Below are 56828 nucleotides of genomic sequence, written 5' to 3'. Positions count from 1 at the left end.
AGAAAGCCGTTACCGACTCCGATGAACAGGCACGCATTTACTTTAATCCTGAGGAGAAGCCTGGCGTTTCAAATTTACTCAGCATTATGTCCGCAGCTACCGGTAAATCAATTGACGAATTGGTTCCGGAATATGAAGACAAAATGTACGGACATTTAAAAGTCGATGTAGCGGAATCAGTGGTTGCTATGCTTGAGCCTATTCAGCAGCGATATCACGAAATGCGTAATGATCAGGCGTTCTTGCAGCAAGTTATGAAGCAAGGTGCTGATAAAGCACGTGAAGCCTCAGCAAAAACTTTGTCAGATGTTTATAAAGCGGTAGGTTTTGTACCTTACCCTGGGTAATTGTCATTATGGTGAGTGAGTCTCCGGAACAGCGCGAACAAGAATTGTTAACCAGCGTCGAGACTATGGCTAACATTGGTAGCTTTTGGTACGAACCGGCGACGGAACACCTATATTGGAGCCGCCAGTTAAGAGAGATTCACGGTATAACCGACAATGAGCCCATTAATTATGAAAAAGCGATGGCGTTTCATTTACCTGAGTACCGGGAAAACATAAAGCAGCTTGTTGCGCAAAGCCTGGAGTTCAATAGAAGCTGGTCGGCAGAGAGTTGCCTGGAAGACACCGCTGGCCATATTCACTGGGTGACCATTACCGGAGTGACTAAGCAATTAGAAAGCGGTGAGACGGTTCTGTTTGGTGCGATTCAGGATGTAACTGAAAAAAAACACCGGCTGCAGCAATTGCAGGAACAGACAAGCGCGCTTCGCAGTACTCTGGATAATTTAATTGACGCCGTTATTACAATTGATAGCAAAGGTATCATTACTAACTTTAGTGCTCCGGCGGAGCGGATGTTTGGATACAGTGAAGCTGAAGTTAAAGGTAATAATGTCAGTATGCTCATGCCTGAGCCCTACGCCAGGGAGCATGACCGTTATATTGAAGCTTATCAGGAGACGGGTCGGGCGCGTATTATCGGCATTGGTCGAGAGGTTCAGGGCAAACGTAAAAATGGTGAAGTATTTCCCATCGATTTAGCGATAACCGAGGTAAGCCGTGCCGGAGAAGCGCAGTATATAGGTGTTATACGAGACATTACCGAACAAAAAGAGAACGCGCGTAAGCTGGAGTATCTGGCCAACTTTGATGAGCAAACGGGTTTACCGAATCGTCACCGCTTTCTCGACTTGGTAGAAAAACGCCTGGAGAGTAACCGGGCAATAGTCGTTGCTGCAGTTAATATGGACTACTTTAATCGGGTGAATACCATACATGGGCATGAAGAGGGTGACCGTGTTATTCAGTTAATTGCGCAAAGACTGAGAGAGGCTATTGGAGACTCGGGCTGGATAGCAAGAGACCTTGGAGACAGGTTTTGGGTGGGAGTCATGCGTGACTCTACGCAGGCTGGCCTCGAGGTTATCAGGAAACTGCATGACGCTCTGCGTGAGCCCTTTAGAACGAAATTTCAGACACACTATTTAACGGCAAGTATTGGGGTCGGTTTAAGCGGCGGCGATGAGAATGCATCCGAGCTACTGTCTCTGGCTGATACAGCCACCTCTAATGCGCGTCATAACGGGCGTGACCAAATTGCGGTTTACGAAGCGGAAATATCCGAGTCCGTTGTTGCCGACGCGAAAACCGAGGTTGCCTTGCGAGCGGCCCTGGGGAAAAGGCAATTTGAATGTTGGCTTCAGTCGAAAGTCGATACCCAGGGCGTTATTCGTGGCGCAGAAGCTTTGATGCGTTGGCGTAATAAGAACGGTGAGCTCGTTTCCCCCGCTCAGTTTATTCCGGTAGCAGAGCGCTTACAGCTTATTATTCAAATGGCCAGAGAATTACTGCAGCAGGTAGCCTTTACACTGAACAAATTAAAAACACAGGGGCTGGATGACAATATCGCTGTTAATGTGAGCCCGGTTGAGTTTTTGCAAAGTGACTATGTGGAAACCGTACAGCAGATTTTTGCGGAGTATGATGCACCACTGAACCAGTTGACCATGGAAATTACTGAAAACCTGCTTTTAGCTGATGCCGAGAAAGTGCAGCAAACTATGGCCCGTCTTGCTGAGCTGGGCGTTGTGTTTTCAATTGATGACTTTGGTACCGGCTACTCTAATTTATTGAGAATTCAGCAGTTACCCATTACTGAATTAAAAATAGACAGAGAATTTGTTCAGCTCGCGGAAGTGAATGAAAAGCACATGGGCTTGCTAATGGCAATGTTAAACATGGCTCGTTCTTTGTCGGTTTCCTCGGTAGCTGAAGGGGTAGAGACCGCCGAGCAAGTTAAATTGCTTGGCGAAAATGGTGCTGATTTATTGCAGGGGTTTTACTTTGCAAGACCCGTGCATTATAAAACCTGGCTGGATGAGCGGTTGCCTCAGTAGCATGATCGTACTAATTGATAACTTCGACTCATTTACTCACAACCTGGCTCGCTATTTCCGTGAATTGGGGGAAGATGTTGTTGTTCTTCGTAACAATGAAATAACAGTTTCGGGCATTGAAGAGCTCTCTCCGAAAGCTCTTGTGATATCTCCCGGACCTTGCACACCCAACGAGTCCGGAGTGTCTTTGGCTGCTATTCAACACTTTGGAAAGAAGCTTCCGATACTGGGCGTTTGTCTTGGGCACCAGGCATTAGCTCAGGTATTTGGCGCCAAAGTTGTTCGCGCCGAAAAAGTGATGCATGGAAAAACATCGATTATTCGACACACCGGTAACGGATTGTTCCAGCAGTTAGACAACCCTCTTGAAGTGACGCGCTACCATTCGTTGGTAGTTTGCCCCGCCAGTTTGCCAACAGATTTCTTAATTGATGCCGATACAGAGAGCGAACGAGGAATGTTGGAGATTATGGCAATAAGGCATAAGGACTTACCTTTATTTGGCGTACAGTTCCACCCAGAGTCGGTAATGACAGCTCAGGGCCATAATTTGTTAGCGAATTTTTTACGTTATATACGATAATCAGTAAGTAGCATTTGTGAAGTTTATTCAACATAATGCTGCCGCAGTTCAGTTAATATAGAGGTAATATGTTCCACTTTTTTGCGGGTACTACGGAAGGCGGCAGTAATGACCCGGCCCTGCGTTTAGAAAAACGTTTTATCAACTATTTGATAAGTTTTCCGTTTGCGCGCAAAGCTCGTTCAAAGGCTGACGGTAGCGACGAGGAAGACAAAGAGCAGTTACGTAAACTGCTGGAAGTGGAGCGTCTGAACTATGAAGAACGTGACCGTAAGGCCCAGGCGCGGCAACGTTATGCTGACCGTATTTCTGACGAACTGCATGAAGAAATCTACCACCGCGCATTGAAAACGATAGATGACGGCGATTACATTCGCGAACGTCTGATACCGCTTCCTGAGAAACTGCCAGAGCTACTTGATACCCTAAGTCTGAAAGCCGCTTCTATGCGCCGCATTGAGTCAGTGGTGCAAGGTATGGACTGGTTTCACACAGGGTTGCTTCGAACGGTCAATCAACCTCCTTTTATCGATCGTAACAAGCAGGTAAAAATTGATAATTTACGTGTTGCCATGAGTTTTGTGGGCACCGAAAACCTGCGACTGTTAGCGCCTGCATACATCATGCAAAACTGGCTGCCTCCGGCTGCACAACCTTTCATGTTGTTCCGTCGTAAAATTTGGGAACACTCTTTGGGGACGGCTATTGCAGCGCATAACATTGCGGTAGAGCGTAAGCTGCGGGATCCGGTACTTGCTTATACTATTGGCATGTTCCATGAGCTTGGGAAAATAGCGTTAACCAAACTGTATCTTCGCTTATTCGACGACGTGCAACGTGAATTTGCGATGCAAAGTGTGAACGATAAATCACCTGAGCGGCATAATACGATTGTAAAACTGACTCCGGATGAGCGCTTTTTACGCGACTTAATGTTAGAGAAGGACAAAGACGTCAGTTACCTGGTGGCTGAAGGCTGGGGGTTGAAACGCGTTCCTGTTAGTAAACACCTGTTAGCTTTCACTCAAAGTAAGACCGCAGAGAATGAATCTGATTACGCGCAAGCTCTGGCGCAGGCAAACGCCTATTGTGAATTCAGAATGTTAAGAGAAGTGGACTTAGCCAGCCTGGAAGAAGGTAAACACCTGTTGAATAAGCACTCGATAACAGCAGACACCATTGCACGCTTAAATAATGTTAGTTTAAAGCGACCGCCTATTGTTGTGCCGGAGTAAAGCGTTAACACTCAAATTCTGTGTCTATCAACAGATGGTCGAACACATTATTAATATGGGCTTCATCGTCGGTGAAGCGGACTCCAACACTGATCATCCCTCGTTCTTTGCGTTGGTTCATAATTTGGCCTGAAAGGCTCAGTGCTTCTTTATGCGCGCCAGAACCAATACCCACCTTAATATTCATATGAGTAACATTACCGGCTTCATTGGGCGTGGCTTTAAAAACGATTCTGCATCCGGCGGAAGAGATATCGACAATGACGCCACTGGCGAGCTTTTTCTTAGTGCTTGCCTGACTATTGTCCGCAGTGACATCAACCGGAATGTGGGTGCGTACTCGCTTTTGCGCTCTTAACGCTCTGTTCTCAACTTGCTCAGGGTATTCTAAATACAAGAACCTGAACGGGAAGTTAGTTACCGCTCTAATTTTCGTTTTAAACGCAATACACTCGCCGGTCTCTCCCTCTAAAACCAATCGGACAATAACTGGGTTACCCTCAAATAAAACATCTGAATAGCTCCCTTCGGTACGGGGGTTGGGCTGTTTTAATAAAAGGTATTTGCCGGTGTCAAAACCGACCAGCTGGAGTTTTGTGCGTACTTTCGCTGCGGACGCAAACTCTACATCAATCATATCGCCTGGACGTAAGTAAGCCAGCTTTAGCTGTGGTTGAGAAGGGGATTCCAGAGTTGGGGTCTGATTGTCCATAGTATTCTCTGTCGTCGAGCATTCAATAAACTTCAGGCTAAGGTAAGTACTAATAAAAAGCAATGCAATTTTTCGTATCTAAATGTTACAAGGTGTTTAACAAGTTGACTTGAGAAAAAATTATGACTAAAGATTCATTCTTTCTGCATGCATTAGCATAACTATTCGCATCTGATGCAAGAAAAGCGTAAAGCCCCGTTTTAAGCGATTTATAACGGAATTATCACAGACAAAGTGAACAAATTTTGGCATAATAACGGGCTACTTTGAGAAATGAATTTGTTGACACCTTTGTTAACTCGCTAAGGCGATAAGGACGAGAGTAATGGCAGACAATATGACAGTAAACCGCGAAATGTTTAATGACGTAATGGTTCCCAACTATAACCCTGCATCAATGATCCCGGTAAAGGGCGAAGGCGCCCGGGTATGGGACCAGGACGGTCGTGAATACGTTGACTTTGCAGGCGGTATTGCTGTGAACTGTCTTGGTCATTGCCACCCGGCGATGGTGTCAGCTCTGCAGGAACAGAGCCAGAAGCTTTGGCATTTAAGTAATGTGTTTACTAACGAGCCGGCAATTCGTCTGGCGAAAAAGCTGACCGAAGCAACTTTTGCTGATCGTGTTTATTACGCTAACTCAGGCGCTGAAGCCAACGAAGCGGCATTAAAACTGGCGCGTCGCTGGGCGATTGAAAAGCACGGCGAACATAAACAAAAAATCATTGCTTTCACTAAAGGCTTCCACGGGCGTACTTTCTTTACGGTAACCGTTGGTGGTCAACCAGCATACTCTGATGGTTTTGGACCGAAACCTGGCGGTGTTGATCATGTTGATTACAACAATATTGATGCGCTAAAAGCGCTGATTTCTGATGACACCTGTGCTGTCATGATGGAACCGCTGCAAGGTGAAGGTGGCGTGGTTAGCCCTGACGTGGAGTTTGTGAAAGCGGTACGTGAACTTTGTGACCAGAACAACGCGTTGCTCATTTTTGATGAAGTGCAAACGGGTTTTGGCCGTACCGGTAGCCTTTATGCTTACGAGCAGTTGGGTGTTACACCGGACATTCTGACGTCAGCGAAAGCATTGGGCGGCGGTTTCCCTATTGGCGCTATGCTAACAACAACTGAAATTGCAGAGCATCTTAAACCAGGTACACACGGCAGTACTTACGGCGGAAACCCGCTGGCTTGTGCTGTGTCAGAAGCGGTGTTCGATATTGTTAATACCAAAGAAACTCTGGATGGTGTTAAGCAACGCGAGCAGTGGTTTAAAGAGCAGCTGGCGGCAATTAACGAAAAATATAACGTGTTTAGCGAAATTCGTGGCCAGGGTCTATTGCTTGGCGCGGCAATGAATAAAGAATACGAAGGACGCGCGCGCGACTTCCTTTTAGCTGGTCAGGAGCATGGCGTAATGGTTTTAATTGCCGGCGCTAATGTCGTGCGCTTTACCCCGTCACTGGTTATTTCTGAAGAAGACGTAAAAGAAGGCCTGCAGCGCTTTGAAAAAGCCGTTGCTCAGGTTGTCGGTCAATAACTGAGGCTGTTTTATGTTGCTAATCAGACCCATTAAGCCGTCAGATTATGAAGCGTTATATCAGTGCGCGATTGAGTCCGGTCATGGTTTTACTTCCTTACCGGTAGACCAGTCGCTGCTGGAGCGTCGTATCAATGCGGCGCAAAAGGCTTTTGCTAAAGACACCGTTGAAACACCCGGTGATGAAAGCTATCTGTTTGTTATGGAAGATACCGAAACTGGTACTATTGCAGGTGTTAGTGGTATCGAAGCTGCGGTGGGTTTGAATGAAGCCTTCTGGCATTACCGTTTGGGTAAAGTTGTGCATCATTCAGAGAAGCTCAATATCTATAATGCGCTGGAAACTCTCACTCTGTGTAATGACTACACCGGTGTTTCCGAGCTATGCACGTTGTTTTTGCGAGAACCTTACCGACACAACATGAACGGACGTACATTGTCACGTTTCCGCATGTTGTTTTTGGCGCAATTTAAACAACGCTTCAGTGACTGGGTAATAGCCGAAATGCGCGGCGTCTCAGATGAAAATGGAGACTCGCCATTCTGGAACTGGCTGGAAGAGAACTTTTTCTCAATGGACTTTCCAAAAGCCGACTACTTAAGCGGAATTGGCGATAAAGTCTTTATTTCTGAACTGATGCCTCGCTTCCCTATTTATACCAACTTGTTGAGTAAAGAAGCGCAAGCGGTGGTCGGGAAGGTGCACGACAATACGCGCCCGGCCCTTAAACTGTTGGAATCGGAAGGTTTCCGTTTCAGAGGTTTTGTGGACATTTTTGACGCCGGACCAACGGTTGAAGCGGAAGTTTGTAATCTCAACAGTGTGCGTAACAGCCGTTTAGTGCCGGTAGCAGTGCACGACTCGGTAGCAGAAGATGAGGGTGTTCCTCATATTGTGTGTAATACGCAGTTGAAGAACTTCCGCGCGACAAAGCTTTCTTTGCCAGAAGGCGCAGAAGAACTCATATTGACGACAGAACAAGCACAGGCAATGCATTTAGAAAGCGGCGATGAAGCCCGCATTGTTGCACTCTAAGCAGGAGTATTTGTATGACGAACAGTATTCAATTTATCGATGGTTGTTGGGAAGTAGGCGAAGGTCAGTTGTTTAAATCAATTGATCCAGCCCGTAATGAAGCTATCTGGAGCGGTGAATCCGCCAGTGAAGCTCAGGTAGAAAAAGCGGTAATGGCTGCTCGCAAAGCCTTCCCTGACTGGGCGGGCCGCAGCGTTGAAGAGCGCTTAGCCATCTGCAAAAAGTTTTCAGCGTTACTTGAAGAAAATAAAGAGCACTTGGCGCAGGTCATGGCAAAAGAAACCGGCAAACCTGTGTGGGAAACCCGTACCGAAGTGGGCGCTATGATGGGCAAAGTCGCGATTTCTGAGCGTGCTTACCATGAGCGCACGGGTACCGTGGAAAACGAAATGCCGGGGGCTAAAGCCTTTATTCGTCATAAACCACACGGTGTGGTTGCCGTCTACGGTCCTTATAACTTTCCGGGACACTTGCCAAACGGGCACATTGTACCAGCACTAATTGCCGGTAATACGGTAGTGTTTAAGCCAAGTGAACTCACACCAATGGTTGCTCAGGAAACCATTAAGTTATGGGAAAAAGCAGGCATTCCAGCCGGCGTTTTAAACCTGGTTCAGGGCGAAGTTGAAACCGGTAAAGCATTATCGGCACACCCTCAAATTGATGGCTTGTACTTCACCGGCTCATCAAACACTGGACACTTGTTACACAAACAATTTGGCGGTCGTCCAGACAAAATTCTTGCGTTGGAAATGGGCGGTAATAACCCCTTGCTGGTTACTAACGTTGCTGACATTGATGCGGCGGTTCATAACATCGTACAGTCGGCTTTTATTACTTCAGGTCAGCGTTGCACATGTGCACGCCGCTTGTTCATTGAAGACTCAGAACAGGGTCGGGCAGTGCTTGAGCGTTTAATTGAAGTGACTGAAAATATTTTGGTCGATGACTACGAAGCAGACCCTCAGCCGTTTATGGGCGCAATGATTTCTGCTAAAGCTGCGGGCGAAATGGTCGATGCACAAAATGAGTTGCTGCATAAAGGCGCTAAGTCATTAGTGCGTATGAAGCAGGCTGACTCGAAGAAAGGTTTTGTAACCCCGGGCATCGTCGATGTTACCGGCGTTGAAAACCTGCCGGATGAAGAGCATTTTGGTCCGTTACTAAAAGTGTATCGCTTTAAAGATATTGATGAAGCCATCAAAGAAGCGAACAACACACGTTACGGCCTATCTGCCGGTGTGCTTTGTGACGATGAACAAACGTATCGTTACTTTTTCAAACATATTCGCGCAGGTATTGTGAATTGGAATAAGCCGATTACGGGTGCCAGCAGCGCAGCACCTTTCGGCGGCATTGGAGCAAGTGGTAACCATCGTGCCAGCGCTTACTATGCGGCCGACTACTGTGCGTATCCGGTTGCATCAGTGGAAGCTGATAGCATGAGTTTACCTGAGAATTTAGCGCCAGGGCTTAAATTTTAATCACAATCTGTGCTAGTTTATCGGCTGGGCAACGTGAATGGTTGCCTGGCCGCGTGACAAAGAGAAGCAGATGATAGTTGAAACAGACGGATATATTGAGCTCATCCAGTACCTGACAGGTCAGTTACCGGTCTTTACTGAGCAGGGTAATAGCGCAAAAACAGCCGATTACACCTTACGTGACTTAATGGAAGAGCGCTTATCAGAAAGCATGATGGCGGTTTTTGAGCAAAACGAGCTTGATCAGGAAATACGTCTGGATATTGTCCGTGAAACCGACGCTATTGTTTACGATTTAGAAGAGGTGTTATCTAAAGTTCTGGATACACACCCAACCCCTCAGCAGGAAGCTTTCATTAATGAGTTTGTCGGCCTGGTGAAAAACCTTTTTGATGAACGCCTGCAAAGTTACCGGCTATAGTTTTCAAGCACTCCAGTAAGGATTCTCCTAATGTCAGCAAATAATATGAGCGCGAAGGTTGCCTGGGTTGATGATATGACCTTTGTGGCTACATCAGGTAGTGGCCACCAGGTGGTTATGGACGGTGACAGCCCGGGAAATGCGCCAAGTCCAATGGAAATGGTGCTGATGTCCGCAGGAAGTTGTGCATCGGTTGATGTTGTCAGCATTCTTAAAAAAGCCAAACAAAACCTACACCGCTGTTACTGCGAGTTATCCGGTAAGCGGGCGGAGTCAGTCCCTAAAGTTTTTACCGAAATTCATTTGGAATTTGTTGTGGTGGGTGAAGACATTAACGAAAAGCATGTTGAGCGTGCGGTGAAGCTTTCAGCCGATAAATATTGCTCCGTTGCTAAAATGCTGGAAGCTTCCGTTAAAATGACACACAGCTATCGCATTGAATCTCCTCAAAAAGCCGACTGACCTTTGAATTACCGACACATTTTTCACGCGGGCAACTTTGCGGATGTTTTTAAACATTTGCTGCAGGCCCGTGCACTTGAGTACTTTCAGCAGAAGAACAAGCCATATTTTGTACTGGATACCCATGGTGGTATTGGCTATTACGATTTACAAGGTGACGAAGCCGTTAGAACAGCCGAAGCCGAGCAAGGTATTGTACGCTTTGTTGAGCAAGCGACGGATGAGCCCTTAGCAAAACAGTATTTACGAATTGTCCGTGGTCTTAACTCAGGCAGTGAGAGTTTGCGTTATTACCCGGGGTCGCCCGTGCTAACCTCAGAGTTTCTGCGCGAGGGTGACCGGCTGGTTGTTTGTGAATTGCACAAAGAAGATGCAGAAACGCTTAAACAGACGCCTTTAGGAAGACATCAACAGGTGCAGGTACTGGCGCCGGTGAATGGGTATGAAGCGGTTCGTTCACAATTGCCCCCAATTGAAAAGCGGGGCCTGGTTCTGATTGATCCCCCGTTTGAAAATACAAGCGAATTCGATGATGTGGTTGATGCTCTTAAACAGGGTTTGAAGCGCTGGAAAAGCGGCAGTTTCGCGGTTTGGTACCCAATAAAAGACGAGTTGAAAACAGCGGCTTTTCATCGTGATGTTGCGGCTCTTCCGGGTATTCCTAAAACCATGATAATGGAGCTCAACATACGAACAAACGATGAACGTAAAGGTCTCCATGGCTGTGGCTTTCTTTGGGTGAATCCGCCTTATGGTGTCGTTCAGGACAGTGAGCAATTACTGCCTTTGTTATGCAAAACATTAGCGCAGGACAAAGGTGCGAATTTTCACAGCCGCTGGCTGGTTGGTGAGTAGTTACTTACTTGATATCCAGTCAACCTGACGTCGTACCTGGTTTTTCCTTTCCATAATTTGTTCAATAAGCGGCGTTAAAATCAATTCCATAGCTAACGCCATTTTGCCGCCGGGCACAACCAGGGTGTTGGTCCTCGACATAAACGAGCCATCGATCATTTGCAGATAATACGGGAAGTCGACGTTTTTAATACCACGAAAACGTATGACAACAAAGCTCTCATCCAGCGATGGTATGTCTTTTGCGCTAAACGGGTTTGAGGTATCGACAGTGGGAACCCGCTGAAAGTTAATATGAGTTCTCGAGAATTGCGGCACAATATGGTGAATGTAATCTTCCATACCACGCACGATACTGGTCGTTACCGCTTCACGTGAGTGACCGCGCTCAGATGTGTCGCGAATCAGTTTCTGGATCCATTCCAGGTTAACTATGGGTACCATACCTATCAGCAGGTCGACATACTGCGCAACATCGTAACCATTACCACAGACACCGCCATGTAAGCCTTCGTAGAATAAGGCATCGGTGCTCTCTGGAAGCTCTTCCCATGGGGTGAACGTGCCGGGCATCTGGTTATAAGGCACGGCATCGTCAAAGCTGTGTAAGTAACGACGAACTTTACCGTTACCAGTTTGCGAGTATGAACGAAATAAAGACTCCAGACGGTCGAAGTCGTTGGCTTCAGCTCCAAAGTAACTGATATGCCGCCCTTGCTCTTGCGCTTTGCGAATGGCCAAATCCATTTCGGGGCGAGAATAGCGATGAAAACTGTCGCCTTCCACAAAGGCGGCGCTGACATCTAACGAGCGAAAGATGTGGCGTACCGCCTGACCTGTTGTGGTAGTTCCTGCTCCTGATGAACCGGTAACGGCAATTATCGGGTGCTTCGATGACATAACATTCTCGCAAACTAAATAAGAACAGTTGTTATACTGACCTGTTTTACCAAGGTCAAGGTAAACTCGATGACTTTAATAGTGAGGTGGCGGTGGTTCAGCGGCCGGATCGGAGTCAGTTGACTGATTCTCCTGCATTTGTTTCAAGCGTTTGCCCAGCCACCGAATCTGCTTTTGCATTTCAGTCATTTGTTGGGTTTGTTCGGTAACCAGCTTATTTAATGAGTTAATGGTGTCTTCCTGAAAGGTGAGTTGCATTTCCAGGTTATCCAACTGCGCTTCAATTTTTTCTATTGTCATTCTTTACTACCTGTTAAATCAATATTCCACCACTCGGCGAGGCCGGCAGAACTTTCACTAATAACCATTTGTTCTTCTTCATCGAAGACGACAGATAACACAGAAGCGTTGCTTGGGCGGCCACCGTCGCGTAAATCTACCCGCCAATGCGAGAGTTGTTTTCCTGTCGCTGAGTCCCAAATTGCAATTTGACGTGATGGTGACCCGGTAAGGAGGTAATCACCGGATGGGCTAAAGCGAGCGGCGCTAAAAATTTTATGACGCTCCATGAATTTAAGCTTGGAAACGGGTTTTCCATCAGGGAGAGAGCGGATAACGGCGTTATCAGTAGCGTCTGCAATAAATGCGAAACGTCCATCAGGGTGCAGAGCAACCTGCGTGGTGCGTCCGTCTAGTGGCCAGCGGTGGACAATTTGTCCGCTACGGGTATCCCATAGTATGGCTGAGTGGTCATTAGAACCACTGAGCACATAAAAACCGTTGGGAGAAATATCCAGTGCATTAATGGTTTCGGTATGACCATAAAATTCAATGCGCCGACCTGAAGCAGGGTTAAAGGCAACCTGTGTGCCATCACGCTTGCCCAGCACCACTGTTCCGCCCTTTTTACTGACGACAAGCTTTTGTATACCCCCGGAACCTATTTTCCAGAACCCTAAGTTTTCGCCGCTCTCAATGTCCCACATGGAGAACTCTTTACGAGAAGCAGCGACGGCAACTGCGCCATCTGCGCTGATATCAACATCGATAATTTGCGAAACTTCACTTTCATTATGTTGCCACTGATACTTTGCGTTGGTGGCGTAACGTGGCCAAAGCAGTAACCCGGTCTCATCTGTAGAAACCAGACTGAAACTGCCATCATCAGCTATATCGGCGGCGTAGGTACCATTTTCCGCGTGAATTGCTTTATTGACCTTCTCTGGTGATGGTTGGCAACCTGCCATGGCAATGAGCAGCATGAGTGCGCTGCACAGCTTGAGAAAAGGCATAGGCAAGTTCCTTATGGTTGTGTAGTATGGGTCTGTTACATAACACTATTATGGCATAGTCCGAAAGGATGCAAGACGATAATTGGAGAAAACGATGAAACAACTGATGAAGCCGTTAGCTATCTCAGCCATCGCGCTGGCGCTGACTGCTTGTTCACAAGAGAAATTTCCTGCTAATGACACTGAATTAGTTGATGAGAAAGACAAGCAGGCGTATGCCTTAGGCTCGTCTGTTGGTGGCTTTATCGCGCGTAACCTGGAGCGTCAGGAAGAAGCGGATTATATGCTTGAGCGTGATGTTGTTATTGCCGGCTTTGTCGATGCGATAAAAGGTGATCCTCAACTGACTGATGAAGAAGCAGAAGAAATTCTAAACGCGATGCGTCAGGAAGTCATGGAACAGCGCCAAAACGTTTTAGGTAAAAAGTCAGAAGAAGAAGGCAAGGCTTATTTAGCTGAAAACGCGAAGAAAGAAGGTGTGCAAACCACTGACTCAGGTCTTCAGTACGAAGTGCTGGAAGAAGGTGATGGAGTCAGCCCTTCAGAAACCGACATGGTTGAAGTTCACTATGAAGGTACGCTGGTAAATGGCGAGGTGTTTGACAGCTCTTACGAGCGTGGCGAGCCAACATCATTTCCATTGAACCGCGTTATTCCTGGCTGGACAGAAGGTTTGCAGCTGATGAAAGAAGGCGGTAAATATCGCTTCGTGATTCCGGCTGAACTGGCTTACGGTGAGCGCGAAGTGGGTGGTGGTCAGATACCGCCAAACTCAACGCTGATTTTTACTGTTGAATTGCTGAACGTTCAAAAAGACGAACTGGATACAGAACAAAAGTAAGAACGGCTTAGTTGATAAAAGCGCCGGTAGATTTGCCGGCGCTTTTTTGTTGGTAACTGTGCTAGGCGGGTATTAGGTTATGTTCGTCTAAATGGTTGAGGAGTTTATCTTCAAATTCCATTCTTAACTCAAGCGCTTCGCCTAATGCGGATAAATCTCTATCGAAGGTTTCACAGTGGTCCGTGGAACTGATATCCCCGTATTTATCGTTAAAGTCTAAGGCAATCTCGGTCGTGTCAGAAATTAAAGGAAATAGCTCATCTGCTAGGTCATCAACAGAGTTTCCCTGCGAGCTGGCCTCGCGCACAATTTGATCATAAATTTCAAAATGACCGCTTGATACATAGTCGACCAGCTGACCGCAAAAGTTCCGGATATCGACAACATCAGGTAAGCCTTGACGGATGCTTTCGTAAGGAGGGAGCGCGGCAAGCTTAAAGTAATTAACTAATAAGTCCTGGCGTTCAGACAACCAGATATCGATACTTTTATGAGCGCCACCCCAGCGCTTTTTTGCCTGCTCATTACGGCTTAACATGATACTCTCCGTTTATAGTTTCAGTACCTAATGTAAATTCAGAAGCATTAGAACTCAACTGATTTTACAGAAAACTCAGCGGATTCGATACGCGGAATTATTATGGCCACTTTGTATTCAAAACCTGCAGATGATGAACCAGCATGGTGGTTCGTCGTCAGCTCCGATCACCTTTTTTTAGATGCAGCCGGCGAAGTGCCATTTGGCTGTTTACAGGAGCTAAGCTTCCCGGATTTGGATGAATACCGGGTTGTCGAGATAGGTGAGCTGCGTGAGCGCAGTTGCTATCTGGTAATGGCAGATTACATGGATGAGCAATTTACAGGAGGTGAGTTTGCTCCCTTGCGACAGCTTCTTGCCGTTGAAGACATGGAAAAGTTTGCAATGGCTGGCAGGGCACGCCAGTTCAGTGACTTCCTCAATACACACCGGTTCTGCGGTCGCTGTGGTGCGCGGATGCAGGCTATCGAATGGGAATTGGCAATGCACTGCAACCAATGCCAGCATCGCTGTTACCCCAGAGTGTCGCCGTGCATTATTGTGGCTATTCGCAAAGGCGATAACATTTTATTGGCTCAGGGTAAGCGACATAAAGCCGGACTGCACTCCATTCTCGCTGGCTTTGTTGAGGCGGGTGAGAGTCTGGAGCAGGCATTAGAGCGAGAAGTTTATGAGGAAGCAGGAATTCGCGTTAAGAACATTCAATACCATTTGAGTCAGCCCTGGTCTTTCCCTCATTCATTGATGATGGGGTTTACCGCCGAGTGGGCAGAAGGTGAGCTGCATATTGACCCACACGAACTGATTACCGGCGACTGGTTTGCTTTTGATAATCTGCCCATGATCCCCCCCGAGGGAACCATAGCAAGAACCTTGATTGATCTCTCTCAAAAGAGGTAAGCACAAGTTTTCATGGAGCCAATGCCTGCGGACTGATAAAATACCGGGCATTGATGTTGATTAAAAATTGGATTCGCTATGACCGCTCCGGCGCTTAAAAATGATCGTTACCTTCGTGCATTGGCAAAACAACCCGTTGATCGCACTCCCGTCTGGATGATGCGTCAGGCTGGACGCTATTTACCTGAGTATAAAGAAGTGCGCGCGCAGGCAGGCGACTTTATGTCACTATGCCGCAATACTGAACTCGCTTGCGAAGTGACCATGCAGCCGTTGCGCCGGTTTGACCTGGATGCCGCCATACTCTTCAGTGATATTCTGACCATTCCTGACGCCATGGGTCTGGGCTTATATTTTGAAACAGGTGAGGGGCCAAAGTTTAAAGACCCGGTACGCAGTATGGCCGCTATTAAAAACCTGGCCGTGCCCGATATGGAAGACGAGCTGGGTTACGTTATGGATGCCGTGCGTGCTATCCGTCGTGAACTGAATGGCAGTGTGCCGCTTATTGGTTTCTCTGGAAGCCCATGGACACTGGCAACCTATATGGTTGAAGGTGGCAGCACCAAAAACTTTTCTAAAGTGAAGCAGCTAATGTTTGCTGACCCTGAAGCCATGCATACCTTGCTGAATGTATTGGCTGAATCAGTGACTCAGTACCTAAACGCGCAAATTGCTGCAGGCGCGCAGTCGGTCATGATATTCGATACCTGGGGCGGTGTACTCTCTCCGCGCGACTACAAAGCATTCTCTCTGGCTTATATGGAAAAAATTGTGGCTGGCCTTACACGGGAAGCCGACGGACGCAAAGTGCCTGTTACGTTATTTACTAAAAATGGCGGGCAATGGCTGGAAGCTATGGCGGCGACTGGTGCGGATGCGCTGGGTGTGGATTGGACAACCGACTTAGGTGATGCCAGAGGACGTGTCGGCGGGCAAGTTGCTCTGCAGGGTAATATGGACCCCAGCGTGCTTTATGCTAAGCCAGAGCGTATTGAAGAAGAAGTACAAACCATATTACAAAGCTATGGTTCAGGTACCGGCCATGTTTTCAACTTAGGTCATGGCATTCACCCTGAGGTCGACCCGGAACACGCCGCTGCTTTTATTAACGCCATTCATAAATACAGCCCAGCGTTTCATTCAAACGACTGAATTTGCGATTAAACCGCTATAATCCTCGTTAAGTGCACCGCCTTTTGGGCGGTGTTTTGCGTACAATGGTCTATGTTAAAGGCGTTGTATTATGAACTTAGAGGTAAACATGGCGAAACGTTCCTGGATAAACCCTATCACTATTGTTGTCGTTATTTTGATTGCGGCAGCCGTGTATCTGTTTGGGTTCCCTCCTGAAGAAAAGGTTGAAGAGGGCAAGGAACAGACTGTCCCGGTAAAAATTCAAACCGCCGAAATTAGTGAGTTTCGCGATACCATCGAAGCACTTGGCACCGCCATGGCCAATGAAACGGTTCGTATTACCGCGCAAACTCAGGACGTTGTTGAAAAAATCTATTTTGAAAGCGGCGACTTAGTTGAGCAGGGACAACTGCTTGCTGAGTTAAATGCTCGCAAAGAAGTTGCCCGTGTGCAGCAGCTTAAGTTTAGTTTGGATGAAGCCAAACGCCAGCTTGAACGAGTCAGTGAACTGCGCCGCGGTAATGCTGCATCGCAACAGCAGTTCGACGAGCAACAAGTACGTGTTAATGGTCTTCAGGCTGACTTAGAAGTGGCTGAAGCGACATTACGCGAAATGAAAATTTATGCGCCGTTTTCAGGCCGTGTCGGTATTCGTGAAATTAGTGCAGGTTCCTTAGTCAGCCCCGGCGATGTGTTTACAACGCTGGATGACATCAAGCCGATTAAAGTCGACTTTAGTGTTCCAGAACGCTATTTCGCCAGTATTGCCGTTGATCAGGAAGTGATTACCCGCAGCCGGGCTTACCCGGGAGAACAGTTTGTCGGACGTATTTCCAGTATTGATTCGCGCGTTGACCCCGTGACTCGTTCCGTGAAAGTGCGCGCTAAAATTGATAATGATGATGAGCGTCTGCGTCCGGGGATGTTGCTCCAGATAACGCTATTGCGGAGCATTGATGAAGCTTTATTGCTTCCTGAAAAAGCTCTTATTCCAATTCAAAACAGACAATATGTGTATGTGTTAACTCCGGATAACCGGGCGCGCCAAAAAGAAGTGACCATTGGTCGTCGTAAGCCGGGAATCGTAGAAATTACTGACGGCCTTAAGCCGGGAGAAAAAGTCATTATAGAAGGCATTGTTCGCCTTCGTGACGGTGTACCTGTTTCTGTGCAGGGAGGTTAAGTTATGTTGTTGTCTGACCTTTCTGTAAAACGTCCGGTTTTTGCAACTGTACTGAATATTCTGCTGGTGGTTTTCGGTATTGTCGCTTTTACCATGCTGCCATTGCGTGAGTATCCGGATATTGATCGCCCCATAGTCTCTATTGATACAGACTACCCCGGTGCCTCTGCCGAAGTTGTAGAAACGCAGGTAACGCAATTAGTTGAAGACCGGATTAGCGGCATAGAAGGCATTAAAAACATTAGCTCCAGCAGCCGTAACGGCCGCTCCAGTATCAGTATTGAATTTAATCTGACCCGCGACATTGATGCCGCTTCTAACGACGTTCGTGAGCGTGTGTCGCGTGTACTCGATAATCTTCCCGAAGAAGCCGACCCACCCGAAGTTTCAAAAGCCTCAAGCGATGAAAGCACCATTGTCTGGTATAACCTTCGCAGCGAGAGCATGTCGATTCTTGAACTGACTGATTATGCGGAGCGATACATTGTAGACCGTCTGTCGGTCGCTGATGGTGTCGCGCGGGTGGTCATTGGTGGTGATCGTCGCTATGCCATGCGCGTCTGGCTGGATCGTGATGCCATGGCCGCACGACAGGTAACGGTAACCGACATAGTCAGCCGCTTGCGTGAAGAAAACGTTGAGCTTCCGGCGGGGGAAGTTGAGTCAACCGACAGAGAATTTTCGGTTCGTATGGCGCGGGCTTACTTGTCGCCGGAAGACTTTAAAAACCTGGTGATACGACAGGGCGACGACGGTTACTTAGTCCGGTTGGGTGAAGTGGCCCGGGTAGAACTGGGTGCTGAGGATGACAAAACCGACTTCCGGGGTAACGGGGTTAACATGGTCGGTGTGGGTGTCATTAAGCAGTCGAAAGGCAACACTCTGGACGTGGTGAAGAACGTGCACCGGGAGATGAGAAAAATTCAGGAAACGTTGCCTGAAACCATGTACCTGGCGCCCAGTTACGACTCTTCGATATTTATTCAGGGCTCAGTTGATGAAGTTTACAACACGCTGGCTGTGGCGATGGCATTGGTTATTGTCGTTATTTACCTGTTCCTGGGGAATATAAGAGCCACCATAGTACCGGCGTTGACGGTACCCGTTGCCATTATTGCTTCTTACATAGTTTTGTTTGCACTGGGTTTTTCTATCAACCTGCTGACTTTGCTGGCGCTGGTCTTAGCGATTGGTCTGGTCGTTGATGACTCTATTGTGGTGTTAGAAAACATTTATCGCCGCATAGAAGAAGGCGAGCCGCCTATTCTGGCCGCTTACCGGGGTGCCCGGGAGGTTGGTTTTGCTGTCATAGCAACCACACTGGTATTGATCTCTGTGTTTGTGCCACTGGCCTTCTTGGAAGGTAATATTGGTAAGCTCTTTACCGAGTTTGCCATAGCCATAGCGGCCGCTGTGGCCTTTTCCAGTATCGCAGCATTAACTTTGACGCCGATGCTGAGCTCGAAGGTCTTAAGCAAGAAGGAGCGAACCAGTAAATTCGGCAGAGCCTTTGATGCGACCTTTAACTGGCTTGAAAGAGGCTATCGCAATGTGCTCGAAAAGAGCGTAAAGCGTCCGCTTATGGCTGTCGTGTTGGTTGTTATGTCCGGCGTCGTTGCCTTTGGCTTGTTCAGCTTTATTCCTCAAGAGTTTGCGCCGCCGGAAGACCGCGGTACGTTCTATATTCAGGTGCGCAGTGCCGAGGGGGCGAGTTTTGAGTCAAGCTCCCGACATATGGACGAAATAGAGCAAATTCTTCTGCCTTATATCGATGAAGGAAAAATTGACCGCCTAATTGTTCGTGCTCCGGGCTGGGGTGGTAGTGCAGGTATCGCTATTGTTGGTGCCGTGCCTTTCGACGAGCGAGAATGGTCAAGTTTTGATTTAATGGAAGAGATGCGATCGCAGTTGGATTCTGTTGTGGGCGTTCAGGCTTTTGCGTTTATGCGCAGCGGCATTAGCGGAGGCGGTGGTCGACCGGTGCAGTTTGTGCTGCAAGGTAATACCTATGAGCGACTGGCTGAATTTCGTGACATTGTAATTGAAGAGGCATCTACCAATCCTGGGTTGCAAAACCTCGATAGTGACTATAAGGAAACGCTGCCGCAGCTACTGATTCAGGTTGACGAAGCCAGTGCAGCCGATTTGGGTGTTTCCGTACAGGATATTGGTATTACGCTCCAGTCGGTACTGGGTCAAAGGCGAGTAACCACTTACCTTGACCGCGGTGAGGAATATGACGTCATGCTGGAAGGTGAAAAAGCCGATTATCGCAGCCCAAGTGCCATAGATAACATTTACGTTCGTTCACGCAAAAGTGACGAACTGATTCCGTTGTCAAACCTTGTGACTATTACTGAGCAAGCCACGTCAGCCCGGCTGAATCGTTATAACCGTATGCGCAGTGTGACTATTGAAGCGAACCTTGCGGAAGGCTACTCGCTGGGTGAAGCTTTGAGTTATCTGGAAGGAGTTGTGCAAGAGAAGCTGCCGGAAGACGTTTCTATTGACTATAAAGGTGAGTCGCAACTTTATAAGGAAAGCGGCAACTCAATCATCTTTGTTTTCGGTCTTGCATTGGTGATCACCTTCCTGGTTCTGGCGGCACAGTTCGAAAGCTTTATTCACCCGCTGGTGATTATGCTGGCCGTGCCTATGGCTATAGTGGGTGCCTTATTGGCACTGTACTTAACGGGTATGAGTATCAATATCTACAGTCAGATTGGTATTGTGATGCTAATAGGCCTGGCTGCTAAAAACGGTATTCTTATTGTTGAGTTTGCGAACCAGTTGCGTGACTCCGGTATGGAGTTCAAAGAAGCCGTGCTTAAAGCCGCTCAACAGCGCTTACGGCCCATTGTAATGACAGCGTTTACAACTTTAATGAGTGCAATGCCGCTAATTCTTGGGTCAGGGCCCGGAGCAGAAAGTCGTATGGTCATTGGCACGGTGATTTTTGCGGGTGTTGCCGTATCCGCCTTTTTGACGCTATTTGTTATTCCGGCCCTGTATATAGCACTGGCTAGAAACACCAGTTCACCAATGGCTATCACTCGTAAGCTGGAATCGTTGCAGGAAGAGTACCCGGACCACCATAGCTGATGGTCCGTCAGGCTAATAATGCAGAATAGGTTCGTTGCCGGCGGTGGTTAGACCGGCAACGACATTTTGAGCGTAGTTGGGGTGGTTGGTAAAAATACCATCCACACCCATTGCGTGCAGTTCTTCAATATCGTGTTGGCCGTCTACTGTGTAGACATAAACTTGTAAGCCCCTGCGATGACCATCCTCAACCAGTTCAGGTGTTACAAAATCTACCGCAAAATGGGCTGAAAACGCCTGTAGCTCCTCTGCGAACTGACAATAGCTCAATGGGCAGCTGGCACTCAAAGCGCCAATTTTAATCTCAGGGCGACGCTTTTTAAGCCGCTGCAACCAGTGGTGATTAAAAGACGAAACTAAGAGTTGTTCAGGTTTGAAATTGGTGTTCTTTAGAGCGTAATCAATATCAAGTAGAAGCTCTTTGGTGGGCATATCACCTTTAAGCTCAATATTTACGTGACAATGTCCGTTAATATGAGCTAATGCTTCGCGCAAGGTGGGTATAGACTGCTGACCAAACACTTTCAGATGCTTTATCTGCTCAGCGGTTAAGTCTTTTAGCCGGCCGGGTGTGGCAGTCAGGCGTTCTAAATACCGGTCGTGGAACACAAAACGTTCACCGTCTATGGCATAAACGTCCAGTTCAATACCATGCACGCCGCTGTCCATGGCTCGCGAGAAAGCGGCAAGCGTATTCTCCGGGGCCTCATAACTGGCCCCTCGGTGCGCCCATAAAATCAATCGTTGCTCTCTTTTATCTCTGCCATAGTTTCTCCCATACGCGTGGTGGAAAGTGGCTTAAGATCGTCATCAAATTCAATCGAGTTTTCGGCAAAGGTTAGCACCACGGTTGAACCGAGTTTGAAATGACCCATTTCTTCACCTTTTTTGAGGTGTATAGCTGAGTGGCCTGACGTTGGATACGACCAGCTTTGAATACGGCCACCGGTAGGCGGTGTGACGGTGCCGGACCAAACCGTACCGATACTGGCGACGATAGTTGCGCCAACCAATACCATGGACATGGGGCCAACTTCGGTATCAAAAATAGCTACAACGCGCTCGTTACGTGCGAACAGATTCGGTACATTAGCCGCGGTTAGTGGGTTGACTGAATATAAATCACCCGGCACGTAAATCATCTTTTTCAGAGCACCATCGCAAGGCATATGAATGCGGTGGTAATCTTTCGGTGCCAGATAAATAGTCGCAAATTTACCGTTTACAAAAGGCTTGGCGTCTTCTTCGTTGCCACCGAGCAATTCCTGTAATGAATAGTCATGCCCTTTAGCCTGAAAAATGCGTCCGCCATCAATGTCGCCTAACTGGCTGACTGCACCGTCGACCGGGTGTGCTAATTCGTTGTCGTCTGCTTCCAGCGGTCGAAGCTCTGGTTTTAGCTTGCGTGTGAAGAATTCATTAAAGGTTTTATAAGCCTTGGGTGACTCGTGAATGGCCTCACTCATGTCAATTTTATACTGCCGAATAAACCAGCGGATAAAAACCTGTGTGAACCATCCGGCACGTGCAGCAGCAAACTTTCCCATTAACCTGGAAATTAAATGCTTCGGCATCACATGCTGGAAGAAAATTTTGACTTTATCGGTCTTTGACACAGTTACTTACCTCTAATTGCCCGACTGGGCTTTTGTGTTTTCATCGTCTCTATAATGCGATGATAATTAGAAAGGCGCCATTCATGCAATTGATTGTTACCGACAGCCTCTTGCAATGCGCAGCCCGGATCATCGCCGTGTTTACAATCGCGGAATTTGCAGCCGCCTAAGTAGTCACGGAAATCGACATAGCACCGGGCGACTCTCTCAGGTTCCAGGTGCCATAACGAAAACTCCCGGATACCGGGTGAGTCAATAAGGGCTCCGCCCTCCTTTAAGTCATACCAGGTTGCAACCGTCGTTGTGTGCTGTCCTAATCCAGAGTTATCTGACACTAAATTTGTGTCGGCGTTCACGTCAGGTAAAAGCTGGTTTACCAGCGACGACTTACCCACGCCGGACTGACCGACAACAATCGAAATATGGTCTTTCAGCATCTCTTGCAAAGCATCCAACCCGCTCTGAGTTGCACTGCTGACGTTAAGAACTTTGTAACCAATGCTTTCGTAATCTTTAAGCCTTTGCTCAATATATTGACGTTCGGTCTCGTCAATTTCGGGCAGCAAATCCGCTTTATTCAGCACAATAACGGGTTCTATGCCAATGTCCTCGCAGGCGACTAAGTAGCGATCGATAATTTGCGATGAGAAGCTGGGGAGTACGCTGGAAATAACGAAGATTTGATCGATGTTAGCAGCAACAGGCTTTAATCCGTCGTAGTAATCAGGACGGGACAGCAGGCTATGTCTTTCCTGAACGGCAACAACTACACCCTGCATACCTTGTTGTTCGGCACTTGCTCTGGACCAGAGGACGCTGTCGCCGCATACCAGGCTGTCGACAACCCGGCGTATATGGCAGCGGTAGGTATTGCCTTCGGCATCGCGAATATCGGCGTGCTGACCGAAGCGGCTGATAACACGCCCGGCTTCCGGTGCATTGAGTTGGTTATCTGTCCACTCAATATCGGTGTTTTTCAGCCGTTTTTTTTGGTTGGCTGATACCCGCCGTTGCTGGCCTTTGTTCAGACGTCTGCGTTTTACCAAGCCTGTAACCTGTTGTCGTGCTGGAAATGACGCTATCATACAACAAATTGCATTAAGAGAGCAGGGTAATGACAGAAGACGACAAGAAACAACGCCTAATTTGGATTGACCTTGAAATGACCGGGCTGGTGCCGGAAGAGCATCACATTATTGAGGTAGCAACCATTGTTACTGATGCACAGCTGAACACCTTAGCGGAAGGGCCTGTCATTGCTATTCATCAACCTCAGAAGTACCTGGACAGAATGGACGACTGGAATGTCAAAACGCATACAGGGTCAGGCCTGGTTGAGCGAATAAAGCAAAGCGAGTACGACGAAAAGAAAGCAACAGCAGAAACCATTGAGTTTTTAAAACAATACGTTGATGCCGGGGTTTCTCCTATGTGCGGTAACAGTATTTGTCAGGACCGTCGTTTTTTAGCGAAGCACATGCCTGAACTCGAAGCCTTTTTCCATTACCGCAACCTGGATGTCAGTACGTTAAAAGAGTTGGCAAAACGCTGGCAACCAGAAGTTGTTAATAGTTTCAAAAAGTCGGGTGCGCATGAAGCTTTGGCTGATATTCGAGAGTCTATTGCGGAATTGCAGCATTACCGAGAGCATTTTTTCAGCAAATAAGCCAATTGCGGCGCAAAAACTATTGACCTTATCGGTGGTATCAGTAGAATACACGCCGCACTGACGAAGCGGGAATAGCTCAGCTGGTAGAGCACAACCTTGCCAAGGTTGGGGTCGCGAGTTCGAATCTCGTTTCCCGCTCCAACGTCAGACTTTCCAGAATACTGTAAAAAGTACCAATACGCGGGAATAGCTCAGCTGGTAGAGCACAACCTTGCCAAGGTTGGGGTCGCGAGTTCGAATCTCGTTTCCCGCTCCAAGTTTCTTATTAAAACTCCCTAATAACGTTGATGAATTGCTTCTATTTTTTCTAAGGCATAGTAACTCCTCTTCCTGTTTATACTAAAATGAGTATAAATTGACTTTATACTAAATTTGGTCTATATCTTACTTATCCTTTTATTAGTATAAATTCAGGAATAGCCATGAAAATAAACACACCGCAAGACATCGCCTCGGCTCTGCGTGATGCACGAAAAAGCAAGAAGTGGACGCAAACCGAACTGGCAGACAGGCTCGGTGTTTATCAAAAAGACATTTCTAAGTACGAACTGCAGCCCGATAAAATCAGCGCGGATATGCTTTTAAGGCTTTGCGCTATGCTCGATTTGAAAGTTGATATTGGACCAATGTATGACATACCTCTTCAATGCCAGGAGGTAGATTTCTAATGGGACGGCGCTCACTGACGGATACATTATATTGCTCAATGAATGGCTTTTTAGTCGGACGTCTCTTTCGGCGTAAAGGCCGGCTAAGCTTTCAATATGAAAAAGAGTGGCTTAGTCTTAAAGGTTCGCGCCCAATTTCCTTGAGCATTCCGTTGCAGTCTTCAGAGATAACAACGGATTCGGTCCATGCTTATTTCGATAACTTGTTACCCGACAGCGACATTGTTCGCAAGCATATTGTTGATAAGTTGGGCGCTGATAGCCTGTCTCCCTTTGATCTACTTGCAGCAATTGGTGGCGATTGTATTGGTGCAATCTCGCTGAAAGTAACACCGCCAGAAAATACAGGCACTGAAGATCTTTCCCTAACACCACTAACTGAAAGTGGTGTTGCAGAGCAAATTAAAAGAACCCGAGTAGAAAATACACTAGGTTTAAATGAGGATGACGACTTTCGAATTTCGTTAGCCGGTGCTCAGGAAAAAACGGCACTTACTTACTGGAATGAAAAATGGTGTATGCCTCACGGTATAACCGCGACAACGCATATCTTTAAGCCGCCTATTATGCATCACCCGCAAATGGCTTTGGATATGAGTAATAGCGTTGAAAACGAGTGGTTTTGCCTACGTTTCCTTCATCATCTCGGCTTTGATGTTGCTGAGGCCGATATTTTAATGTTTAAAGGCCAAAAAGCGCTAGTGGTGAAACGGTTTGACCGAAAGGTAGAAAAAGAGAAGGAGCGTATATTACGACTCCCCCAAGAGGACATGTGCCAAGCGTTAGGTCGTGTTAGCGGCAGTAAATACGAGGAACACGGGGGACCTAGCTCAAAGGACATTATGGATACGTTGAGTCGCTCGATAACGCCACATGAAGATAGGCTGACGTTCTTCAAAACTCAGGTCGTTTTTTGGTTACTGGCGGCAATTGATGGTCACGCGAAAAACTTCAGTATTCACCTTCAGGCAAACGGCTTTAAGTTGTGTCCGATTTACGATGTGATGAGTGCCTACCCTTATTTTGGACAGGGCAATATTCAATTGAAGAAAATTAAAATGGCAATGAAAGTACACAGCAAAAACACGCACTATCGCTGGTACAATATTTTAGGACGTCACTGGTTGAGTCATGGCCGTTATTTAGGGTTGTCAGCAAACGCTGTGAGGCAAGTGCTGGGCGAATTGTTGGAGCTTACTGAACCGGCACTGAATAAGGCCTTAGAGGATGCTCCAGCGACAAAGGCGTTGTCGGTTGGGGAAACCATCAAGGCTCGCACGTTAAGTCACTTGGCGCGCCTTGATGGTTTAGCTGGCTAACTCTTCTTCGAACTATCCACAAACATGGCTATAGCACCATCACCTGTAATATTACAGGCGGTACCGAAGCTGTCTTGTGCCATGTACAGGGCTATCATTAAGGCGATAGCAGTTTCGCCGAAGCCCAGCATTGAACCCAATAGGCCAACCGCCGACATAACGGCGCCGCCGGGCACACCTGGTGCGGCTAACATGACAATGCCAAGCATTAAAATAAATGGCAGCATGGTAAAGAAGCCGGGAATGGCGAGGGAATTATGCAGCACCATAACCGCAACAGCACAACTGACAATGGTAATGGTGGAGCCGGCTAAGTGAACGGTGGCGCAAAGTGGCACGGTAAAGTTGGCAACGTCGTTATCGACTTTGTTCTTGCGCACGCTTTGCAGAGTAACTGGAATAGTGGCTGCGCTGGACATAGTACCTAGTGCAGTAAAATACGCCGGCAGCATATTTTTGATTAAAAACAGCGGTGAACGACCGGTTTTTATGCCCGCCATAATGTACATGGAGGTAATGTAAATCCAGTGCAGGGCGACGGCGAGTATCAGAATAACGCCAAAGGTTTTCAAGGTGTCGAATACTGTACCGGCAACGGCCATTTCCGCAAAGATACCGGCAATATACAGCGGCAGTAATGGAATAATAACTTTAACCAACAGCAGCTCGATAATATCACGGCCTTGATCCGACAGTTTCTTCAGGTTTTCTGCTTTTGTACTGGCAATACCCAACCCAAAAATAAAGGCTAAAACCAGTGCCGACATGACTTCCATTAGCGGTGGAACCGACAGCTCAATAAAGGGTTCGATAGTGGCTTTGGCTTCTGTAGAAACACTCTGAGCGTCGGTTGTCAGCCAGGGAACGACAAGGCTGGCAGCGAAAAAGGCGATAATACCTGCAATAACGGTTGAGGCATAAGCAATGCCTAAGGTTTTACCCAGCATTTTTCCGGAGTTGCTCGGTAAGCTGGCAATACCGCTGGTAATGAAGAACAAAATAAGTAATGGGATAGTGAAGAACAGCAGCTGACCGAACAGTGTTTTGAAAGTCAGCAGGAGTTGGCTGACCCATTCTGGCATGTATAACCCAATAAGAATACCGGCGACAATACCCGCCACAAGCTTAAGAACTAATCCCATAATATTCGACTCTTTTTTATGAATGTTTTAAGAATAGAGGTGCGCTTAGAGTAAGCCTTTTAAATGCGCAACAACACTGCGGCCTAACGCGCTGAGATTATACCCGCCTTCAAGCGTAGATACGATACGACCGTCACAGTGTTTGTCGGCAATTTCTTTCAGCTTAACGCTTATCCAGTGGTAGTCTTCTTCTTTTAGGAGAAACTGAGACATGTCGTCTTCTGCGTGACCATCGAAGCCGGCAGAAATAAGCACCAGTTGAGGCTGGAATTCGTCGAGTGCACTGAACCATTTCTCCGAAACCGCTTGTTGCCATTGTTCACCCTTGCAACCAGCAGGCAGAGGCACGTTGTGAACATTGCCGGCGCTAGTGTCTTCCCCGGTAAATGGGTAAAACGCCTGCTGGAATGACGAACAAAACAAGATACGGTCATCACCCTGAACTATGTCTTCGGTTCCATTGCCGTGGTGTACGTCAAAGTCGACAATAGCAACACGCTCAAGCCCGTATTTTTCAATAGCGTGGTACGCCGCCACGGCAATGTTGTTGAATAAACAAAAGCCCATGGCTTTTGAGCGCGTAGCGTGGTGGCCGGGTGGGCGAACGGCACAAAAAGCTTGTTTGTTGAGGGTGGTCATAACATCGTCAACCGCATTAACCGCTGCTCCGGCTGCTTTCAAGGCAGCGGTTAAGCTACCTGGTGTCACTAAGGTGTCCGGATCTATCCATTCATGGTCGTACTCAGGAATTTCCGCACGAATAAAGTCGATATGTGCTTGGGAATGCGCCGCTTGAATAGCTTCCCAGGGCGCTTCTGTTGCTTCTTTTCGTATAAGCACAAAGTCGAGGCCGGAGCGAATGAGTTGGTCATTAATGGCTTCAATACGGGCCGGGCACTCGGGGTGCTGCTCGTTGGGTATGTGTTTGAGGCAGTCATCATGACTGAATACGACTATCGACATAATTTACTCACTGCCTTGTTTAAGATCGAGTTTGAGCAAGACTTCACCCGGCTCTTCACTGGGCAAGCGTTTGAAGCCGCCCCGTTCAAACACACTTAACATGGGTTTATTCGCGGCTAATACGTAGGCTTGCATACTGTCCAGGCCACGTTCGCGTGCTATGCGGATCATTTCATCTAATAGCTTGCCCGCCATGCCGCGGCCCTGGTATTTCTCGCGGGTCACAAAAGCGACCTCGCAACTATTTTGCGACTCGATGTAGTAGTAACGCCCAACCGCCTGAATCTGAACCGCAGAGCCTTTTTGATGCACAATACACAGGGCAAGATCTTTTGACTGGTCGACACTGACTAAGGTACAGGATTTTTCCCGGGTCATGGTTGTGGGTACGGCGTTGTAACGTAGCTGCAGAGTTTCTTTCGTATGAGAATAAAAGAACTCTTGCAGCCGACGTTCATCCGACGGATAAAGCGGTCTTAAATCAAAAGATTCGTTATTAATTTTGAGCTTTTTAAAGCCAATATCGCCGAGTTCCGGCACATCAACTGGTGTTTGTTGCTGATAATGGGGAACCCAATAATGTTTACGAACTTCCTGCAACAGGTGGCTACGGAATTTAGGGTGAGCAACGCGAATTAGCTCCATAGCCCGCTCGCGAATACTTTTTCCCCGCAATGAAGCGACGCCAAATTCGGTGACGACATAGTGTACGTGCCCGCGCGTTGTTACTACACCTGCGCCTTCCCGAATGAATGGAACAATGCGCGATACTTTACCGTCTTGTGTTGTTGACGGCAGAGCGATAACGGGTTTACCTCCTTTACTTAAAGATGCCCCGCGACTGAAGTCCACTTGCCCACCAATACCGCTGTAAAACTGGTGTCCAATAGAATCCGACACAATTTGACCCGTTAAGTCCACCTCAATGGCGCTGTTAATTGCTATTAATTTGTCATTACGGGCAACGTTTGCTGGTGAATTTACATATTCACTGGGATAAAAACCAACGTGTGGATTGTGGTCAACAAAGTCATAAAGGGCTTTTGACCCCATGCAGAAGCTGGTCACAATTTTATTAGGGTGGAAGGTTTTTTTGCGGTTATTAATGACCCCTTTGAGCATCAAATGCATGACATCGTCAGTAATAAGCTCGCTATGAATGCCCAGATCTTTATGGTTACTTAAGTAACGCAGTGCCGCAGCGCAAATAGTACCGACACCAATTTGAAGCGTAGAGCCATTATCAACCAGCAGGGCAATGTACTGGCCGATCCGCTCAATGATTTTACTGTCTTCAAGGCTGGGTGGTGGCAGTTCGGGCAGAGGTGCTGCATGTTCCCAAAAGTAATTAATTTGATTCGTGTGCAGAAAAGACTGTCCGTAAGTGACCGGCATATTAGGGTTCACCTGGGCGATAACGGTCTTGGCAGATTTAGCCGCGGCGGCGACCACGTCGACTGAAACCCCCATTGAATGGTAGCCGTACTTGTCTGCAGGACTGACCATAATTAAAGCGGCATCTAATGGCAGAATGCCGTTATTAAACAGGTTGGGAATATCGGAAATAAAGCTGGGGGTATAATCCGCTCGGCCTTCATTTACCGCGGTTCTTACGGTATCGCCACCAATAAAAAAGGTATTGACCTTAAATAACTGCTGGTACTGCGGGCCGGCCCACTTATTGTCGGACAGCGTCATTAACTGCACAATTTCAATATCATGCAGATTTTTTGCGTTTTCTATCAGGTCATCGATAAGCGCGGTTGGCACCGCAGCGTGAGAGCCAATAAAGATTCTTTGCCCTGACTTAAGTATCTTCGACCAGTCTAACTTTGTCGTTGTCATACTGCTGTTTTACCTCAGTGATTGGCTTTGTGCAATCATTCAAATTGAGATAAACTTGGTCGTTAATTAATCATTGAACGGACTCGCTCCCATGAAAAATAAAAACAAGAAATGGGTCAACTATTGCTTAGCCGCTTCAGCGTTTTTTCTGCTGGTAAGTTTTGGGTCCGTCTCAGCTCAGCCTTCGACAGAAAATATTAACGGTGTTCCGGTCAATATGGCCATGGAGGAGCAACTGGATGATTACCTTAACTCCCTGGGTGAAGAGGAAGACTCCAGAGCTATTTTGTTTAATGTGCTGGAAAATATTTCGCCGAAAACCCCCGTAGCTACTCGGGCCAGAGCTAAAAGCTATGAAGTATCCTGGTATTACTACGAAGGTGAAACAGAGTTAGCTTTCGAAAAACTGGATGAACTGCTGGCTCTTGCTGAAAATAGTGAAATTTCTGATGTAAAAGCCGAAGCTCAGGCGACGCGAGTTGAAATACTTCAAATGGAAGGTAAGTACGGCGAAGCGTTTTTGCTGCTCAACGATGTCGAAATCCCCCTTTCCAACGCTCGTATGCCAAGGGTTCGTTATTACGGTCACAACCTTATTTCGAGAGTCTATGCTGACTGGAACCGTTACGATGATGCTTTGCGTCACTTGCTGCTGGCTCAGGATGCCGTCAACGAAACGAACAACGAAAGAACGCCCATCCGTCAACAATATCTGGACTACTCAATCGCGATTATTCAGTCTGAGTTGAAAAACTGGGAAGGGTCGTTAAAGACAATTAATAAAGCGATTCAAAGCGCTAAGCAGAACGAGCTGGAATACGACTTGCCTGATTTTTATCTGCACAAATCTTATGTTGAAGCCGGAATGGACGAGCGAGAAGCTTCTCTTGTTTCGTTAAGAAAAGCTTACCAAGCGGCAGTTAAAGATGAACGAGAGTATTTATTACCCGTTATTTTAAATAACTTCGGCGACCACTACATGTCTGAAAAAAAGTGGGAAGAAGCTCGAAGTCATTTACGAGAAGCTCTGGAGCTGGCCGAAGAAGTCGAAGATATCTGGATGGCACAGACCATCCATTTCAATTTAGGCTTTATTGATGTGCATCAGGGCAACACGGAAGTCGGCCTTGAAGAAATGCGCGAAGCGCTTGAGTTCTATCGTGAAGAAGACATAAAAACGGAAGTTGAAGGGTTACTTGGCGAGCTTGCTGAAGCCTATGAGCTTGCCGGGCAACATCAAAAACAGGCCGAGACTCTAAAGCAGCAGATGGAGTTAATGGAAGAGCTCTATCAAAGTGATCAACAGCAGAACCTGGCTAATTTACAGCAGCTTTATGAAAGCAAAGATAAAGAGCAGCAGATTGAGTTGCTGGAGCGCCAAAACGAACTTAAACAGCAGTTACTGGAAATCAACGAACAGAGAAACCTAATTTGGTTGTTATTGGGGATTGTTGCTGTATTCGCTGCTTTATTTGTTTTTCTAATGTACCGCAAAGCCCGACGCGCCAACTTAAGGTTAAAAGAAGCTAATAACTTGTTGGCTGACCAGTCACGTCGAGACCCTCTTACTGGCTTGTGGAACCGCCGTGCTCTTCAGGAAGAGATGGAAGCGCGTAAACAGCATGGTGAGAGACGCGAAGCGGCGGCCCATTCCGATGGCCTCATTCTGCTTGATATCGACTTTTTTAAACGCATTAATGACAAATATGGGCACGCGGCCGGTGATAAAGTATTGATTGAAATCAGTCAACGCTTACAAAAAGAGTGTCGTGCAAGCGATAAACTGATCCGTTGGGGCGGTGAGGAATTTCTCTTTCTTGTTCGTAACGTAAGCAGTGCAGACCTGGAAGAAATGAGCGAAAGAATTTTGAAAGCGATAGCGAAAGAGCCGGTTGTTTACGAAGGACAGGAAATTTTTGTGACAACTACTATAGGCTTTATTCGCCTGCCGTTTGCCGACATACCGGAACATGAAATGGATTGGGAGAAGGTCCTTCAGGTTGCCGATATGGCACTGTATACAGGTAAAGCCCATGGCCGTAATAGAGCCTGTGGCGTCACCGATTTATATGTTGAGTACGGCACGGCTCGCTCTGTGCTTGAGTCGGACTTATCCGAGGCACTGAATAAAAACTGGATTTCAATGGTAACCATTGAAGGTCCTGAATCTCTTAATAGAACCGTTTAGGCTATGTTGAAACTCTCTCAGTTCGGGCCTGGTGCGTTAGTCGCTGCGGCATTTATTGGGCCGGGGACCGTTGTTACAGCCTCGCTGGCCGGAGCAAACTTTGGTTACGCACTGCTTTGGGCGTTACTGTTCTCTATTGTTGCCTGCGTTATTCTTCAGGAAATGTCGGCCCGCATTGGTTTGGTGACACAAGCCGGGCTTGGCGAAAATATCCGTAATAACCTCACCTCTGGCTGGCTTCGTTGGTTGGCATTAATTCTCATTTTTAGCGCTATTGCTATTGGCAATAGTGTTTATCAGGGCGGAAACCTTTCCGGAGCCAGTTTAGGTGCTGGTGAGCTACTTGGGCCGGTACCAATACTGGATGCTTGGTTGAGCAATGCCTGGGCGCTTATTATTGGTGTTATCGCGCTACTGATACTCTGGTCGGGTAATGCGCGGGTGATAGAAAAGACGCTCATCGGAATGGTGCTGCTCATGAGCGTGGCCTTTATCGGCACCTTTTTATTAACAGACCCAGACTGGAGTGCTGTATTTCAAGGTACCTTTGGGTTTTCATTGCCTACCGGAGCGACACTCACTGTCGTTGCGCTAATTGGTACCACTGTAGTTCCGTATAATATTTTCCTGCATGCTTCCAGTGTGTCTAAAAAATGGCGATCTCCGAATGACCTTTCAGCTGCTCGTCGGGACCTTTTTCTTTCAATACCTTTTGGTGGTCTTATTTCTATGGCTATTGTTGCCACTGCAGCTTCTGCGTTCTTTGGCCAGCAAGTGACAATTGAAAGTGCGGGTGACTTAGCCGGATCGCTGCGTCCACTTTTTGGCGACGGGGCTACTTACTTAATGGCAATCGGGTTATTCGCTGCGGGCATTTCATCGGCGACAACGGCGCCTTTAGCCAGTGCTTATGCATTATGCGGCATTATGGGTTGGTCGGTTAATTTACGAAGCAGGGCTTTCAGAACGGTTTGGCTATCGATTTTGCTAATAGGTATTGTTATTTCAAGCGTTGGCATAAAGCCGGTAACGGTTATTTGGTTTGCTCAGGTTGCGAATGGGATTTTACTGCCAGTTATTGTGGGGTTTCTGTGGTGGCTTTGTCAGAGTTCGATGTTAGGCAATTACCGTAACTCCGGTTTGCAAAATATGCTGGCTGCAGTCATCTTTTTAATTTCGGTGTTGCTCAGTGGCAGAAGTCTGGGGTCAGCATTTGGTTTTTGGTAAGAGGAAGGCTACGTCCCTGTAGCCAAAACTATCGAATGCCTTTATTCCTCAGCTGCACCAACAAATTCTAATTCTTGTGGCTCGCTAGATTCTTCAATAGTGACGTTCTCGGTTAAGAAAAAGTTCACGTCATCATCGGCTTCCGGATCGTCCCCACCATTACAGGTAAGCGCGGCTGTGTAGTCTCCTGCTGCAACAAAACCTATAGAGAAGTCGTAGGTGTCTACCCCATCAAAATAAACCGCTGTGCTGGCATAAGGCTCGTTTTCTTCCGAACCTCCGTTATCAGCTAAGGTTGTTTCATCAAGGTCACTGCCTTCGTAGAGATAAACATAAGCTACCGGTTCTTCTGTGTTTTCCGGTGCTACGGTACAGGTTTCGTTAAATAGCAACGCACCTTCAGCAACAGTACCTTTCAGGTGACCAACAGCAGAGTTATCAACCAGACGAACGCCGCGCGGCTTAAGGATGTAGTGATCCTGGCCGACCGGGTTAGTCATTGAGTGGCGCAAATCAAACTCAACGGTAAAGTTAAGGTTTCCGCCTGCATCGGCAACAAAACCGTCTAACTTCAACTCGTTTGAAGGGACTTGTACGGCAACTTTTTCAGCTTCACCATCATCGTTGGTGTCTGTCATGATGTAAGAACCTTCGGCCATTACTAGTCTTAGCTGTCCGTACTGACCCGCATCAATTTCTGCGTTTTCAAGAAAAACCATCGAGTCGTTGCCCGTAAACTCTAGCAAGTCGATGCCAATGGTATTTGCAATGGGTTGGCCATCTTCGTCGGTACAAAGGTCATTTTCTTCAGGGGCTTCAATATCCTCACCGACGGTGAAAGTACGGGGCTCATCGCCGTTACCGGTAAGTTCAACTGCGTTAAAGCAGGCAACAACAGACTCAGCGTTGTCTACCGGGGCGTCACTAATGCCCAGAGAGAATTGAGCGGTATCGGTGTTATTGTCATCACTGTCAGAGCCCCCGCATGCGACTAGCCCTAGCGTTGCGGTGGCTAGTGTCGTTAACATTAACTTATTCATAGTGCTCTTCCTTCTTATTTGCGAAATAACTTGAAATAAAATGACATAACTTATTACACACGGCTAATTTATAGTTGCTACAACCATTTGTTAAAAGGCACTTTACAAAAATTTTCGTTGACAAAAGTTCGATATCGCTCTATATCGTCTTTGTCGTATATAACGACAGACTTTTTGTTCGGTTTTAGTCTGTAGGAAGGGCTTACACATGACCAAGATGACCCGTGAAGTATTGTTAAAGAAACCGTTTAACGATTTCCGCAACTACCCTTATGGCTTTTCTCGCTCAGGCGATTTCTCTATTCGTGAAAGCGATGCTTTGACCCATTACGGCTGCCTCATTACGGCAATGCTGGCGGGAGAGTTTGAACCTGTTTTACAAGAAGATATTGAGTTGCTGGCTGCGTGCCGGGGGGAACAAGCCCCTGTAACGGATGTAGAAAAGGTCTGGGCAAAATATCAGGCACGTATTCATCGGCCAAAAGTCGCCAGTATGTACGGGCGCGGTAAATTTGCTGATGATTCATTTAGCTCAGCGTCTGATACTGAAGATGATCTGATTGTTGAAGATTAACCTGGCGTAAACGTCTGGGTTTTTGACGGTGGCACATGTAGCAGTGGCTGCCGTCAGATTGTTTTGCTTCTTTTTTTGCTTCGCTGGCTAATAGTGCGACATCGTGATGTGATAAACACTCCGAGGGATCTGGTTGAACCACACCAATAGCAAGACTTAGTAATGGGTAGAAGGCCGGTTTACCGTTACGGGATAATGCTTTTATTCCCCCCAACTGAATGTGCTCCTGATGATAAAATCGGGTGATGCCTTGCTCGAAGTCTTTGATAATTTTATGGCATAACTCTTCGGTTTGTTCTTTATCGGTGTCTTTAAAAATAGCGACAAAGTCGTCTCCGCCAATGTGACCAATGAAATGGCCATGCCTGAATAATTGTTTTTGTAGTATCTGCGCTAACCATTTAATAATCTGATCGCCCTGTTCGTAACCATAAATATCGTTATACGGCTTAAAGTGGTTCAAATCAAAGTAGGCCACGTGAAATGAACAGGCTTGGGAAAGCTGGTTCTCTATAACTTGGTTGATAGCTACGTTCCCCGGAAGTTGAGTTAAAGGGTTAGCATGGCGGGCGTTGTTAACTTTTAGCTCGGTTATTCTGCGTAATAAATTTTTAATGGACGCTACGCCGTAGTAAACACCTCTCTTAGTAACGATAATATGTTGATAGATATCGACTTCATCATTATCGGTAATTAACTGACTCACTTCCTCCAGCGATGTTTGCCAGTCAACGGAAAGAGGGCTTACATCCATAATGTAAGAAACCGGTTTGTTGGCATAAAGAGCATGACCGTAGGAGCCAGAGAAGAATTCCATAACCTTTTCTCTTCGTATAATTCCGACGACCTTTTTCTCATAAATAACGGGCAAGGAGGATAACGTCTTATCTTGTGTGAAGGTGTCGAGCACTTGTGAAGAGCGAGTTTCCGCTGATACGCCGTGAATGGTATCGACCACACTGGCGATAGTTGTTTGGTAGTTTAGTGCAACAGAATGATTAGGAACGACCAGTGAAGAAGAGACCTCCAGTACCGGATAAAGTTGCGGCTTTCCGAGCAGGAACCCCTGACAATAATTAACACCCATAGACTGTAATTGCTCAAGTTCATCTGTGGTTTCGATGCCCTCTGCGATCACTTTCGTGCGTAAACTTGTGGCCAGTGACAGAATACTTTGCACAAATTCTCTTTTTACCGAAGATGTTTCAAGAGACTGAATAAAATAGCGATCGATTTTGACATAGTCAGGATGTAATTCCGACCAGAGCTTGAGCCCGGAGTAACCCGCACCTAAATCGTCAATAGCAATCATAAAGCCAAGTTTCTGATAGTGAATAATGGCGTGTTTCAGATTTTCGGTATCTTCAATTGGGTAGCGTTCTGAAATTTCAATGACAATTTGTTCTGGTGATATGCCAAATTGCTGGGACAAACGCAGTGTCGATCCATGCGGGTGAGAGTCATCCTGCAGAACATTGGGATTCACATTAAGAAAAAGTTTACCCTGCATAGAGTTTTTCTGAAACGCTTCCATGGCAGCAGAGCGACATGCTAGTTCCAGTTCTGATAATAGTCTTACTTTGCTGGCGAGAGAGAATAAGTTATCCGGGGATTCGAGAGAGTGTCCTTTAGGGCCGCGAATAAGCGCTTCATGGCCAATAACAACTCCGCGGACAGTGTCCATAACGGGTTGAAATAGAGGGTAAAGTTGCTTCCCCTGAATAAGGGTTAATAGCTCTTTTTTTAAATCACACCCAGGCATGAAACCTCCCATCACAACAGAGACAAAAGCTTAGTAAGCTTTTATGACAATGTAATGACAGGAGGTGGGTATTTAGCTTTCGCGTTTTATCGCACGGTGCGCGATATCGGTGCGATAATAGGCATCATTCCAGTTAATTTTATCAGCCAGCTGGTAGGCAAGTTGTTGAGCCTCAGTAACGGTTTTACCCAGGGCTGTACAACAGAGAACCCGGCCACCACTTGTGACCACATTGCCGTCATCCATTTTAGTTCCCGCGTGGAATACCTTCTGGTTTTCAGAAGCTTGTTCAGGAAGGCCGTGAATGACATTTCCTTTGTTGTAACTTTCAGGATACCCTCCGGCAGCCATAACCACACCAACTGCAGCGCGCTCATCAAAGTCGATAGGCGCCTGATTAAGTTTGCCTTCAATTGCCTGCTGGCAAAGCTCAACCAAATCCGACTTTAAACGCATCATAATGGGCTGAGTTTCAGGATCCCCAAAGCGACAGTTATACTCCAGAACTTTGGCAGTGCCGTCTTCCGCAATCATTAAACCGGCATAGAGGAACCCTTTGTAAGGCGCTCCTTCTGCTGCCATCCCATCGACTGTAGGTTTAATAACGTGCTGCATAACCCATTTATGGATGCTCGGTGACACTACCGGAGCCGGCGAATAAGCGCCCATCCCACCTGTGTTAGGTCCTTTATCGCCGTTGTCACGTGCTTTATGATCCTGGCTTGACGCAAAAGGTACTGCGTGTTCGCCGTCCACCATGACAATAAAAGAGGCTTCTTCACCGCGTAAAAACTCTTCTATAACGACCCGATGCCCGGCATCACCGAAACGGTTACCGGCCAGCATGTCGTCGATAGCGGCATCCGCCTGCTCCTGACTTTCGGCTATAATAACGCCCTTTCCAGCGGCAAGGCCGTCTGCCTTTATGACAATAGGAACGCCTTTTTCAGCGACATAGGCTTTGGCTGCCTCAACCTCTGTAAAGTTTTGGTAGTCGGCGGTGGGTATATTGTGGCGCTGCAGAAAGTCTTTGCTAAACGCTTTAGAGCCTTCTAGCTGCGCTGCTTTAGCCGTGGGGCCAAATGCGGCGAGTCCTGCTTCACTAAAGCGATCAACAATGCCTGCAACTAAAGGTGCTTCCGGACCAACAATGGTCAGTTCAACACCTTCGCTTTTGGCAAAGTTAAGCAAACCTTCAATGTCTTCGGCGCTGATGGCCACATTTGTCAGGTTTGGCTCACGCTCTGTACCTGCGTTACCCGGGGCAACATATACGCACTCCACTTGCTGTGATTGTGCTGCTTTCCACGCCAGAGCGTGTTCACGGCCTCCGCCGCCAACGACCAATACTTTCATAAGGTTAGTTCTGTCCTCTAGTCTGTAACGGGTTTGCGAAACTTCAAGGTGAAGCGATCGCTTTCACCAATGGCTTCGTATTTTTCTCTGTTTTCTTCACCCAGCGTCAGGGTTGGAGGTAAAGTCCAGACACCTTTAGGGTGATCAGCTGTATCTTCTGGGTTTGCGTTGATTTCGGCACTAGCCACAAACTCGAAACCGGCTTGTTCAGCTAAGTCTATTACCCAGCTCTCTTTTACATAGCCAGAGTCTTTAAAAGCTTCAGCATCTTTTGACTCGGGCAGACGATGGTCAACGATACCCAGCATACCGTTAGGTTTCAGTGTTTGATGAAACTGACGGAATGCCTGAATGACACCTTCTTCGCCTTCTTGCATATACCAGTTGTGAAGGTTGCGGAACGTGAGCACACGATCGGCACTACGAGCCGGTGCCAGGTCAGTGTCTTTACCCGGTGCAAATTCGGTCAAAATGACATTGCCATAGAGCGGATTAGTGGTTAATTTTTCTTTGAAATTCTCAAGTGAACGTTGGTAGTAATCGCTACCTGAATCTTCCGGGAAGTGTGCAGCATAAAGCTGTCCTTCATCCGCCAGATAAGGGGCCAAAATTTCAGTATACCAACCACCACCTGGCCAAATTTCCACTACCGTCATACTCGGCTCTAGCTCAAAAAACTCTAAAGTTTCTTTTGGGTTACGGAATTCATCACGAGCAGCGTATTTGTCGGTGCGGGATTCATGGTCGACTGCTGCTTGCAAAGAATCCGCCTCGGGGGCTGGAGAGCAGGCACTAAGGGCACTTGCTAATACTATGACAGAAGCGGATGTTATTAATTTTCTCATGCTATCACCTGTAGGGTTGGGAACTTGTCTATTAGACTAGCCCCCAAACGTTACGGACGCAATGCTATGCCCACTGGTTAAGTTGCCTAGTGGCGGAAATGTCTCATGCCGGTGAATACCATCGCGATACCGTGTTCATTAGCTGCGGCGATGATCTCTTCGTCACGGATCGAGCCCCCCGGCTGAATGATAGCACTGATACCGGCTTCGGCGGCGGCATCAATACCATCTCTGAACGGGAAGAAAGCATCAGAAGCCATAACGGAACCTGGCACACTAAGATTTTCGTCGGCCGCTTTTATACCGGCAATTTTAGCGCTGTAAACGCGGCTCATTTGGCCGGCGCCTACGCCTACTGTCATGCCGTCTTTGGCATAAACTATGGCATTAGACTTAACAAACTTGGCAACTTTCCAGCAGAATAATAAGTCGGTCATCTGTGCTTCTGTTGGTTGCTTTTCAGTGACCACTTTTAATTGGTCTGCGTTAAAGTCCTGGTTGTCGGTATCTTGTACTAATAAACCGCCACTAACTCGCTTGTAATCTAGCTGGGTGTTGGTTTCTTCCCAATTGCCGCACTCTAACAAACGAACGTTCTTCTTACCGGCAACCGCAGTTCTGGCTTTGTCGCTGACACTCGGCGCGATAATAACCTCAACAAACTGGCGCTCGACAATAGCTGTTGCTGTTGTTTCATCCAGCTCACGGTTGAAAGCAATAATGCCACCAAACGCGGAAGTTGGATCGGTCTTAAAGGCGCGATCATAAGCATTGGTAATGGACTCACCAATTGCGACACCGCAAGGGTTTGCATGCTTAACAATAACGCAGGCCGGCTCAGCAAAGCTCTTTACGCATTCAAGCGCCGCGTCTGTATCGGCAATATTGTTAAAGGACAACGCTTTGCCCTGAATTTGTGTAGCGCTGGAAACGGTACCGGCTGGAGCATTACATTCGGTATAAAATGCTGCTGACTGGTGTGAGTTTTCGCCGTAACGTAAGTCCTGCTTTTTCGATACCTGCAGGTTTAATGTACGCGCAAAGTCATTTCCACTCAGTTGCTTACCAAGGTAGTTGGCAATCATACCGTCGTATTGGGCGGTGTGTTCGAATGCAGCGACCGCTAAGTCAAAGCGAGTGCTGTGGCTGACTCCGCCCTGTTCTTCTAGTTCAGCAAGCACGCGTTGGTAGTCATTGGCATTGACAACAATGGTCACGTCTTTGTGATTTTTGGCTGCAGCGCGAACCATAGTCGGGCCGCCAATATCGATATTTTCTATCGCGTCCTCTAACGTGCAACCTTCTTTGGCTACCGTTTCAGCAAAGGGATACAGGTTAACCACAACCATATCGATAGGCGCAATATTCTGTTCCTGCATGACTGTCTGATCGATATCGCGACGACCTAAAATGCCTCCGTGAACTTTCGGATGCAAAGTTTTGACACGCCCGCCCATAATCTCTTCCTGGCCGGTATGCTCAGAAACGTCAATAACGGTTATGCCTGAATCGCGAAGTAGCTTAGCGGTGCCACCTGTAGAGAGAATTTCAATGCCTTTTTTGGCCAGAGATTGAGCGAATTCAACAATACCGGTTTTATCAGAAACACTGATTAAAGCGCGTTGGATTGGACGGGTTTCCATTGTTTTGCCTTTCTATAACTCAGTTAAATTACGGGGGAGGTCAATAAAAAAAGGGCGCCAAAAGGCGCCCAAAAAATTCTTAATTCATGCCGTATTTTTTCAGCTTCTTGCGTAAAGTGCCGCGGTTAATACCTAACATAGTTGCGGCGCGGGTTTGATTACCCCGGGTATAAGTCATGACTTCTTCTAGTAGCGGCGCCTCCACCTCGGATAACACCAGCTCGTACAATTCTTCAGGATCCTGACCGTCCAGCTGGCGCAGAAAGCTATTCAACGCTTGCTTGACGGAGTCACGCAACGGCTTTGGCTGTGCGTTATTACCGATAGTGGTCAGGGGAGATACGTTTTCACGACTAGGGTTTTGATCAAACATAATACGCTTATCTCTTCTCTACAGTGACAAAATAATCTTCAAGTGCCTTAAGTTGCGCTTCGGCATCCTCAAGACGATTAAATGTTTGCCTGAATTCATCATTGCTGGCTTTTTCTTTTAAATACCAACCAACGTGTTTCCTGGCGACTCTGACACCCTGGTAACTGCCATAAAATTCGTGCAATTTACCAACGTGATGAATGACGGTTTCAGCCACTTCAGTTAGCGACGGCGGTTGAAGTTCCTTGCCTGTCTGAAGAAAGTAAGCAATTTCTCTAAACAGCCAGGGATTCCCCTGCGCGCCACGACCAATCATAATGGCATCTGCCCCGGTATACTCAAGAACTTGTTTTGCCTGTAACGGTGTACGAATATCACCGTTAGCAACAACGGGAATCGAAACGGCGTTTTTAATTGCTTTTATCGTGTCGTATTCTGCATTACCTTTATACATGCAGGCGCGAGTACGACCGTGAATAGCAAGTGACTGAATACCACAGCGTTCTGCTAACTGCGCTATATCAATACCGTTTTTATGCTCAGGATCCCAGCCGGTTCTTGTCTTTAGCGTTACCGGAACGTCGACAGCGTTAACGACCGCTGTCAGTATCTCTTCAACTAACTCAGGGTGCTGCATAAGCGCCGAGCCAGCCATTTTTTTATTCACCTTTTTCGCCGGGCAGCCCATATTTATATCGATAATCTGCGCGCCCATACTGACATTAACCCGCGCAGCTTCAGCCATTAGCTCTGGTTCAGAGCCCGCTATTTGCACGGCACGAATGCCAAGCTCTCCCGAATGATCCATGCGTTGCCTGGATTTATCGGTCTGCCATACCTTGGGGTTACTGGACAGCATCTCTGATACTGTAAGCCCAGCCCCCGTGCTGTAACACAGCTGACGGAACGGCTGGTCAGTAACTCCGGCCATGGGAGCTAATATGACCTGATTGTCGAGTTGATATGGGCCAATCCGCATCGGTTAAAAACTACGCAGCGAAAGGGTGAGGAATTTTAGGGAATTTGCGCAATAAAGAAAAGGCTATTTATTACGCAATTTGGGTCTTTTTTTCATTTTTTACTATTGACAAAGCGGACGCTTGTTAACCAACCCGAGTACCGCTAAGCATTGCCCAGTCGCCGTCTATAGTCGGAGTGTCGAACTGTATCTGAGGTTGATAAGCTTCAATAACCCCTTCTATTTGTCGCTCCAATATTCCGGATAAGACTAATTGTCCTCCTGGCGCAACGAAGCCAATTATCGTATCGGCAAGTTCACGTAACGGGCCGGCAAGAACATTGGCCAGAACCAAATCAACTTGAGTATTAGGTTGCTGAGTCGGCAGGTAAAGACTGAATTTATCACCGACCTTGTTACGTTCGGCGTTGTCTTTTGTCGCAATCAGGGCTTGCTGGTCAATGTCGATACCAATAGCATGCTTGGCATTAAACAACAGTGCCGCAATGCCGAGAATTCCTGATCCGCAACCAAAGTCGACAACGGTTTTACCCGTGGGGGGATTGGCATCTATCCAACGTAAACACATCGCGGTTGTCGGGTGTGTTCCGGTACCAAAAGCCATGCCGGGATCGAGCAAAATATTAACGGCATCCGGCTGCGGTACTTCCCGCCAGCTGGGGCAAATCCACAAACTTTCGCCAAAACGAATAGGGTGGAAGTTATCCATCCATTCGCGTTCCCAGTCCTTGTCTTCCAGTGGGTCGACTTTATATTGCAAGTTGCTGTCGAAAACGTTGGACTGCTTCAGGTTGGCAATAATAGCTTTTATATCAGCTTCGGCGTCAAACAAGCCCGTCGCTAAGGTGTGTTCCCACAATATAACGTCGCCGGGGCGTGGCTCAAAAATGGGGGTATCAGCGCCGTCGCGGTATGTAACCGCCTGAGCGCCGTTAGCCATGAGCATGTCCCCCACCTGGGGAGCATGCTCTTCACTGCAAGAAAGCGTCAGTTGTATCCAGGGCATTAATTAATGCCCGCCCAAACCGAGCTTTTTCTCAAGGTAGTGAATATTAGTACCACCGTGCTGGAAGTTTTCGTCTGCCATAATCGATTTTTGCAGAGGAATGTTCGTTTTAATGTTCTCGATGATCAGTTCACTCAAAGCATTACGCATACGTGCTATAGCAATATCGCGGTTCTCGCCGTAAGTAATCAGTTTACCTATCATTGAGTCATAGTTAGGCGGTACTTTGTAATCCGCGTAAACGTGTGAGTCCCAACGAACACCAAAGCCGCCCGGAGAATGGAAACGAGTGATGGTACCGGGAGATGGTGTAAAAGTATCAGGGTCTTCGGCGTTAATGCGGCACTCAACCGCATGACCGCGAATAACGACATCTTCCTGACTAATCGATAGTTGGCGGCCTGCCGCTATGCGCAACTGCTCTTTAATTAAGTCGATACCTGTGACCATTTCAGTAACCGGATGCTCAACCTGAATACGCGTGTTCATTTCAATGAAGTAGAACTCGCCGTTTTCATACAGAAACTCAAAGGTACCAGCACCGCGGTAACCCAGCTCTACACAAGCTTTAGCACAACGCTCACCAATGAACTTGCGCATCTCCGGAGTAATACCGGGAGCCGGGGCTTCTTCAACGACTTTCTGGTGACGACGTTGCATAGAGCAGTCACGTTCACCTAAATGAATGGCGTTACCTTGACCGTCGGCCAGAACCTGAATTTCAACATGGCGAGGGTTCTCAAGGAATTTCTCCATATAAACAACAGGGTTGCCGAACGCCGCACGAGCTTCGTTCTGAGTCATACTAATAGAGCTAAGCAGTTCGCTTTCTTTTCGTACAACTCGCATACCGCGACCACCGCCGCCGCCTGCTGCTTTAATAATAATTGGGTAGCCGATGCGCTTGGCAAGCTTCATATTACGCTCGTCATCATCGTCCAGCGGGCCGTCGGAGCCTGGTACGCAGGGAACGCCGGTTTTCTTCATGGCTTTAATGGCTGAAACTTTATCACCCATAAGGCGAATGAGATCAGGTGTTGGACCAACAAAGATGAACCCGGACTGCTCGACCTGCTCGGCAAAGTCAGCGTTTTCAGCAAGAAAACCATAGCCCGGATGGATGGCCGCAGCATCGGTAATTTCAGCGGCGCTGATAATACGTGGGATATTCAGGTAGCTTTCGTTTGCTGGCGCTTTACCAATACAAATCGCTTCGTCAGCAAGTAAAACGTGCTTTAAATTTCTATCAACCGTTGAGTGAACTGCCACTGTTTTAATGCCGAGCTCTTTACAGGCTCGCAGTATGCGCAGTGCAATTTCGCCACGGTTGGCAATGACCACTTTATCTAACATGACAAATTCCTGCGGTTACTTTATTCAATGACAAACAGAGGTTGATCAAATTCAACTGGCTCTTCGTTGTCTACTAAAATTTGCTTAACGACACCGGACTTGTCAGCTTCAATTTGGTTCATCATTTTCATGGCTTCAATAATGCACAGTGTTTCGCCAGCATTAACACGAGAGCCTACAGTGACAAATGGCTTGGCATCAGGCGATGGTGCTTCATAGAAAGTTCCAACCATAGGCGAACGAACAACATGGCCGCTAATTTCTTCGCTGGCTGGCTCCGCTGAAGCTGCTGGTTGGCTTGCCGGAGCTTGCTGAGGCGCCTGTTGAGACTGTGGCGCATACTGCATTGGCGCAGGTTGCGCACTGTAACGGTTAATCCGAACAGATTCTTCACCTTCGGTTATTTCCAGTTCAGCAACGCCAGATTCTTCAACGAGCTCAATCAGTTTCTTAATTTTTCGGATATCCATGCTAACGTCTACCTTTAGTTATCTGTGTTATTCAATATGTTTAAAGCTGCTTGTAATGCGTATTCGTAGCCACGGGCGCCAAGCCCGCAGAGAACGCCGTCAGCCACATCGGCTAAATACGAGTGGTGGCGGAAGTTCTCCCGGCGATAAATATTAGAAAGGTGTACTTCGATAAAAGGGATTTGCACAGCGAGCAGAGCATCACGCAGCGCAATGCTGGTGTGAGCGTATGCTGCTGGATTGATCACGATATAATCGACAGAGTCTTTGGCGGCTTGTTGGATCCAGTCAATCAATTGATGTTCAGCATTTGATTGTCTGAAATCGAGCGAAGCGGAGTGCTTTTGGGCAATAGCGTCTAACGACTGGGCGATGTCATCCAGACTTTGATTACCATAAACCTCTGGCTCACGTTGTCCCAGTAAGTTTAGGTTAGGGCCATTTAGCACCAATATTTTAAAACGTTCTGCCATTGTGCCGCCATCTGCTGTGAAGTTACGGTAACTATTAAAATTGACCATAACTTTCAGTTTGGGTTCCTATAACAACAGTATTATAGGGAAAAAAAGCAAGATTGCAGCACTTTACTGGTCTTATCAGCGCATTTAGGCACAAGTTTACTCGGAAACTATCTTTTCCAGATGCTTTTCAAAATCTTCAGCGTTCATATAACCGGTAACTCGATACTCAGCTCGCTCCTTGCCTTCAGGGTCAAAGAACAGAATTGTGGGTAACCCCAATACCTGGTAGCGGCTTAGAATTTCAACGTCTTGCGCGTTATTGCGAGTAACGTCGGCCTGAATCAGTGTAAATTGCTTAAATTGTGCCTGAACGCCGGTGTTCGAAAAGGTATATTGCTCAAACTCTTTGCAGGCAACACACCAGTCCGCGTAAAGATCGAGCATAACCCAGCCTTCGCTATTTTCGACTTGCTGCTGTATTTCGTTAATGCTACTTACCTGGGTGAACAAGCCATGACTTTGCTGCTCTAACTGTGCTTTATTGACTTGCCAATAGCTTCCCGCGGTAGCCATAGCTGCCAATAAAATAATTGCAGTGACTTTGGTTGCAGTCCTGATTGACTGGCTGATTGCTACTGCCAGTGATACTGCCGCGAGAATGAAATAGAAAATCCACAACCACATACTGATGCTGGTGGGGAGTAATCGTTCTACTAAAAATAAACTGACCGCTAAGAGTAACCAGCCGAAAAACTGTTTCACCACCACCATCCATGCTCCGGCTTTTGGCAGAAGCTTCCCGCCGCTCAACCCGAACAATATTAATGGAACACCCATACCCAGGCTTAAGGCATAGAGAATTGCGGCACCGTTAATAATGTCGCCGGATTGCGCGATAAAAAGCAACGCGCCTGAGAGCGGAGCTGTGGTGCAAGGCGATGCAACCAGGCCTGAAATAGCTCCAATAACAAAGACACCAACAACATTGCCGCCGCTCTGCTGACCACTTAGGTTTTGTAGTTTTGACTGCCAGCTAATGGGCAGTTGCAGGGTATAGGCACCGAGCATACTGAGTGCAAAGAGTGCAAAGAGTGCCGCAAGAACAAGAAGTACGACGGGGTGCTGAAAATAAGCCTGATACTGCATACCTGCTGAGGCGACGACCAAACCTAATAAAGAATAGGTAATGGCCATGCCCTGTACATAGATAAAAGAAAGCCAAAGCGTGTTTTTCCAGGTGCGTTCACGGTTGCCCAAAACCACACCGGATAAGATGGGGTACATGGGAAAGACGCAGGGAGTAAAAGCTAAACCAATACCCAGGGCAAAAAATAACAGTAAAGTGATAATCAAGTGTTGGTCTTCTATCCCGAAAAGACTGTTACCAGCGTTCTCTGCTGGTGCCGAAATATCGCCGTTACCACCATTTGTAGGTAGTTTTATCTGCTTTTCTGTTGGTGGATAACAAAGTCCTGCATCGGCACAACCCTGGTAAAGAATGGTAATACTGTCACCGGAAAAAGATGGCTCCAGCGTAAAAGACCATTCAACGTAGTTACGGTAAACAACAGACTCGCCGAAAAACTCGTCCGTATGAGACTCTCCTTCCGGAAGTTCGAGGGCTTGCGCAGCAGCATTTGAGGGCACAACCTTGAACCGGTGTTGATACAGGTAGTATTCCGGGGCGATGACCCAACTGACAGTGATCTTGTCGCCGTCAGTTTCGCTATCAAAATCAAAAGCCTGATCGACGGGTAAAAACTCATTCTGTTGCTGAAAAGGGTTAGATTGAACACCATGAGCAACGGGCGCAACCAAGGTTAGCGCTACGGTAAAAAGTATCAGGCATGAGATGAGCCGTTTTATCATTTGACTGAATCCTGTATCCACGTCAGGTAATCGGGTAATCCGTCTTCTATGTTAATGCTGATTAACTCCGGGGAATCGTATGGGTGATTCGCACTGACAAAGTCTTTTATGTCACCGAAGCGTTTATCGGTTGATTTTATCAGCATAAGCCACTCTTCATCTTCATGTATTTGCCCTTGCCAGGAGTAAACCGATGTCATATTAGGCACTATATTGACGCAGGCGACGAGCTTTTTCTCAACTAAGTTGCGGGCAAGTTGTTTCGCAGAAGAGTAACTGTCTGTGGTGCATAAAATCAATTTGGGTTGCTGAGTCATAGAACCTCCATATAGCGCCAGTGAGTCTGGCAAATTACCATAAAATTTTTTGCGCTTCCCCCTTGATAACAAAAATTCCTCCCCCATTTAATGAGCACGATGATTTTTACACGCCCTTAGGGGTACTAACCACTAACAACAATAGGTTGAGGAGTTATCAACAATGAAACTTCGTCCTTTACACGATCGAGTCATTATCAAACGCATTGAAGTCGAAGCGAAATCGGCTGGCGGAATTGTTCTGACTGGTTCTGCGGCAGAAAAGTCTACGCGCGGTGAAGTCGTAGCGGTAGGCAAAGGCCGTATTCTGGATAACGGTGAAGTGCGTGCGCTTGACGTAAAAGCCGGTGATAAAGTGCTATTCAGCGAAGGCTACGGTGTAAAAACCGAGAAAATCGATGGTGAAGAGTATTTGATCATGAGCGAAAGCGACATTCTGGCAATTGAAGAATAAGACGCCTGAGTCGCTTATTAGCACAACCGAATAAACGTATTTAAGAGGAAAGCAAAAATGGCAGCTAAAGAAGTCAAGTTTGGTAATACAGCACGTCAAAAAATGCTGAAAGGCGTAAATGTTCTTGCTGACTCAGTAAAAGTTACTTTGGGTCCAAAAGGCCGTAACGTTGTATTAGATAAATCGTTTGGCGCACCAGTTATCACTAAAGACGGTGTTTCTGTTGCGAAAGAAATCGAGCTGGAAGACAAGTTCGAAAACATGGGCGCGCAAATGGTTAAAGAAGTGGCGTCTAAAGCAAACGACGAAGCGGGTGACGGTACAACAACCGCAACCGTTCTGGCTCAGGCAATTGTAAATGAAGGTTTGAAGTCAGTAGCCGCGGGTATGAACCCAATGGATCTTAAGCGCGGTATCGACAAAGCCGTTATTGCCGCAGTTGAAGAGTTGAAGAAAATTTCTCAGCCTTGTGCCGATAGCAAAGCTATTGCTCAGGTAGCGACTATTTCTGCTAACGCGGATCACACTATTGGCGAAATCATTGCTCAGGCAATGGATAAAGTAGGCCAGGAAGGTGTTATTACAGTTGAAGAAGGTCAGGCACTGACTGACGAGCTGGATGTTGTTGAAGGTATGCAGTTCGACCGTGGTTACTTGTCTCCTTACTTCATTAACAATCAGGAAAGCGGTTCGGTTGAATTAGACAACCCGTTCATTCTTCTGATTGATAAGAAAATTTCTAATATCCGCGAATTACTGCCGGTATTAGAAGGTGTTTCTAAAGCCGGTAAACCTCTGCTTATTATTGCGGAAGACGTTGAAGGCGAAGCGCTGGCAACTCTGGTTGTGAACAACATGCGTGGCATTGTTAAAGTTGCAGCGGTTAAAGCACCAGGCTTTGGTGACCGTCGTAAAGCGATGCTGCAGGACATTGCTGTTCTGACTGGCGGTACTGTGGTTTCTGAAGAAATTGGCATGGAGCTGGAAAAAACTCAGCTGGAAGACCTCGGTACTGCGAAGCGCGTAGTCATTACTAAAGACAACACGACGGTTGTTGATGGTAACGGTGATGATACTGCTATCGAAGGCCGCGTTAACCAAATCAAACAGCAGATGGAAGACACAACGTCTGACTACGACCGTGAAAAACTGCAAGAGCGTCTGGCTAAGTTAGCTGGCGGTGTTGCGGTGATTAAAGTCGGCGCTGCTACTGAAATGGAAATGAAAGAGAAGAAAGCGCGCGTTGAAGATGCGTTGCATGCAACCCGTGCAGCTGTTGAAGAAGGGGTTGTGCCTGGTGGTGGTGTCGCTTTGGTTCGTGCGGCAAGCAAACTGCATGAGTTACGCGGTGACAACGAAGATCAGAACGTTGGTATTCGTCTGGCATTACGTGCAATGGAAGCTCCTTTGCGTCAAATCGCTATAAACGCTGGTGCTGAAGGTTCTGTGGTTGCTAACAGTGTTCGTGGTGGTGAAGGTAACTACGGTTACAACGCTGGTAACGACACTTATGGCGATATGCTGGAAATGGGGATTTTGGATCCAACCAAAGTCACTCGTTCAGCACTGCAGTTCGCAGCTTCGGTTGGCGCGCTGATGATAACCACTGAAGCGATGATTGCTGACATTCCACAAGATGACAACGCAGGCGGTATGCCTGGCGGCGACATGGGTGGAATGGGCGGTATGGGCGGCATGATGTAGTGCGCTCAAAGCTCGTTTAAAGAAGGGAGCCACTGCGGCTCCCTTTTTTTATGGAATTTTTTTGTAAAATAGTACTCTAACCGAATGGTAGTGTCCTTGGCGAAAGTATGGGAGGAAAATTAGCATGCGTGTTCAAGGTATATTGGGAACAGTTTTATTAGCTTTTAGTTTTTCGGCGTTAGCTGGAACGGCTGAGGTTTCGTGGAAAGATGTTGATAGTTACACAGATATTCGACCGGCGGATGGCCTGAAAGATCGTTATCAGCAAAAGGTAATGGACAATTTGACTGAACACTTTCAAAGTTTGGCCGAAAAACTGCCTGAAGAGCAAAAGCTAGAAATTACAGTAACAGATGTTGACCTAACCGGTCGTCTTGAGCCCACGTTTGGACGCTCAACTTCCAATTTCGTCCGTATTGTTCGGGAAATAGACTTCCCCAGAATGGAATTCGATTATCGCTTGGTTGGTAGTGCGGGAGAAGTTCTGAAGGAAGGCCAGGCAAATGTGAAAAACATGAGTTTTAACTACGATGGCCTGGCGTCAAGAGTACGTCGAAATGATCTGTACTTCGAAGAAGAAATGCTAACCGAGTGGTTTGAAGAAACGTTACTTAACCAGCCTGACGAATAGCTTTAAGGCGAGCAAGAGTTTCAGTCATCAACTGTAATTGTTGTACCAGTAACTGCAGCTGTTGTTCGTTGTCTTTGTCTTGTTGCCACTTTTCAAAGTTAGCAGCAATTTCGTTTAGGTATGGCTGAAAACGGTTGCCTTTGCTTTCAAATACAGTTTGTTCTGCGAATACACCCTGGAATTTGGCTTTGCCTTGCTGACGTAAATCGTCAAGGTATTGGTCGGCATCAATAACTTGGCGATACAGTTGTTGAAGGTGTTCTTGTAATTTAACTTCTACACTTTCCAGGTTGTCGCTCATAATTTATCCTTTGTTGATTCATTTGTGCCATCCGGCATGATAGCTGTTTTACTAAGCTCCCCCGCCTGCTCGCGTACAAGGCGGGGAACCAGGAATCCCGGTAACTCGTATGTCATTTGTTGCCACAATGTCTGGGCTTTATCATCGCCGACGGCGAAATGGCTGGCGCCTTCTACCTTATCCAGTTGATGTAAGTAATAGGGTAAAACACTGGCATTAAATAACTTCTCACTGAGCTGAGTAAGAGCTTCGATATTGTCATTCACACCATTTAGTAAAACGCTTTGGTTTAATAAGTGTATACCGGCGTGATGCCATTCTTTTAAAGTGCGAGTTAAGGTTTCTGAAACTTCGTTCGCGTGGTTCACATGCAAAACCAAAACGCTTTTAAACCGACTTTTACTCAGCAAATCTTTCAGCTCGCTTGTCAAGCGAGAGGGTATCACAATTGGCAATCGACTATGAATGCGTAAGCGGGTCAGTTGTGGCAAAAGCTCAAATTCTTTAATGAGATCTTTAAGCCGTTTGTCATTTGCCATTAATGGGTCGCCGCCACTTAGAATGACTTCGTTGATTTCCGGGTTGTCTTTAATGTGATTCAGTGTGTCTGATAACTGCCGTTTACTGAAGGTTAGCTCGTCGTAAGGAAAATGACGGCGGAAGCAGTAACGGCAGTTTACGGCGCAGCCCCCCTGCAATATCAGTAGCACGCGACTTTTATATTTGTGCAGCAGCCCCTCTACCGGTCCTTTCTGTTCCTGCAATGGGTCTGTGCTGTAACCCGGTGCTGAGTCAAACTCGTTGCGTAACGGGAGCACTTGTCGTAGCAAAGGGTCGTTGCTGTCCCCCGCTTTCATTTGTTCAACAAAAGGCCTGGGGACTCGCATGGAAAATAGCTTTCTCGCTTTAATGTCACCTAAAAACAATGAAGGCTCTAAACCAAGTGCACGCAGCAAATCTTCGGGTCGGGTGTAGGCTTGCTTCAGTTCAAACTGCCAGTCGGGGCGGTCGTTTAGAGAAATGGGATACGCTGACTCGGACACTTCGCCTCCGTAGCTGCTGCAAATAGCGTATATTTTACCTGAAAAAAGTCGCTATTTGTTTTATTATTGCGCGCAAATCATCAGGTATTTACAAAGGAAAGTCTCGTTATGGCGAACTACAGCACTAGTGAATTCAAAGGCGGTTTAAAAATCATGCAGGATGGTGAGCCTTGCTCCATCGTTGAAAACGAAATGGTTAAACCGGGTAAAGGTCAGGCCTTTAACCGTGTAAAAATCCGTAAGTTGATTAGTGGTAAGGTGGTCGAAAAGACGTTTAAATCTGGAGAGTCCGTTGAGGGCGCCGATGTTATCGAGCTTGAGTTATCGTACTTATATAACGATGGTGAGTTCTGGCACTTCATGAATAACGAAACCTTTGAACAGGTGCCTGCCGATGAAAAGGCGGTAGGTGAAGCGGAAAAATGGCTTGTTGAGCAAGATGTTTGTACCTTGACGCTATGGGAAGGTAAACCTATTAACGTTCAGCCACCAAATTTTGTTGAGCTAGAGATTACCGAAACCGACCCGGGCTTGAAAGGTGATACGGCTGGTACTGGTGGTAAGCCTGCGACTTTAAGCACAGGTGCCGTTGTTCGCGTGCCTTTATTTGTGCAAATTGGCGAAGTGATTAAAGTTGATACCCGTTCAGGTGAATACGTTTCCCGGGTGCAGAAGTAACCTAAGATGACGATGAACTGGCGGCCGACAGCGGATTGGTCAGTGCTTGTTAAACGCGCTGAGTTAATGCGACAAGTCCGCCAGTTTTTTTATGAACGACAGATAACTGAAGTCGATACGCACCTCTTATCGCAGTTCGGTGTCACAGACTGTCACCTGAATAATCTCACAACCGAGTTCAAACACCCATTACCTTCAGGAAAGAAAAAGCTGTACCTTCAGACATCACCGGAATACGCAATGAAGCGAATTCTTGCTGCTTATGGGCAAGATATTTTTCAGTTAAGCCATGTGGTTCGAGATGATGAAATAGGCCGTTTTCACAACCCTGAGTTTACCTTACTTGAGTGGTATCGGGTTGGTTACGATGATGTTCAGCTTATAACCGAGGTTTCTGAGCTGCTAACGTCACTATGTGGCGCACCGGAAACTAAAGTGGTCACTTACCAACAAGCTTTTATTGAATATCTGGGCGTGGATCCATTGAGTAGTGCAGGTGTGGATACAATACGGCGACACCTGGTTGAGCGTCCTTCTTTGTCGGAGTGGATGTCAAAGGAAACAGACGAAGACACCATTCTACAAGTGGCTTTTTCCGAGCTTATTGAAAGCCAGTTTCCTGATAATAGACCAATTTGTGTAACCGAGTTTCCACAGTCACAGGCTGCTTTGGCCAGAATCGACAGCAATGATGCACGTGTCGCACGCCGGTTCGAGTTTTATTACCGTGGGGTGGAGTTGGCTAATGGTTATCACGAACTTTTGGATGCAGCTGAGCAGCGTGTCCGCTTCAAAAAAGATAATGAGTGGCGAGAAAGACATGGGCGGGAGATTCAGCCCGAAGATACCCGTTTACTCGATGCTTTAGACTCCGGTTTACCTGCATGCTCTGGTGTCGCTCTGGGATTTGACCGACTTTTGATGATTATATGTGGAGCAAACACAATAAGTGAAGTCCTGCCTTTTGCTATTGATACAGCATAAGTTTTCGCTGTTTAGAAACAATTTCTCATGATCTCCCTTGGTTATTCTTTCCGTATGTTATAATATAACAACTAAGCGTTTGAGAAGAAGGTATTGCCAAGTATGTCAGCAGAAACATCCAAAAACTTGGATAAAGCAGGAATATGGATCACCACCTTGTGTGCGATTCACTGCCTGCTGCTGCCTGTTATTCTGCCGCTATTAGCAATGGCGGGTTTGGCCTTTATCGGTGAAGACGCGTTAGAAAATACTATTCTAGGGTTGAGTGTTGTTGTGGGGCTCTGGTCATTGATTAGTGGCGCACGTAAGCATGGCAAATGGCACCTTTTATCATTATTACTTTTAGGTGCCGTTATTTACTCTCAACGGGATATTCTGGGCCACTGGGGCGAACCTATTATTATTCTCTTCGGCGCCGGGCTGATTATATACGCTCATGTATCCAATCTACGCTTAAACCGTAAGCTCAACTTTTCTACCCTTGCTGAAGAGCCTGCTCAAAACTAGTTGTGCTTTTCTAAAACCACGCCTGTTTCAATGTGATCGGTATAAGGGAATTGATCAAACATTGCTGCCGCAGTGACCTTATGAGTAGCCGATATCGCCTTAATATTGTCTATTAGCGTACTTGGGTTGCAGGAAATATAAATGATCCGCTGGTACTGAGAAACCAGTTTCAAGGTGTCTTTATCTAACCCGGCTCTGGGCGGATCGACCAATACCGTTTTGCAGTCAAAACTGTGAATACCTGCGTCAGCCGCTCGCTTTGATTCAAGCTGTCCACTTAAAGCCGCACTAAACTCTTCAGCTGACATGCGTACAACAGTGACATTCTTGATGTCGTTTAACTGCGCCCCTTCACGGGCTGCTGCAACCGAGCCTTTGCTAATTTCGGTCGCCAGTACCGAATTGAACTGACCGGCTAATGGCAGAGTGAAATTACCATTACCACAATAAAGCTCTAGTAAATCATGATTATTTTGGCCCGCCTGCTCACTGACCCATTCAATCATTTTCTCGTTAATACCCGAGTTTGGTTGAGTAAAGCTATTTTCGGTCTGAATTGACTGGTAGGTTTGCCCATTAACTTGAACATTCTCGATAACTGATTCAGAACCAAAAACAACTTTTTGTTTACGAGCCCGGCCAATTAGATGAACAACATCAGCAAAGGATTGAAGATAGTCATGTAACTCTTTTGCTTGAGCTTGCCACTCTTCTTCTAAGGGGCGGTGATAGAGAAGTGATACGATGGCCTGGTTGGACTTTGTCGTTAGAAAATCAACCTGAAACAACTTATTCCTCAATAAGGGTTTGTCGATAACGTGGTCTATTACCGCCTGCATCAGGTTATTTATAAGCTTGCTTCCGGGAGCAAAGTCATCTTTACGTATCTTTTCCCGAGTTTCAGGGTTAAACATAATGTAGTAAAGATCATTACCTTCATGCCATACCCTGAACTCAGCCCTCATACGGTAATTAACAGGCTCTGACGGAAAAACGCGAAAGTCTTCAACACCAACGCCACTAAAGCTTTGGCGAATCTTCTTTGACTTTTCAATAAGCTGTGCTTCGTAATTCAGAGTCTCGATAGACCGATACGTCATTTGTCATACCTGTGTAAAGTTTGGTTACAATTTGTTACAAGTTGTGGCAAATTAATTCTGCCGACGAGAGAATAGCTATTCTCTCACGTTGTGTTGGCCCTGAAAATTCAAAACATAAAAAACACAGGGTTAATTATGAAATTGTTATCAAAAAAGTCTCTCGTATTTTTAGCTTGTTCTTCAGTCTTAGCCGCATCTGCTCAGGCTGCTAATGATAAAGAGCGAGTGATTGTTGCCTTTAAACCGGGAAACAAAGCTGCAATTGAGTCTGCAGTTGCAAAAGCTGGCGGGCAAAAGAACGTTGATTTATCTCGTTATAACGCGATGTCAATCACGGTTCCGGCGAACGCGCTGAAAGGGCTCAAGAATAATCCTAACGTTGAATACGTAGAAGCCGATGAAAAAAGACATTTGATGGCATCGGAGTATGAACCCAACCAACCCTACGGGATTTCCCAGGTACAAGCTGATCTCGTTTCGGATGCTGCTGCAGGTAATACAAAGGTTTGTATTATCGACTCGGGCTACGATTTAGGACACCCGGACTTACAAAGTGCCGGTGTTGATGGTAGCTATGATTCGGGAACAGGTAACTGGTACACCGACGAAAACAGTCATGGTACTCATGTTGCTGGCACAATAGCCGCACTTGCAAATGGCACGGGCGTTGTTGGCGTTTTGCCTAATGGCAACATTAACCTTCATATTGTGAAAGTGTTTAATGCCGATGGTTGGGGATACTCGTCTTCACTGATAGCGGCGGCAGACGAATGTGCGGCGGCCGGCGCAAATGTTATCAATATGAGCCTGGGCGGCGACCGTGGCAGCAAAACCGAAGAAAGAGCTTTTGGTGACCTGGACTCACAAGGCATTCTGAGTGTTGCTGCAGCGGGCAACGCTGGTAATACTCGTCATTCTTATCCAGCATCGTATGATGCGGTTGTTTCAGTTGCTGCAATTGATGAAGCGAAGCAAGTTGCTTCTTTTTCTCAGCAAACCAATCAGGTTGAACTGTCGGGCCCTGGTGTTGCGGTCTTATCGTCAGTACCTCGCGGAATGGGTGAACGTTCAGAGGTTACGGTATCCAATACTGCATACGATAACTTAGCGATGGATGGTTCGGCTAAAGGCAGTGCATCCGGTGCATTAACGGATTGCGGCATTGGCGACCAAGCCTGTTCTGAAGCAGTTGGCGATATTTGCTTAATTGAACGTGGTTCAATTAGTTTCGCGGAAAAAGTTCAAGCTTGTGAAGCCGGCGGTGGTGTTGGCGCTATCATATACAATAATGAGCCTGGTATTGTTTCTGGCACGTTAGGCGAAACCGTAACATCAATTCCTTCTGTTGGAATTAGTGATACAGACGGGGCTTCGTTAATGAACCAGTTGGGAGCTTCTGCAACAGTATCTGTAGAAGACAGTGACTGGGCTTTCTTTGACGGGACGTCAATGGCGACCCCTCATGTTGTTGGTGTAGCTGCGTTAGTCTGGAGTCACTATTCAGACTGCTCCAACGGCGATATCCGTTCTGCATTGGCATCAACCGCTGAAGATTTAGGTACTGCTGGTCGTGATGATGCATATGGTTATGGGTTAGTCCAAGCTAAGGCAGCTTACGATTACTTGGCAACTAATGGATGTGGCGGATCGGATGGCGGTACCGACGATGGAGGAGATACTTCTGGCCCAGGTAACGGTAATGGGAAAGGTAATGGTAAGAACAAGTAGTAATACATACCTTTAGTAATAAGCAAGAAAGCCTCCATATACTGGGGGCTTTTTTGCTTTTAGGTTATAAAAAATGTTGGTTCAAATAACATCTGAGCAAACTTTACGCAGTCAGCAAAAAAACAGTTATAAAGGCATAAAAAGCGCTTGACGGGGCGAGTTAAATCTCTAAAATGCGCTCCACGTTCGAGGCAGGCAACGAAGCCGCCGAAAACCTAAGTTTTCTAAAAAATCTTTTTTCAAAAAAGTATTGACGGAAAACACACGGTGTGTAGAATACGCACCTCTCGCAGCCAAGGCTGCTGAGAAACGCTCTTTAACAATTATATCAAGCCAAGCAAACTGTGTGGGCACTTGCAGAAGTAAGCAAACAGAAATATTTGTA

At 46.9% G+C, this 56828-nt stretch carries 56 protein-coding genes and 2 tRNA genes (1 of these 58 running past the window's edge); 30 read left to right on the top strand and 28 right to left on the bottom strand.

Annotated elements, in window-relative coordinates; genetic code table 11:
* The 4 genes from trpS to ACP7FG_RS12475 form a co-directional block, all read left to right on the top strand.
* On the top strand, nucleotides 1–347 hold the 3' end of the coding sequence (gene trpS, locus ACP7FG_RS12490) for a tryptophan--tRNA ligase (RefSeq protein ID WP_054490206.1). Its footprint begins 661 nt before the window's first position; only the last 347 of its 1008 coding nucleotides appear in the window; its start codon lies off the left edge, out of view; its stop codon occupies nucleotides 345–347.
* Nucleotides 348–355: 8 nt separating this feature from the next.
* A complete protein-coding gene (locus ACP7FG_RS12485) occupies nucleotides 356–2404 on the top strand; it encodes a putative bifunctional diguanylate cyclase/phosphodiesterase (RefSeq protein ID WP_439226570.1) in 2049 nt (682 codons plus the stop codon).
* A gap of 1 nt (nucleotide 2405) precedes the next feature.
* On the top strand, nucleotides 2406–2987 hold the full coding sequence (locus tag ACP7FG_RS12480) for an anthranilate synthase component II (RefSeq protein ID WP_439226569.1): 582 nt from the start codon (nucleotides 2406–2408) through the stop codon (nucleotides 2985–2987).
* Between the two features lie 68 nt (nucleotides 2988–3055).
* Nucleotides 3056–4222 (top strand): HDOD domain-containing protein, encoded by a 1167-nt coding sequence (locus ACP7FG_RS12475; RefSeq protein WP_439226568.1) that lies wholly within the window; start codon nucleotides 3056–3058, stop codon nucleotides 4220–4222.
* Between the two features lie 4 nt (nucleotides 4223–4226).
* Here the strand turns inward: ACP7FG_RS12475 and ACP7FG_RS12470 are convergent, their stop codons facing one another.
* On the bottom strand, nucleotides 4227–4934 hold the full coding sequence (locus tag ACP7FG_RS12470) for a flagellar brake domain-containing protein (protein ID WP_439226567.1): 708 nt from the start codon (nucleotides 4932–4934) through the stop codon (nucleotides 4227–4229).
* A 337-nt stretch (nucleotides 4935–5271) separates the two neighbouring features.
* On the opposite strand from ACP7FG_RS12470, the gene ACP7FG_RS12465 reads away from it, so the two are divergent.
* The 6 genes from ACP7FG_RS12465 to ACP7FG_RS12440 all read left to right on the top strand — a co-directional run bounded on the left by ACP7FG_RS12465 (nucleotide 5272) and on the right by ACP7FG_RS12440 (nucleotide 10735).
* Complete coding sequence (locus tag ACP7FG_RS12465; RefSeq protein WP_222237025.1) at nucleotides 5272–6477, top strand: aspartate aminotransferase family protein; 1206 nt, start codon at nucleotides 5272–5274, stop codon at nucleotides 6475–6477.
* A gap of 13 nt (nucleotides 6478–6490) precedes the next feature.
* Nucleotides 6491–7513: an arginine N-succinyltransferase gene (astA, locus tag ACP7FG_RS12460; RefSeq protein ID WP_439226566.1), complete on the top strand. Its 1023-nt coding sequence runs from the start codon at nucleotides 6491–6493 to the stop codon at nucleotides 7511–7513.
* Between the two features lie 14 nt (nucleotides 7514–7527).
* Entirely contained in the window at nucleotides 7528–8997 is a 1470-nt protein-coding gene (gene astD, locus ACP7FG_RS12455; RefSeq protein ID WP_439226565.1) for a succinylglutamate-semialdehyde dehydrogenase, read from the top strand.
* Nucleotides 8998–9067: 70 nt separating this feature from the next.
* A complete protein-coding gene (locus tag ACP7FG_RS12450; RefSeq protein WP_439226564.1) occupies nucleotides 9068–9418 on the top strand; it encodes a DUF3802 family protein in 351 nt (116 codons plus the stop codon).
* A gap of 30 nt (nucleotides 9419–9448) precedes the next feature.
* The gene (locus tag ACP7FG_RS12445; RefSeq protein WP_439226563.1) at nucleotides 9449–9880 is read left to right on the top strand and encodes an OsmC family protein; all 432 of its coding nucleotides are present in this window, start codon (nucleotides 9449–9451) and stop codon (nucleotides 9878–9880) included.
* Between the two features lie 3 nt (nucleotides 9881–9883).
* Nucleotides 9884–10735, top strand: coding sequence for a 23S rRNA (adenine(2030)-N(6))-methyltransferase RlmJ (locus ACP7FG_RS12440; protein ID WP_439226562.1), 852 nt, complete (start codon nucleotides 9884–9886; stop codon nucleotides 10733–10735).
* Here ACP7FG_RS12440 and ACP7FG_RS12435 read toward each other — a convergent pair whose 3' ends face one another.
* The 3 genes from ACP7FG_RS12435 to ACP7FG_RS12425 all read right to left on the bottom strand — a co-directional run bounded on the left by ACP7FG_RS12435 (nucleotide 10736) and on the right by ACP7FG_RS12425 (nucleotide 12927).
* The gene (locus ACP7FG_RS12435) at nucleotides 10736–11635 is read right to left on the bottom strand and encodes a phosphoribulokinase (RefSeq protein WP_054490221.1); all 900 of its coding nucleotides are present in this window, start codon (nucleotides 11633–11635) and stop codon (nucleotides 10736–10738) included.
* A 75-nt stretch (nucleotides 11636–11710) separates the two neighbouring features.
* Nucleotides 11711–11935: a SlyX family protein gene (locus tag ACP7FG_RS12430; protein ID WP_054490223.1), complete on the bottom strand. Its 225-nt coding sequence runs from the start codon at nucleotides 11933–11935 to the stop codon at nucleotides 11711–11713.
* Complete coding sequence (locus ACP7FG_RS12425; RefSeq protein WP_439226561.1) at nucleotides 11932–12927, bottom strand: WD40 repeat domain-containing protein; 996 nt, start codon at nucleotides 12925–12927, stop codon at nucleotides 11932–11934. Before ACP7FG_RS12425 ends, ACP7FG_RS12430 begins: the two co-directional genes overlap by 4 nt.
* Nucleotides 12928–13021: 94 nt before the next feature.
* Here ACP7FG_RS12425 and fkpA point away from each other — a divergent pair, with 94 nt between their 5' ends.
* On the top strand, nucleotides 13022–13768 hold the full coding sequence (fkpA, locus tag ACP7FG_RS12420; RefSeq protein WP_222235861.1) for an FKBP-type peptidyl-prolyl cis-trans isomerase: 747 nt from the start codon (nucleotides 13022–13024) through the stop codon (nucleotides 13766–13768).
* Between the two features lie 61 nt (nucleotides 13769–13829).
* Here fkpA and ACP7FG_RS12415 read toward each other — a convergent pair whose 3' ends face one another.
* A complete protein-coding gene (locus ACP7FG_RS12415; protein WP_054490229.1) occupies nucleotides 13830–14306 on the bottom strand; it encodes an Rsd/AlgQ family anti-sigma factor in 477 nt (158 codons plus the stop codon).
* A gap of 102 nt (nucleotides 14307–14408) precedes the next feature.
* On the opposite strand from ACP7FG_RS12415, the gene nudC reads away from it, so the two are divergent.
* The 4 genes from nudC to ACP7FG_RS12395 all read left to right on the top strand — a co-directional run bounded on the left by nudC (nucleotide 14409) and on the right by ACP7FG_RS12395 (nucleotide 20628).
* The gene (gene nudC / locus ACP7FG_RS12410) at nucleotides 14409–15206 is read left to right on the top strand and encodes an NAD(+) diphosphatase (RefSeq protein WP_222235860.1); all 798 of its coding nucleotides are present in this window, start codon (nucleotides 14409–14411) and stop codon (nucleotides 15204–15206) included.
* Between the two features lie 78 nt (nucleotides 15207–15284).
* Complete coding sequence (hemE, locus tag ACP7FG_RS12405) at nucleotides 15285–16361, top strand: uroporphyrinogen decarboxylase (protein ID WP_439226560.1); 1077 nt, start codon at nucleotides 15285–15287, stop codon at nucleotides 16359–16361.
* Between the two features lie 109 nt (nucleotides 16362–16470).
* Entirely contained in the window at nucleotides 16471–17526 is a 1056-nt protein-coding gene (locus ACP7FG_RS12400) for an efflux RND transporter periplasmic adaptor subunit (protein WP_278358966.1), read from the top strand.
* Between the two features lie 3 nt (nucleotides 17527–17529).
* Nucleotides 17530–20628: an efflux RND transporter permease subunit gene (locus ACP7FG_RS12395; RefSeq protein WP_439226559.1), complete on the top strand. Its 3099-nt coding sequence runs from the start codon at nucleotides 17530–17532 to the stop codon at nucleotides 20626–20628.
* A 12-nt stretch (nucleotides 20629–20640) separates the two neighbouring features.
* Here the strand turns inward: ACP7FG_RS12395 and ACP7FG_RS12390 are convergent, their stop codons facing one another.
* The 3 genes from ACP7FG_RS12390 to rsgA are packed head-to-tail and all read right to left on the bottom strand — an operon-like array spanning nucleotide 20641 to nucleotide 23290.
* A complete protein-coding gene (locus ACP7FG_RS12390) occupies nucleotides 20641–21369 on the bottom strand; it encodes a glycerophosphodiester phosphodiesterase (protein WP_271332320.1) in 729 nt (242 codons plus the stop codon).
* Entirely contained in the window at nucleotides 21366–22244 is an 879-nt protein-coding gene (gene asd / locus ACP7FG_RS12385; protein WP_439226558.1) for an archaetidylserine decarboxylase, read from the bottom strand. The genes ACP7FG_RS12390 and asd overlap by 4 nt, the downstream gene beginning before the upstream one ends.
* A gap of 2 nt (nucleotides 22245–22246) precedes the next feature.
* Nucleotides 22247–23290: a small ribosomal subunit biogenesis GTPase RsgA gene (rsgA, locus tag ACP7FG_RS12380; protein ID WP_199493644.1), complete on the bottom strand. Its 1044-nt coding sequence runs from the start codon at nucleotides 23288–23290 to the stop codon at nucleotides 22247–22249.
* Nucleotides 23291–23358: 68 nt separating this feature from the next.
* Between rsgA and orn the strand changes: the two genes are divergently transcribed.
* The 5 genes from orn (at nucleotide 23359) to ACP7FG_RS12355 (ending at nucleotide 25900) form a co-directional block, all read left to right on the top strand.
* Nucleotides 23359–23910: an oligoribonuclease gene (gene orn, locus ACP7FG_RS12375; protein ID WP_417448102.1), complete on the top strand. Its 552-nt coding sequence runs from the start codon at nucleotides 23359–23361 to the stop codon at nucleotides 23908–23910.
* A gap of 68 nt (nucleotides 23911–23978) precedes the next feature.
* Nucleotides 23979–24054 (top strand) — tRNA-Gly (locus tag ACP7FG_RS12370).
* 39 nt (nucleotides 24055–24093) lie between these two features.
* Nucleotides 24094–24169, top strand: a tRNA-Gly gene (locus ACP7FG_RS12365).
* A gap of 166 nt (nucleotides 24170–24335) precedes the next feature.
* Entirely contained in the window at nucleotides 24336–24581 is a 246-nt protein-coding gene (locus ACP7FG_RS12360) for a helix-turn-helix domain-containing protein (protein WP_054491303.1), read from the top strand.
* A complete protein-coding gene (locus ACP7FG_RS12355) occupies nucleotides 24581–25900 on the top strand; it encodes a type II toxin-antitoxin system HipA family toxin (RefSeq protein ID WP_439226557.1) in 1320 nt (439 codons plus the stop codon). Before ACP7FG_RS12360 ends, ACP7FG_RS12355 begins: the two co-directional genes overlap by 1 nt.
* Here ACP7FG_RS12355 and ACP7FG_RS12350 read toward each other — a convergent pair.
* The 3 genes from ACP7FG_RS12350 to ACP7FG_RS12340 are packed head-to-tail and all read right to left on the bottom strand — an operon-like array spanning nucleotide 25897 to nucleotide 29850.
* The gene (locus tag ACP7FG_RS12350) at nucleotides 25897–27042 is read right to left on the bottom strand and encodes a dicarboxylate/amino acid:cation symporter (protein ID WP_439226556.1); all 1146 of its coding nucleotides are present in this window, start codon (nucleotides 27040–27042) and stop codon (nucleotides 25897–25899) included. The genes ACP7FG_RS12355 and ACP7FG_RS12350 overlap by 4 nt on opposite strands.
* Nucleotides 27043–27087: 45 nt before the next feature.
* Entirely contained in the window at nucleotides 27088–28005 is a 918-nt protein-coding gene (locus ACP7FG_RS12345) for a histone deacetylase family protein (RefSeq protein WP_439226555.1), read from the bottom strand.
* Nucleotides 28006–28008: 3 nt separating this feature from the next.
* Nucleotides 28009–29850: a GNAT family N-acetyltransferase gene (locus ACP7FG_RS12340; RefSeq protein WP_222235855.1), complete on the bottom strand. Its 1842-nt coding sequence runs from the start codon at nucleotides 29848–29850 to the stop codon at nucleotides 28009–28011.
* Between the two features lie 91 nt (nucleotides 29851–29941).
* Here ACP7FG_RS12340 and ACP7FG_RS12335 point away from each other — a divergent pair, with 91 nt between their 5' ends.
* Together ACP7FG_RS12335 and ACP7FG_RS12330 are read left to right on the top strand one after the other, a co-directional pair.
* Entirely contained in the window at nucleotides 29942–32038 is a 2097-nt protein-coding gene (locus tag ACP7FG_RS12335) for a tetratricopeptide repeat-containing diguanylate cyclase (RefSeq protein WP_439226554.1), read from the top strand.
* A gap of 3 nt (nucleotides 32039–32041) precedes the next feature.
* The gene (locus tag ACP7FG_RS12330) at nucleotides 32042–33265 is read left to right on the top strand and encodes an Nramp family divalent metal transporter (RefSeq protein ID WP_439226553.1); all 1224 of its coding nucleotides are present in this window, start codon (nucleotides 32042–32044) and stop codon (nucleotides 33263–33265) included.
* A 41-nt stretch (nucleotides 33266–33306) separates the two neighbouring features.
* Here ACP7FG_RS12330 and ACP7FG_RS12325 read toward each other — a convergent pair whose 3' ends face one another.
* On the bottom strand, nucleotides 33307–34305 hold the full coding sequence (locus tag ACP7FG_RS12325) for a DUF4382 domain-containing protein (protein ID WP_439226552.1): 999 nt from the start codon (nucleotides 34303–34305) through the stop codon (nucleotides 33307–33309).
* 208 nt (nucleotides 34306–34513) lie between these two features.
* Between ACP7FG_RS12325 and maoP the strand changes: the two genes are divergently transcribed.
* Nucleotides 34514–34879, top strand: coding sequence for a DUF413 domain-containing protein (gene maoP, locus ACP7FG_RS12320; RefSeq protein WP_222235851.1), 366 nt, complete (start codon nucleotides 34514–34516; stop codon nucleotides 34877–34879).
* Here maoP and ACP7FG_RS12315 read toward each other — a convergent pair.
* The 12 genes from ACP7FG_RS12315 to cutA form a co-directional block, all read right to left on the bottom strand.
* Nucleotides 34833–36641, bottom strand: a complete 1809-nt coding sequence (locus ACP7FG_RS12315; RefSeq protein WP_439226551.1) for a GGDEF domain-containing protein — start codon at nucleotides 36639–36641, stop codon at nucleotides 34833–34835. The genes maoP and ACP7FG_RS12315 overlap by 47 nt on opposite strands.
* Nucleotides 36642–36713: 72 nt before the next feature.
* On the bottom strand, nucleotides 36714–37997 hold the full coding sequence (gene purD, locus ACP7FG_RS12310) for a phosphoribosylamine--glycine ligase (RefSeq protein WP_439226550.1): 1284 nt from the start codon (nucleotides 37995–37997) through the stop codon (nucleotides 36714–36716).
* Nucleotides 37998–38014: 17 nt separating this feature from the next.
* On the bottom strand, nucleotides 38015–38842 hold the full coding sequence (locus ACP7FG_RS12305) for a class I SAM-dependent methyltransferase (protein WP_222235848.1): 828 nt from the start codon (nucleotides 38840–38842) through the stop codon (nucleotides 38015–38017).
* A gap of 86 nt (nucleotides 38843–38928) precedes the next feature.
* Nucleotides 38929–40485, bottom strand: a complete 1557-nt coding sequence (gene purH / locus ACP7FG_RS12300) for a bifunctional phosphoribosylaminoimidazolecarboxamide formyltransferase/IMP cyclohydrolase (protein ID WP_439226549.1) — start codon at nucleotides 40483–40485, stop codon at nucleotides 38929–38931.
* A gap of 79 nt (nucleotides 40486–40564) precedes the next feature.
* Entirely contained in the window at nucleotides 40565–40858 is a 294-nt protein-coding gene (gene fis / locus ACP7FG_RS12295) for a DNA-binding transcriptional regulator Fis (protein WP_011235515.1), read from the bottom strand.
* 7 nt (nucleotides 40859–40865) lie between these two features.
* Complete coding sequence (gene dusB, locus ACP7FG_RS12290) at nucleotides 40866–41837, bottom strand: tRNA dihydrouridine synthase DusB (protein WP_439226548.1); 972 nt, start codon at nucleotides 41835–41837, stop codon at nucleotides 40866–40868.
* Nucleotides 41838–41961: 124 nt separating this feature from the next.
* Nucleotides 41962–42843: a 50S ribosomal protein L11 methyltransferase gene (gene prmA / locus ACP7FG_RS12285; RefSeq protein WP_439226547.1), complete on the bottom strand. Its 882-nt coding sequence runs from the start codon at nucleotides 42841–42843 to the stop codon at nucleotides 41962–41964.
* Nucleotides 42844–42846: 3 nt separating this feature from the next.
* The gene (gene accC, locus ACP7FG_RS12280; protein WP_271332328.1) at nucleotides 42847–44196 is read right to left on the bottom strand and encodes an acetyl-CoA carboxylase biotin carboxylase subunit; all 1350 of its coding nucleotides are present in this window, start codon (nucleotides 44194–44196) and stop codon (nucleotides 42847–42849) included.
* A gap of 20 nt (nucleotides 44197–44216) precedes the next feature.
* A complete protein-coding gene (accB, locus tag ACP7FG_RS12275; protein WP_439226546.1) occupies nucleotides 44217–44666 on the bottom strand; it encodes an acetyl-CoA carboxylase biotin carboxyl carrier protein in 450 nt (149 codons plus the stop codon).
* 14 nt (nucleotides 44667–44680) lie between these two features.
* Nucleotides 44681–45139 (bottom strand): type II 3-dehydroquinate dehydratase, encoded by a 459-nt coding sequence (gene aroQ, locus ACP7FG_RS12270; RefSeq protein WP_439226576.1) that lies wholly within the window; start codon nucleotides 45137–45139, stop codon nucleotides 44681–44683.
* A 144-nt stretch (nucleotides 45140–45283) separates the two neighbouring features.
* Nucleotides 45284–46996, bottom strand: a complete 1713-nt coding sequence (locus ACP7FG_RS12265; RefSeq protein ID WP_439226545.1) for a protein-disulfide reductase DsbD — start codon at nucleotides 46994–46996, stop codon at nucleotides 45284–45286.
* Nucleotides 46993–47313 carry a divalent-cation tolerance protein CutA gene (gene cutA / locus ACP7FG_RS12260; protein ID WP_439226544.1) on the bottom strand — a complete coding sequence of 107 codons (321 nt, stop codon included), beginning with the start codon at nucleotides 47311–47313 and terminating at the stop codon, nucleotides 46993–46995. Before cutA ends, ACP7FG_RS12265 begins: the two co-directional genes overlap by 4 nt.
* 163 nt (nucleotides 47314–47476) lie before the next feature.
* On the opposite strand from cutA, the gene ACP7FG_RS12255 reads away from it, so the two are divergent.
* The 3 genes from ACP7FG_RS12255 (at nucleotide 47477) to ACP7FG_RS12245 (ending at nucleotide 50102) form a co-directional block, all read left to right on the top strand.
* Nucleotides 47477–47767 (top strand): co-chaperone GroES, encoded by a 291-nt coding sequence (locus ACP7FG_RS12255; RefSeq protein ID WP_054491321.1) that lies wholly within the window; start codon nucleotides 47477–47479, stop codon nucleotides 47765–47767.
* Nucleotides 47768–47824: 57 nt separating this feature from the next.
* Nucleotides 47825–49471, top strand: a complete 1647-nt coding sequence (gene groL / locus ACP7FG_RS12250; RefSeq protein ID WP_439226543.1) for a chaperonin GroEL — start codon at nucleotides 47825–47827, stop codon at nucleotides 49469–49471.
* A 124-nt stretch (nucleotides 49472–49595) separates the two neighbouring features.
* Nucleotides 49596–50102: a DUF3016 domain-containing protein gene (locus ACP7FG_RS12245; protein ID WP_222235843.1), complete on the top strand. Its 507-nt coding sequence runs from the start codon at nucleotides 49596–49598 to the stop codon at nucleotides 50100–50102.
* Here ACP7FG_RS12245 and priC read toward each other — a convergent pair.
* Together priC and epmB are read right to left on the bottom strand one after the other, a co-directional pair.
* On the bottom strand, nucleotides 50083–50403 hold the full coding sequence (gene priC / locus ACP7FG_RS12240; protein WP_054491324.1) for a primosomal replication protein PriC: 321 nt from the start codon (nucleotides 50401–50403) through the stop codon (nucleotides 50083–50085). The two genes, ACP7FG_RS12245 and priC, sit on opposite strands and share 20 nt — an antisense overlap.
* Nucleotides 50400–51446, bottom strand: coding sequence for an EF-P beta-lysylation protein EpmB (gene epmB, locus ACP7FG_RS12235; RefSeq protein ID WP_439226542.1), 1047 nt, complete (start codon nucleotides 51444–51446; stop codon nucleotides 50400–50402). The genes priC and epmB overlap by 4 nt, the downstream gene beginning before the upstream one ends.
* A gap of 108 nt (nucleotides 51447–51554) precedes the next feature.
* Here epmB and efp point away from each other — a divergent pair, with 108 nt between their 5' ends.
* From efp to ACP7FG_RS12220, 3 genes are all read left to right on the top strand, one after another.
* Entirely contained in the window at nucleotides 51555–52124 is a 570-nt protein-coding gene (efp, locus tag ACP7FG_RS12230) for an elongation factor P (protein WP_011235502.1), read from the top strand.
* A gap of 6 nt (nucleotides 52125–52130) precedes the next feature.
* The gene (epmA, locus tag ACP7FG_RS12225) at nucleotides 52131–53108 is read left to right on the top strand and encodes an elongation factor P--(R)-beta-lysine ligase (protein ID WP_439226541.1); all 978 of its coding nucleotides are present in this window, start codon (nucleotides 52131–52133) and stop codon (nucleotides 53106–53108) included.
* Between the two features lie 102 nt (nucleotides 53109–53210).
* Nucleotides 53211–53615, top strand: coding sequence for a MerC domain-containing protein (locus ACP7FG_RS12220; protein WP_222235839.1), 405 nt, complete (start codon nucleotides 53211–53213; stop codon nucleotides 53613–53615).
* Here the strand turns inward: ACP7FG_RS12220 and trmA are convergent.
* Nucleotides 53612–54715, bottom strand: a complete 1104-nt coding sequence (gene trmA / locus ACP7FG_RS12215; RefSeq protein ID WP_439226540.1) for a tRNA (uridine(54)-C5)-methyltransferase TrmA — start codon at nucleotides 54713–54715, stop codon at nucleotides 53612–53614. The two genes, ACP7FG_RS12220 and trmA, sit on opposite strands and share 4 nt — an antisense overlap.
* A 135-nt stretch (nucleotides 54716–54850) precedes the next feature.
* Here trmA and ACP7FG_RS12210 point away from each other — a divergent pair, with 135 nt between their 5' ends.
* Nucleotides 54851–56443, top strand: coding sequence for a S8 family serine peptidase (locus ACP7FG_RS12210; protein ID WP_439226539.1), 1593 nt, complete (start codon nucleotides 54851–54853; stop codon nucleotides 56441–56443).
* A 168-nt stretch (nucleotides 56444–56611) separates the two neighbouring features.
* Here ACP7FG_RS12210 and ACP7FG_RS12205 read toward each other — a convergent pair.
* Nucleotides 56612–56828: hypothetical protein (locus ACP7FG_RS12205; RefSeq protein WP_271332004.1), on the bottom strand; the 217-nt coding region annotated here is incomplete at its 5' end.

The sequence above is a fragment of the Idiomarina sp. ST10R2A5 genome, from assembly GCF_051842325.1.
GTDB lineage: Bacteria > Pseudomonadota > Gammaproteobacteria > Enterobacterales > Alteromonadaceae > Idiomarina > Idiomarina abyssalis.
The sequence above is the reverse complement of the archived record's forward strand: the minus strand, read 5'-3'. Positions and strand labels throughout refer to the sequence as shown.

Excerpts from the sequence above, each read along its gene's own strand:
- ACP7FG_RS12485 (WP_439226570.1), top strand. The coding sequence starts at position 356 with ATGGTGAGTGAGTCTCCGGAACAGCGCGAACAAGAATTGTTAACCAGC.
- ACP7FG_RS12480 (WP_439226569.1), top strand. The coding sequence starts at position 2,406 with ATGATCGTACTAATTGATAACTTCGACTCATTTACTCACAACCTGGCT.
- ACP7FG_RS12475 (WP_439226568.1), top strand. The coding sequence starts at position 3,056 with ATGTTCCACTTTTTTGCGGGTACTACGGAAGGCGGCAGTAATGACCCG.
- ACP7FG_RS12470 (WP_439226567.1), bottom strand. The coding sequence starts at position 4,934 with ATGGACAATCAGACCCCAACTCTGGAATCCCCTTCTCAACCACAGCTA.
- ACP7FG_RS12465 (WP_222237025.1), top strand. The coding sequence starts at position 5,272 with ATGACAGTAAACCGCGAAATGTTTAATGACGTAATGGTTCCCAACTAT.
- astA (WP_439226566.1), top strand. The coding sequence starts at position 6,491 with ATGTTGCTAATCAGACCCATTAAGCCGTCAGATTATGAAGCGTTATAT.
- astD (WP_439226565.1), top strand. The coding sequence starts at position 7,528 with ATGACGAACAGTATTCAATTTATCGATGGTTGTTGGGAAGTAGGCGAA.
- ACP7FG_RS12450 (WP_439226564.1), top strand. The coding sequence starts at position 9,068 with ATGATAGTTGAAACAGACGGATATATTGAGCTCATCCAGTACCTGACA.
- ACP7FG_RS12445 (WP_439226563.1), top strand. The coding sequence starts at position 9,449 with ATGTCAGCAAATAATATGAGCGCGAAGGTTGCCTGGGTTGATGATATG.
- ACP7FG_RS12435 (WP_054490221.1), bottom strand. The coding sequence starts at position 11,635 with ATGTCATCGAAGCACCCGATAATTGCCGTTACCGGTTCATCAGGAGCA.
- ACP7FG_RS12430 (WP_054490223.1), bottom strand. The coding sequence starts at position 11,935 with ATGACAATAGAAAAAATTGAAGCGCAGTTGGATAACCTGGAAATGCAA.
- ACP7FG_RS12425 (WP_439226561.1), bottom strand. The coding sequence starts at position 12,927 with ATGCCTTTTCTCAAGCTGTGCAGCGCACTCATGCTGCTCATTGCCATG.
- fkpA (WP_222235861.1), top strand. The coding sequence starts at position 13,022 with ATGAAACAACTGATGAAGCCGTTAGCTATCTCAGCCATCGCGCTGGCG.
- ACP7FG_RS12415 (WP_054490229.1), bottom strand. The coding sequence starts at position 14,306 with ATGTTAAGCCGTAATGAGCAGGCAAAAAAGCGCTGGGGTGGCGCTCAT.
- nudC (WP_222235860.1), top strand. The coding sequence starts at position 14,409 with ATGGCCACTTTGTATTCAAAACCTGCAGATGATGAACCAGCATGGTGG.
- hemE (WP_439226560.1), top strand. The coding sequence starts at position 15,285 with ATGACCGCTCCGGCGCTTAAAAATGATCGTTACCTTCGTGCATTGGCA.
- ACP7FG_RS12400 (WP_278358966.1), top strand. The coding sequence starts at position 16,471 with ATGGCGAAACGTTCCTGGATAAACCCTATCACTATTGTTGTCGTTATT.
- ACP7FG_RS12395 (WP_439226559.1), top strand. The coding sequence starts at position 17,530 with ATGTTGTTGTCTGACCTTTCTGTAAAACGTCCGGTTTTTGCAACTGTA.
- orn (WP_417448102.1), top strand. The coding sequence starts at position 23,359 with ATGACAGAAGACGACAAGAAACAACGCCTAATTTGGATTGACCTTGAA.
- ACP7FG_RS12360 (WP_054491303.1), top strand. The coding sequence starts at position 24,336 with ATGAAAATAAACACACCGCAAGACATCGCCTCGGCTCTGCGTGATGCA.
- ACP7FG_RS12355 (WP_439226557.1), top strand. The coding sequence starts at position 24,581 with ATGGGACGGCGCTCACTGACGGATACATTATATTGCTCAATGAATGGC.
- ACP7FG_RS12350 (WP_439226556.1), bottom strand. The coding sequence starts at position 27,042 with ATGGGATTAGTTCTTAAGCTTGTGGCGGGTATTGTCGCCGGTATTCTT.
- ACP7FG_RS12345 (WP_439226555.1), bottom strand. The coding sequence starts at position 28,005 with ATGTCGATAGTCGTATTCAGTCATGATGACTGCCTCAAACACATACCC.
- ACP7FG_RS12340 (WP_222235855.1), bottom strand. The coding sequence starts at position 29,850 with ATGACAACGACAAAGTTAGACTGGTCGAAGATACTTAAGTCAGGGCAA.
- ACP7FG_RS12335 (WP_439226554.1), top strand. The coding sequence starts at position 29,942 with ATGAAAAATAAAAACAAGAAATGGGTCAACTATTGCTTAGCCGCTTCA.
- ACP7FG_RS12330 (WP_439226553.1), top strand. The coding sequence starts at position 32,042 with ATGTTGAAACTCTCTCAGTTCGGGCCTGGTGCGTTAGTCGCTGCGGCA.
- ACP7FG_RS12325 (WP_439226552.1), bottom strand. The coding sequence starts at position 34,305 with ATGAATAAGTTAATGTTAACGACACTAGCCACCGCAACGCTAGGGCTA.
- maoP (WP_222235851.1), top strand. The coding sequence starts at position 34,514 with ATGACCAAGATGACCCGTGAAGTATTGTTAAAGAAACCGTTTAACGAT.
- ACP7FG_RS12315 (WP_439226551.1), bottom strand. The coding sequence starts at position 36,641 with ATGCCTGGGTGTGATTTAAAAAAAGAGCTATTAACCCTTATTCAGGGG.
- purD (WP_439226550.1), bottom strand. The coding sequence starts at position 37,997 with ATGAAAGTATTGGTCGTTGGCGGCGGAGGCCGTGAACACGCTCTGGCG.
- ACP7FG_RS12305 (WP_222235848.1), bottom strand. The coding sequence starts at position 38,842 with ATGAGAAAATTAATAACATCCGCTTCTGTCATAGTATTAGCAAGTGCC.
- purH (WP_439226549.1), bottom strand. The coding sequence starts at position 40,485 with ATGGAAACCCGTCCAATCCAACGCGCTTTAATCAGTGTTTCTGATAAA.
- fis (WP_011235515.1), bottom strand. The coding sequence starts at position 40,858 with ATGTTTGATCAAAACCCTAGTCGTGAAAACGTATCTCCCCTGACCACT.
- dusB (WP_439226548.1), bottom strand. The coding sequence starts at position 41,837 with ATGCGGATTGGCCCATATCAACTCGACAATCAGGTCATATTAGCTCCC.
- prmA (WP_439226547.1), bottom strand. The coding sequence starts at position 42,843 with ATGCCCTGGATACAACTGACGCTTTCTTGCAGTGAAGAGCATGCTCCC.
- accC (WP_271332328.1), bottom strand. The coding sequence starts at position 44,196 with ATGTTAGATAAAGTGGTCATTGCCAACCGTGGCGAAATTGCACTGCGC.
- accB (WP_439226546.1), bottom strand. The coding sequence starts at position 44,666 with ATGGATATCCGAAAAATTAAGAAACTGATTGAGCTCGTTGAAGAATCT.
- aroQ (WP_439226576.1), bottom strand. The coding sequence starts at position 45,139 with ATGGCAGAACGTTTTAAAATATTGGTGCTAAATGGCCCTAACCTAAAC.
- ACP7FG_RS12265 (WP_439226545.1), bottom strand. The coding sequence starts at position 46,996 with ATGATAAAACGGCTCATCTCATGCCTGATACTTTTTACCGTAGCGCTA.
- cutA (WP_439226544.1), bottom strand. The coding sequence starts at position 47,313 with ATGACTCAGCAACCCAAATTGATTTTATGCACCACAGACAGTTACTCT.
- ACP7FG_RS12255 (WP_054491321.1), top strand. The coding sequence starts at position 47,477 with ATGAAACTTCGTCCTTTACACGATCGAGTCATTATCAAACGCATTGAA.
- groL (WP_439226543.1), top strand. The coding sequence starts at position 47,825 with ATGGCAGCTAAAGAAGTCAAGTTTGGTAATACAGCACGTCAAAAAATG.
- ACP7FG_RS12245 (WP_222235843.1), top strand. The coding sequence starts at position 49,596 with ATGCGTGTTCAAGGTATATTGGGAACAGTTTTATTAGCTTTTAGTTTT.
- priC (WP_054491324.1), bottom strand. The coding sequence starts at position 50,403 with ATGAGCGACAACCTGGAAAGTGTAGAAGTTAAATTACAAGAACACCTT.
- efp (WP_011235502.1), top strand. The coding sequence starts at position 51,555 with ATGGCGAACTACAGCACTAGTGAATTCAAAGGCGGTTTAAAAATCATG.
- epmA (WP_439226541.1), top strand. The coding sequence starts at position 52,131 with ATGACGATGAACTGGCGGCCGACAGCGGATTGGTCAGTGCTTGTTAAA.
- ACP7FG_RS12220 (WP_222235839.1), top strand. The coding sequence starts at position 53,211 with ATGTCAGCAGAAACATCCAAAAACTTGGATAAAGCAGGAATATGGATC.
- trmA (WP_439226540.1), bottom strand. The coding sequence starts at position 54,715 with ATGACGTATCGGTCTATCGAGACTCTGAATTACGAAGCACAGCTTATT.
- ACP7FG_RS12210 (WP_439226539.1), top strand. The coding sequence starts at position 54,851 with ATGAAATTGTTATCAAAAAAGTCTCTCGTATTTTTAGCTTGTTCTTCA.